We start from the raw sequence: 55,682 nt of genomic DNA, 5'->3' as shown, positions 1-55,682 counted from the left end.
TCAATACGGCAGCGAACATCAGCCAGAGCCCCGGCGCGAGATTGTTGCCCGTCGCGGCAATGAGCGAGGCTACGGCCAGCGGCGTGAAGCCGCCGAACACGGTCGTGCCGACGTTATAGGCGAGCGCCATGCCCGTGGTGCGCGTGCGCGTGGGGAAGAAACTGGCCATGAGCGCCGGAATCGGGGCGAAATAGGTAACTTTCAGCACGGCGACCCAGATCACGGCGGCGATCAGCATGGGCAGCGAAGGATGGGCGTTCAGGATCATGAACGCGGGATAGACGGTGAGCAGAAACAGCGCGCCCGCCACGAACATGATGCGCGTGCGGCCGATCTTGTCCGACCAGTGGCCCACCATGGGCGTGAGCACGATAGCGATCAGGCCGGCCACGAGCGTGGCGATAAAGCCCGAAGACGGCGCGAGGCCGAGCTGGCGCGCGGCATAGGTCGGCATGTAAAGGAGTACGTATTGGGCCGAAGTGGTCAGGATCAGCACGCCGATCGACGCAATCACACGCGACTTTTGCGTGGCGAGCATTTCGCGCACGGGCGATTCGGCTTTTTCGGTGCGCTCGAATTCGGGCGTTTCGTCCATGCGGCTGCGGATATAAAGTCCGACCGGACCGATCAGCACACCGAACAGAAACGGAATGCGCCAGCCCCAGCTTTCGAGTTGCGGCTGCGTGAGCGTGCCGACGAGCACTGCGCCGAACAGCGAGACTAGCAGCGTGCTCGCGCCCTGGCTCGAAAACTGCCAGCTCGACATGAAACCGCTGCGCTGCGGCGCGTGCTCGATCAGGAAGGCGGTGGAACTGCCGAACTCGCCGCCCGCTGAAAAGCCCTGCAATAGACGCGAGGCAAATATGCCGATGGGCGCCAGGATGCCGATCGTCGCGTACGTGGGCATGAGCGCGACCATGGCGGTGCCGATCGTCATCAGCGCGATGGAGAGCGTGAGCGACGCCTTGCGGCCCTTGCGGTCGCTATACGAGCCGAGCACGAGCGCGCCGAATGGCCGCGCGAGGTACGAGAGCGCGAATGTGCCGAGCGTGAGCAGCAGCGAGATCGTCGCGTTGTGAACGGGGAAGAAGAGCTTGGAGAGCGTGCCGGCGAAGTAGCCGTACGCGAGCAGGTCGTAGAACTCGAGCGCGTTGCCTATCGAAGTCGCGAGGATGAGCCGCGAGACGTTCTTGCGGGAAGTGCTTTGCGCGGCCTCCGGCCAGGGCTTGCTGCCGTCGTGGTGCGCGGGTAGGGAATCGATGCTCATTGCGACGTCCTCATGCAAGCGTTGCCGGATGCGGTGCGGGATTGGACGCGCCGGCTTCTCTTGCGCCGAGGTCCCAGAAGAGGCCAGCCATGATGCGCAGTCCGTCGCGCACGACCGGGCCGAGCAGATGTTCGTTCGGTGCGTGCTGTGAACAGCCCGGATACGAATGCGGGACCCACAGCGTGGGCATGCCGAGCACTTCGGCGAACACGTCGTTGGGCAGCGTGCCGCCCAGGTTCGGCAGCAGCACCGGTTGCGCACCCGTGGTCTCGCGCAGCGAACGCAGCGCCCACTGCACCCAGGCGTTGTCGGGATCGACGCGCGTAGCCGGCGCGCCGCGTTCCACGTCGAGTTCGACCATGTCGAAGCCGTGCGCGTCGAGGTGCGCGCGTACGATCTGTTCGAGGTTCTGCCAGTCCGTGCCCACGACGAAGCGGATCTGCATGTACGCGATGGCGTGCGGCGGAATCGCGTTGACGGGCTTTTCGGGGTTGCCCGTGCGGAACGCGAGCACTTCGAGATTGTTCCAGCCGAAAACGCGCTCGGTGGGCGTGAGACCCGGCTCGCCATAGTCGCTATCGACCTCGGGCTCGCCAGGATTGCCGCCTACGCGAATATCGGCGAGTGCGCGGCGCACGGATTCCGGCACAGGCGGCGGCCGCAGACCATCCACGAGAATCTTGCCATTCGAATCGACCATTGAAGCGATTGCGTTCGCGAGCACGACGCCCGGATTGCGCAGGAGGCCGCCCCAGTTGCCCGAATGATGGCCGCCTTCGCGCAGCGTGAGTTCGAGCTTGAAATTGACGAGGCCGCGCGAGCCGAGAAAGATCGTCGGGCGGTGCGCGCTAAGGCGCGGGCCGTCGGAGGCGATCAGCACGTCGGCCGCGAGTTCGTCGCGCAACTGCGCGCATAGTTCGTGCAGGCCCGGCGAGCCCACTTCCTCGCCTGTTTCGAACAGCAGCTTGAGGTTGAAGCCGAGCTTGCCGCCGCGCGCGTCGAGCACGGCCTTGAGCGCGGCGAGGTTGATGCTGTGCTGGCCCTTGTTGTCGGCGGTGCCGCGGCCGTACCAGCGCTCGCCATCGACGATCACGTCCCACGGCGTGAGGCCCGCGCGCCACTGCGCGTCGTAGCCGCGCACCACGTCGCCGTGGCCGTAGCTGAGGACGGTTGGCAGTGCGTCGTCTTCGTGGCGGTGGGCAATCAGGAACGGGCCCGCGCCTTTGGCGGGATTCTCGACCACGCGGCAGGTGAAGCCCCATTGCGTGAGGAGCGGCGTGAGTTCTTCGTCCAGATAGCCGCGCAGACGCTCGCCGCTCTCCGGCTCCTGGCTCTCGGTGCGAAATGCCACGCGGCGTCGTAGATCGTTCAGAAAGCGGCCGGAATCGTATTGATCGGTTGCGGTTTGAATAGCGGTGTCACGGGTCAACGCACGTCTCCTTGTTGTAAGGCCGTCGAGCGATCCTGCAGTCGCCGATATTTCTGCACAATTACAATATTTGCGATCTATCGTTGCCGAAACGGCAAAGCGGAGGAGGCCGCGCTCATCGACATGGACAACACCGCACTGCGCTATTTTCTGGAAGTGGCCCGCAGCGGCTCGCTGAGCAAGGCGTCCGAGCGGCTTTACGTGGCGGTTTCGGCGCTCAGCCGCCAGATGGCCCGGCTCGAGGAAGAACTGGGCACGCCGTTATTCGAGCGGCGGCCGCGCGGCATGGTGTTGAGCGAGGCGGGACGCATGCTCGCCGAGCACGCGCGGCGCAGCCTGCTCGAAACGGAGCGCGTAATCGGCGAGATTCGCGGGCTGAACGAGGGCGGCCGCGCGACCATACGGGTGGCGAGTTCCGAAGGCCTTGCGCCGGATTTTCTGCCGCAGGTGTTCGCGCACTTTCTCGGGACGTATCCGCAAACGCATTTCCAGCTCGACGTATCGGCGCCTTCTGTTGCAACGCAGCGCGTGAGAGAGGGCACGGCCGATATCGCGCTGTGCTTCAGCCTCGCACTGGAGAAGGAAATTGCCGTGCATTATTCGCAGCGCGCGCCGATATTCGCGCTCATGCGCCGCGATCATCCGCTCGCGGCGCGCGAGTCGTTGTCGCTGCGCGATTTGATTCCGTGGCCGGTTGCCATGAACAACCAGGGCGTGACGATCCGCCAGCTTCTCGACATCGCGTGCAGCCTCGAAGGGCTGATCTTCGAGCCGGTATTCGTCAGCAACTATCATGTCGCACTGCAAAGGTTCGTACGCCTGACCGATGCCGTGACGTTCACCGGCTTTCTGACCGTACGCGGCCGTCTCGACGTGGAAGGACTCGCCGCCGTGCCGCTCACGAACCCTGAGTTGCATCAGCGCACGCTGCAGATCCAGACGATGGCGGGCCGCACGCTGCCGCAAACCATGCAGGCGTTTGTCGACCTGCTCACGCGCGCGATCGACGACGACGAGCTTGCGCGCGGCTGATTTCGTCTACGCGGCGATACGCGCGGCGAGCCTGCGCATGCCGGCGAAAACGGCATCGGCTACGTCTGCGGGAAAGTCGGCCGGGAGATGCGCCGAGACGGCTTCGATCGCGTGGGGCGTTCGCGCCGCCACGTGCGCGAGCATGGCTTCGACTTGTTCCGCGGCGAATCCCACGCGCTGGCCTTGCGCGATCCAGTGCCGCGGATAGATCTCCTCGACGCGATAATGCCGGTTGCGCCCGCGCACGGCCATCGCGAGACTCACGCGCTGCGGCGCGATGTGATTGCGGCCCCGGCCGACGATGGGATGCGCGCTGAGCACGTCGTAAAGCGGCGTGGCGGCGTATTCGCTGCGGGGCAGCAGCGCGATGCTGTAGTTCTTCGCGTGGCCGTCCGTTGCCGCGAGCAGCCAGAAGACCATTTGCGTGACGAAGAAGTTGCGGCGGTCGGCTGCGGTCTGCGCGGAGCCGTCGAGCACTTGCATGATCGCGTCGATGCCCGGGCCGCCGTCGGCTTCGTATTTGGCGAGCCCCGAGGTGCCGGTAGCCTGGCACAGATCCTCCTGCGGCAGGCGCACGATCCATTTGCCGTCGCTGGCAAGGCGCCGGTCGAAACGCTCCACGACCAACGCCTTCGTATCCTCGAATCGCGCGATTTCGCACGATGCTACGGGCAAACCGTAGGCCGCGACGATCTGTGTACACAGCCATTCGTTTTCCACCGAAGTGCGCATGTCGGCACGCATGTTGCCGACGAGGCCGAGCGGGAGCTTCAGGATGTGCGTGGTCGGCGTGCTGCCTTCCGGGAGCAGCCACTGGCCGCCATGGCGCAGCAGCGCGGTTTTTTCCTGCGCTCCGGCGATCGACAGCCGCAGGTTGTCCACGGAATCGTGCTCGCCCGCGTGCGGCGCGGCGGTGGTTTCGCGCAGCAGTTGCGCGATGTCGCCTTCGCTCAGGGCTCGCCCCTTGATGCTCCTCAGGCTTGCGGGCGTTTCCCCGGCGGGAAGTATCTGCAGCGCGCCGACGCAATCGCGGCCAAGCACAGCGAGCAACTCGAACGGCGAGGTGCCGCCTGTCTGGTAGCGCGCGGCGATGCGTCTGCGAATGCGGTCGCTGTCGGGCAGCAGATTGTCGAAGTAGTCCACGACAATCTGGCCGCGGTAGGGCTGGTTGCCGGGCGTGAACGGCAACGAGAGCGAAAGGGGACGGCCTTGCTCGTCGGCGAGCCAACTGTCGAGGTACACGAGGCGTTCGTTGCCGCGCGCGCTCTCCCAGTAGCCCACGGGCAGGCCGTTCATCCACAGGTCGAGCCGGTTGGGCAGGCGGGGGCGTGTGCTCACCAGTTCTCCCTCGGCTTGCGACGCGTGGTGGGCTGGCGCGGCGGCGCGGCGGACGGAGTGGCGCGGGAGAGAGGGTGCGGGCGCGTGGGTTCGCGGGCAACCGGCGGCTTGGCCGCGGCCGGCTTCCTGGCTGTAGCGGTGACGGTTTTAGCGGCAACGGTTTTAGCGGGGCGGGGCGCGGCTTTCGCCGCGTCCGGCGACGCCATGGCTTCGGGCGCGCCGAGCTTGATTTCGACGTCGAGCAAGCGCAAGACCCGAACGAGCCGCTCGACGCTCGCCGCTTCGGGATTGGCCTCGAACGCGGCGTAGCTTTGCTGCGAGATGCCGAGCCGCGCGGCCAGGTCTTTCTGGGTGAGGCCGGCTTTCTTGCGAAAGCCGACAAGAATCGGGCGCAGTTGACTGAGTGTCTTGAGAGGGTAGTCCACGGCAACTCCGGGCGGCGACATGCGGATGCAAACCGCCGATGCAAATGGAAACGCGGGGTGCGATGGAATACAGTTTATACGTTGTAAATGGAAAATACAAACCATAGGCTGTAACAGGAAAATACAGTCTGTAGTTTGTATTCGTTGACGTTCGAATGCATAGGGCGCCGATCACGCGCCGTCTCGAACTTGCAACTAACTGTCGAGCGCAGCAGGACCCGCCCAGCCGCTTCGCGGCCAGAGCGAGCCCGCCCGGCAACGCAGAAATGCCAACCGGGGGTAGCGTTAGACGCTCTGCATCGGCTCGCCAAGCACGAACGGTCCGCCCTGGTATTGTTGCGCGGCGTCGGCAAGCTCGGCGTTCGGTGCGGCGGGCGGGAAGCGGTCAGCGTACGCCGCCGAGCTGTCGCGCGGCCGGTAGCCGAGGAAACCCGCCTTGCCGTTGTCCCACCAGCTTGCCGGGTTGGCCGACACGCCATAAACGATCGCGTGACCTACGCGGTTGGTGAACAGCGAGCAGCGCACGAGTTCGATGAAGTCGCGATAGCTCAGGAACGTGACGAGCATACGCGCGTTCTTCGGTTCTTCGAACGACGAACCGATGCGCAGACACACTGTTTCCATGCCGAAGCGATCGAAGTAGTAGCGCGACAGCGATTCGCCGAAGCATTTCGTCACGCCGTAGAGGCTGTCCGGCCGGTGCGCGGCATCGGTATCGAGCACGCTCGTGACGGGATGGAAGCCCGTCACGTGATTCGAGCTTGCGTAGACGATGCGCTTGATGCCGTGCTCGCGCGCGGCTTCATAGAGGTTGTACGTGCCGCGAATGTTGGCTTCGAGCAGATCGTCGAATGGCGCGTCGATGGAAATGCCGCCCAGGTGCACGATCGCATCCACGCCTTCCACGAGTTGCATGACCGCCTCGCGATCCGCCAGGTCGGCGCGATGCGTTTCCTCGTGCGGCGCTGCCTCGCCCAGTTCCGTGATGTCGCTGACGCGAACGACGTCGGCCCAGTTCGCAAGCGCGCCGCGCAACTGGCGGCCCAGATTGCCGCCCGCGCCAGTCAGAAGAAGGCGGCCGAACGGTTTGGCGGAAAGTGAGTGTTGCGACATCTGGGCTCCCTGGGAATTATTCTGTTATTGATCGTTTAAGGAAAACGTTTTCCGAATATAGCCATCGGGCGTGGCAGCGTCAATGGAGGAATACCTGCTTCGAATACGGGGTTCGCCCCAGGTGAGTTTCTGCGACAATGCTCGCCGTCGATCCTCCCTCGCGTTGCCAATCTATGAAAAGTGGTTCCCCGACGATTCGCGATGTCGCTGCCATGGCCGGCGTCTCGGTCGCGACGGTGTCGAAGTACGTGAACGGCACGCAACGCTTTTCGCCGGCGGTCGAAGCGAAGGTCAAGGACGCCATTGCATTGCTCGGCTACCGCTCCAATCCGCTTGCGCGCTCGATGATCACGGGGCGCACGCGCACCATCGGCATTGCCATTCTCGACATCGCGAACCCGCACTTCACGAACGTGGTCAAGGGCGCGAACCGCGTTGCGCTCCAGCACGACTACACGCTGCTTCTCGTGGACGCCGAAGAAAATCTCGCACGCGAGCGCTCGCTCATCGAAGCGCTCGCGCCGCGCGTGGACGGCCTCATCGTCAGTTCGCGCGCTTCCGAGGAAATCGCCAGGTGGACGATGAATCTCGGCAAGCCCGTCGTCATGCTGCGGACCGTGCGCGGGCTCGACATTCCTACTGTCGGTTTCGACAACCGGCTCGCGACCTCCATGCTGGTGCGCCACCTGCTCAATCTCGGGCACCGGCATGTCGCCTATCTGGGATTCGCCGCGGCGACCATCAACGACGAGCGTATTGCCGGCGCAACCGAGGCGCTGGCCGAAGCCGGCCTCACGCTCGACGTGTACGAAACACACGCGCCGACCGCCCAGGCGGGCGAGCAGGCCTGCTCGCGGGTGATGCTGGGCCCGAAGCGCCCGCAGGCCGTGATCTGCTACAACGACCTCATCGCGCTCGGCTTCATGAAGGAGGCCAGGTCGCTCGGTTTTCGACTGCCGCAGGATGTCTCCGTTGCGGGCATCGACAACGTGCCTTACGGCGAATACGTGGAGCCGCGCCTGACCACGATCGACGGGCAGAGCGAGCGAATGGGCGAGCTGGCCATGCAAAAGCTGATCGACGTCCTCGCCGGGCGCGCGGATGTCGAGCAGGTCGTGCTCGAACCGCGACTCGTCGTGCGCGACTCGACCGCCGCCTGCCGCTGATTCCCTGATTCCCTGATTCCCTGATTCCCGAACCACCTGATCGCTGGCCGTCGATCGACGGCCAGCGGCCTCGTCACGCTCGCCCCTCGTTGCCGGTTAAAACGCGCGTTCGCGTTGCCGCTCCGCGTAACTACCTACTAGCCATTTCGAAAGGAACACTTTAAATTTAAGAAAACGTTTTCCAGAAGTAACGTACGAATAACAAAAGGAGATCGGAGAATGTCGAAGAACACGCGCCGTTTGAGGAGCGCCGTTGTGGGGGTGGCGATGGCGGGCGCCGCGCCTGCCTTTGCGCAGAGCAGCGTCACGCTCTACGGTATCGTCGATACGGGTATTGGCTGGCAGTCGAGTCAAACGACGCTCGGTTCGACCTCTGGCGGCCGTTCGGCCGTCAAGATGATCAATGGCGTGTGGGCGGGCAGCCGCTTCGGGCTGAAGGGGGCCGAAGATCTCGGCGGCGGCACGAAGGCCATTTTCCAGCTCGAACAGGGCTTCAACAGCGCAACCGGCGCGCAATCGACAACCGGTCTCATGTTCAGCCGGCAAGCGTTCGTGGGCGTGACGAACCCCACTTACGGTTCGCTCACGGCGGGCCGCCAGTACGCTTCGTACTACCAGATGCTGTCGCTGTACAGCCCGACCACGTGGCTCACCGGCTTCTACGGCGCGCATCCGGGCGATCTCGACGGCCTCGACACGATCTACCGCGCCAATAACACGCTGCTGTACACGTCGCCGAAGATTCACGGCCTCACGGTGAGCGGTTCGTACTCGCTGGCCGGCGTGCCCGGCAGCGTGACGCAGGGCTCGACGTGGACCGCCGCGGCGCAGTACGCCATGGGGCCGTTCGGCATGGCGGTGGGCTTCTCGCGCATCAACAACTCGAACGTGAACGGCGGGGCCTTCGGTCCGGATACGACCACCTCGAACGCGGGCGCACAGGCCGGCATTTCCGCCGTGACGTACGGCTACCAGTCGGCGCGTGCGCAACAGCGCTTTGCCGTGGGCGCCGGCTATACGTTCAGCAGCCAGTTCGACCTCACGGCCACCTACTCGAACGTGCAGTACATCCCCGGCGTGGGATCGGGCTTCCACGATACGGCGATCTTCAATACGGGCGGCGTCGTCCTGCACTGGAAGCCGGCTCCGACGTGGGATTTCGCAACGGGCTATAGCTATACGCGCGCCACGCGAGCCAATGGCATCACGAGCAGCGCGCAATATCAGCAGTTCAATCTGTCGGAGTACTACACGCTTTCCAAGCGCACGGGGCTGTACGCGTTGCAGGCTTTCCAGCGAGCAAACGGCAAGACCCTCACGCCGGCAGGCAACGGTACGCAGATCATCAACGCGACCGCGACGATCGGCGACGGCTTCCAGACCACGCCGTCTTCGTCGCGCAGCATGGTCGCTGTGGGTGCGGGCATCATCCACCGGTTCTGAGACACCCGGTTGGCCAGCTAATCAGCCCAGACACGGCTCGAAAACAACACTTCCATTCTTGGGGCAAGCGATGAAAAAGACCTTTCGCAATTCGCGCAGTACACGCACCGCAAAGACAGCAATGACCGTTCTGGCCGCGGCGCTCGCGCTCACCGCAGGCGCCGCGCACGCACGCGTGTTCCGCGTAGCCGATGTTCACAGCGACACCTTCCCGACCAACATGGCGCTCAAGCACATGGGCGAAGAAATCTCGCAGGCCACGGGCGGCAAGGACTCCATCAAGGTATTCGGCAACAGCGCACTTGGTTCGGAGAACGATACGATCGATCAGGTGCGCATTGGCGCGCTCGACATGGTTCGCGCCAATGGCGCCGCGTTCAACGAGATCGTGCCGGAGTCGATGATCCCGTCGCTGCCGTTCCTCTTTCGCGACATCGACCATTTCCGCAAGGTGATGTACGGCCCCGAAGGCCAGAAGATTCTCGACGCGTTCAAGGCCAAGGGCATGATCGCGCTGACGTTCTACGAGAGCGGCGCGCGCTCGATCTACGCGAAGCGCCCGATCAAGTCGCCGGCCGACATGAAAGGCCTGAAGGTGCGCGTGCAGCCGTCGGACCTGATGGTCGACGAAATCAGGGCTATGGGCGGCACGCCCACGCCGATGCCGTTCGCCGAAGTCTATACGGGCCTGAAGACCGGCCTCGTGGACGCGGCGGAAAACAATCTGCCCTCGTACGAAGAAACCAAGCACTACGAAGTAGCGCAGGTGTATTCGGAAACGGACCACGCCATGACGCCGGAAGTGCTGGTGTTCTCGAAGAAGGTGTGGGACACGCTCTCGCCGCAGGAGCAGGAGGTCATCAAGAAGGCGGCGGCCGACTCGGTGCCGTACTACGTGAAGCTCTGGACGGCGCGCGAAGATACGGCGGGCAAGACGGTGGAAAAGGGCGGCGCGACCATCATTCCGGCGGCACAGGTCGATCGGGCCGCGTTCGTGAAGGCCATGCAGCCTGTGTGGACGAAGTATGAAAAGACGCCCCAGATGAAGCAGATCGTGGACGAAATCCAGGCGATTCACTAAGGCCCGGGGCTGCGCGCCGGCAGCGGCGCGCAGCCGATAGAACGCAGTGGTGAAGTCCGTACCGCGCAAGGATGGATCATGACCTTCCTGAAACTCCCCAACGATTTACTGTTTCGCCTGCTGACGCTGGTCGCCTCGCTCGCGCTCGCGGCACTCACGGTTCTCGTCTTTTACGGCGTGATCATGCGCTACGTGTTCGAGAGCGCACCCGATTTCGTCGAGCCGATCGCATTGCTGCTGGTGGTCACCATCGCCATGTTCGGCGCCGCGCTCAAGGTGCGCGAGCGCGGGCATATCGGTCTCGATTCGCTCGTCAAGAAGCTTTCGCCGCGCTGGCAACTGATCGCGGAGGCATTCCAGCATCTCTGTCTGATCGCGCTCGGCGTGGCGATTTTCTTCGGCTGCCTGCAAATGGCGGAAACGACCATGGATGACCGTATCGCGATTCTCGGCGTGCCGGAAGCGGTGCGTTACGTCATTCCGGTCGTGGCCGGCACCTGCATCGTGCTGTTTTCGCTCGAGCATCTGCTGGCGCTATTCGTACGCAAGGCAAAGTAGGGCAAATATGGAACTCGCAATTCTTTCGCTCAGCTTTTTGGTGCTCCTCGCCGTTGGGGTGCCGGTTTCTTTCTCCCTCGGTCTCGCCTGCGTCAGCACGTACCTTTACGAAGGGCTGCCCGCCGCGACTGCCATGCAGTCGATGATCTCCGGCATGAACGCGTTTTCGTTTCTGGCCGTGCCGTTCTTCATCTTCTCCGGCGAGTTGATGCTGCACGGCGGCATTGCGGATCGCATCCTGCGCTTCGCCCAGGCCACCGTGGGTCACTTTCGCGGCGGCCTGGGCATGGCCAATGTCGTTGCGTGCACGCTGTTCGGCGGCGTTTCCGGTTCGCCTTCCGCCGATACGTCGGCCATGGGCGGCGTGGTCATTCCGCTCATGAAGCGCGAGGGTTATAGCGCTGCCTACGCTGTCAACGTGACGACGCACTCGTCGCTCGCCGGCGCATTGATGCCGACCTCGACGAACATGATCATCTACGCGTTCGCGGCGCAGGGCATTACCGGCACGCTGAACGGCCAGCCGATGAGCGGCGTTTCGATAGGAGACCTGCTTTTCTCGGGTCTGCTGCCGGTGCTGTGGGTCATGGGCTTCGTGCTGGTCGCCGCGTACTGGCAGGCGCGCCGCTTCGGTTATCCGCGCAGTGCAGACGGTTCGACCAAACTGCAGGTATTCCCCGGCTGGCTCGCTGTGGTGCGGGCGTTCCTCGGTGCGCTGCCTGGCTTGCTGGTGATCGCGATCATTCTTTTCTGCGTGGCGCGCGGCATTGCGACCGCGACGGAAGCGGCGGCCATAGCCGTGGTGTATTCGCTCGCGCTCACCGTGGTCGTGTATCGCTCGATGACGAAGGAGAAGCTGTTTTTCGCACTCTCCCGCGCGGCCAAGACCACGGGCGTCGTTTTGCTGTTGATCGCGGTGTCGAACATGCTGCGCTATCAGATGGCGTATCTGGAGATTCCGGAGGCGATCGAACGCGTGCTCGAACACGCCACGACGCTTCCCTGGCTGATGCTTCTCTACATCAACATCATCCAGGTGTTTCTGGGCACGTTCATCGACATGGCGGCGCACATCCTCATCACGACGCCGCTCTTTCTGCCGCTCGCCATGCATAGCGGCGTGGGCCCGGTGCAGTTCGGCATCATGATCCTGCTGAACTGCGCGCTGGGCCTCGTGCATCCGCCAATCGGCTCGGTGCAGTTCATCGGCTGTGCGATTGGCGACGTGTCGATCGGGGAGACGACCAAGGTCGCGTGGCCATACTATCTCGCGATTTTCAGCGCGATCAATCTGGTCACCTACTTTCCGTTCTTTTCGACGTGGCTGCCCAGCGTGATCAACGGGCATCCGGTCTTCTGATCAACCGGCACACTAAAAAAAGCGGGCACTCGTCAAGAGGGCCCGCTTCGTTTTTCAGCGTACGGTGCTTTCACGCCACGCGTATCACCACCTTGCCGAAGTGTTTGCCGGCTTCGAGCCACGCATACGCTTCGGGCGCTTCGTCGAAACCGAACACGCGATCCACCACGGGGCGAATCTGCTGCGCGCCGACGAAACGCGTGAGGTCGTCGAGCATCGCGCGGCTGCCCACCATGAGGCCGTGCAGCCGCTTGAAGCCGCCGATCACGGGAAGCAGCCCGAGTTCCGGACCCGCAAAGCTCGTCACGCCGCCGATGATCGAAACGAGCCCGCCCATTTTCGCGGCGGCCACCGAACGCGGCAGCGTATCGCGTCCGCCCACTTCTACCACGATATCCGCGCCTTCGCCGCCGGTGAGTTTCAGCACTTCGTCTTGCCATTCGGAGTGCGAACGATAGTTGATCGTCTCGTTCGCACCTAACCCACGCGCGCGTTCGAGCTTTTCGTCGCTCGAAGACGTGATGATGGTCCGCAAGCCCGCGGCGTGGGCGAGCTGGAGCGCCCAGATCGACACGCCGCCCGTGCCGAGCAACACTACGGTCGCGCCCGGCTTCGCCTGACCCTCGACGAAGATCGCATTCCAGGCCGTGATGCCGGCGCACGAGATCGTCGCGGCTTCCTCGTAGTTGAGGTGCGCGGGAATCGCAACGAGCGAGGTTTCCGGCGCGACGAAGCGGTCGGCCAGTACGCCGTCGAATTGCGCGCCGGGCGTCTCGCGCACTTTCTCCGGCGTGGGAGCGCCATCCAGCCAATGCGGGAAGTAGGTGTTGATCACGCGGTCGCCCGGTTTGAAGCGCGTGACGGCCGCGCCGACTTCGATCACTTCGCCCGCGCCGTCGGCGACCGGCACGAGCGGCGTGTCGCCCAGACCGAGGTAATCGCCGCGCGCGAACATCAGGTCGCGATAGTTGAGCGAGGCCGCGCGAACCTTCACGACCACGTCATGCGGGCCGGGCGTGCGCGGCGTGAAATCGGTGCGCGCCAATGCGCCATAGCCGCCGCCGGCCTTCAGTTTCCATGCATTCATGACTGCTCCAGTACGAGTAGGAGCATCTATGATAGTGTTGCTTGTGCGGCGACATTGGCGAGTTTTTGGAGTCCCGTTGTTGCCGCAATGGATACAAAAAGGAGTCTGTGTATGAACGACCGCTTAAGCGGTGTGGCCGAATTCGTGGACGTGGTGGATGCGGGCAGCTTCTCCGCTGCGGGCGAGCGCCTTGGCGTGACGCGCTCGGCGGTCGCGAAGATCGTCGCGCGGCTGGAGCAGCGCCTGGGCGTGCGCCTGCTGCAGCGAACCACGCGCAGCTTGAGCCTCACCGACGAAGGGCACGCCTATTACGAGCAATGCCGCCGCGTGCTGAGCGAACTGGGCGCCGTGGAGGCCGCCTTCGATCACGGCCGGCGCGAGCCCTCGGGACGCTTGCGGATCAGCGCGCCGGTGCTGTTCGGGCGTCAGTGCGTGGCGCCCGTGGTGCGGCGGCTCGTAGAGGCGCATCCGCGCCTGAATGTCGAACTGTCGTTCAGCGATCGTGTGGCCGATCTCGTCGAGGACGGCTTCGATCTGGCCGTGCGTATCGGCACGCTGCCTGATTACGGCACGCTCGTCGCGCGCCGGCTTGGCGTGCAGCGTATGGGCATCTGCGCGTCGCCGGCTTATCTCGTGCAGCACGGCAAACCCGCCGATATTGCCGCGCTCGCCGCGCATACCGGCATTGCGTATGGCCGCGCTGGACAGAGCCCGGCGTGGCGCGTGCGCGGCCTCGATGGGGCAGTCGAGGAGTGCCGGCTCGCGTCGCGGCTGTGCTTCGACGACCTGCTCGCGATTGCCGATGCGGCGGCCGCGGGCGCCGGTCTCGCGTGGCTGCCGTGCTGGCTCATGGGCCCGTATTTGAGCGACGGACGGCTCGAACTCGTCATGGACAGCAAGAGCGTGATGGGCGACGAAGTGCACGTCGTGCGGCAGAAGACGCGGCATATGCCGTCGAAGGTGCGCGTGGCGGTGGACGCGCTCGTCGCGGATATTTCGCGCATGCTCGGCGCCGACCAGAACCACGCGGACTACGTGGACGCAAACTGACGAAATTTCGTCGAGGTTTCCGTTGAGCGCGCCGGGCGCGCCGCTTATGAGCGGCCGCCGCTTTCCAAACCACTCCTGACGGATGAGCGCAGCCCCGGGCAACCCTTACTTCGCCACCGGCATCGAAAATTCCGCACCCTTTTCCGTGCTTTCTGGCCAGCGCTGCATGATCGACTTCTGCTTCGTGTAGAAGCGCACGCCTTCTTCGCCATACGCGTGCATGTCGCCAAAGAGGCTGCGCTTCCAGCCGCCAAAGCCGTGCCATGCCATCGGCACCGGAATCGGCACGTTGATGCCCACCATGCCCACCTCGATCTGCCGGCCGAATTCGCGCGCCACATTGCCGTCGCGCGTGAAGCAGGCCACGCCGTTGCCGAACTCGTGATCGTTGATCAACTGCACCGCTTCGGCGAAATCCGTGGCGCGCACGCAGGCGAGCACCGGCCCGAAGATCTCTTCCTTGTAGATGCGCATTTCCGGCGTGACATTGTCGAACAGCGTGCCGCCGGTGAAAAAGCCATTTTCATGGCCGGGCACCTTCAGGCCGCGCCCGTCGACCACGAGCGTCGCGCCTTCTTCCACGCCGGTTGCGATATAGCCTTCGATGCGCTCCAGCGCCTGCTTCGTGACGATCGGGCCCATTTCCGCATCGGCTTGCATGCCGTCGCCGATCTTGAGCGTGCGGGCGCGCTCGGCGAGGCGCGGCACGATCTTGTCCGCCACGTCGCCCACCAGCACGGCCACCGAGATCGCCATGCAGCGCTCGCCCGCCGAGCCGTAGCCCGCGCCGATCAGCGCGTCCACGGCCTGGTCGATGTCGGCGTCGGGCATCACGACCATGTGGTTCTTTGCGCCGCCGAGCGCCTGAACGCGCTTGCCGTGCTTCGCACCCGTTTCGTAGATGTAGTTCGCGATCGGCGTGGAGCCCACGAAACTCACGGCCTTCACGTCGCGATGCGCGAGGAGGGCATCGACCACGATCTTGTCGCCCTGCACGACGTTGAACACGCCGTCGGGCAGACCGGCTTCCTTGAGCAGACGCGCCATGAAAAGCGAAGCCGAAGGATCGCGTTCGCTGGGCTTGAGGACGAACGTGCAGCCCGCCGCGAGCGCCACCGGGAACATCCAGCACGGCACCATGCAAGGAAAGTTGAACGGCGTGATGCCGGCCACGACGCCGAGCGGCTGGCGCACGGTCCAGTTGTCCATGCCCGTGGAAACCTGCTCGGTGTAGTCGCCCTTGAGCAGTTGCGGAATGCCGCAGGCAAATTCGATTACGTCGATGCCGCGCGCCACTTCACCTTGCGCGTCGGAGAACACCTTGCCGTGCTCGGCCGTGATGATTGCCGCGAGTTCGTCCTTATGGCGGTTCATCAGTTCGAGAAAGCGCAGCATGACGCGCGCGCGCCGAATAGGCGGCGTGTCGCGCCATTGCGGGAACGCGGCCTTCGCGCTCGCCACGGCGGCGTCCACGTCGGCGGCCTCGCCCAGCACGAGGCGGCGCGCGGCGGCGCCCGTCGCGGGGTTGAAGACCGCTTGCGTGCGGTCGCCGGCGCCGCGTTCGGTCTTGCCGCCGATGAAGTGGACCACGTCTGCGGAATCGGTGTAGGCCTGCATGTCATCTCCTCGCTGAATGGGTGCGTGCCGCCAGTCTACGGAGCGCGCGGCAGCGAGAAAAGACGCCGGCGCTGAATTGATTGTTTTCCATGCTGAACAATCGCTTGCCTGGTCTGTGAAAGATGCGCGGGCGGCATGCTAGTATCGACGCGAAGATTGCGAGCTTTGACACGGATTTTTCATCGATGGATACGCAGCGAGTCGAGGCGCTCTGGACGCATTTGCACTGGCTCAACGTGCTCGCCACCCAGGGCAGCTATACAGCGGCGGCGGCGCGCCTGGGCGTGAGCAAGGCGGCCGTGAGCCAGCGCATTGCCGAACTGGAGCGTGTAGCGGGTGTCCCGCTTGTGCAGCGCACCACGCGCAGCGTGCGCTTCACGGAAGCGGGGTTGCGGCTCGTGGAAGACACGCGCGCGCAGTTCGACAGCATCGCCGCAAGCTTCGCCAGCGTGCGCGAAATGGCCGAAGTCGCGCGCGGCACGGTGCGCGTCACGGCGCCCGTGGCCTTCGCGCGCCAGCAACTGGTGCCGCGGCTTGCGCGGTTTTCGCGCGCGCATCCCGAAGTCCGCGTGCAACTAGAGCTTTCCGATCGGCTTTCGTCGATCGCGACCGAAGGGTTCGATCTCGCGATTCGCCATAGCGCGCAGGTGCCGGAAACTCACGTGGCCTGGAAACTGTGCGACACGCGCTCGGTGATCGTCGCCACGCGCGCTTACCTCAAGCAGCGGGGCACGCCGCAAACGCCCGCCGATCTGGCGCAGCACGACTGTCTGTTCTATCCGCGCGCGCTGGGCGCGGGCGTGTGGTCGTTCGAAAAGGCTGGCCGTCGCACGGAGGGCGCACGCGAGACGGTGACGGTGAACGGCCCGTTCTCGGCGAACAATAGCGAAGCGCTGCGCGACGCCGCGCTCGAACATCTCGGTATCGCGCTGCTGCCCGATTTCAGCGCGCAGGCCGCGCTGCGAGCCGGCAAGCTCGTGGTGCTGTTGCCCGCCTGGCGTCCGGTGGGCGCGTTCGCTTCGCAACTGCACGTCGTGCGGCCATATGGGGCGCAAGTGCCGCGTGCGGTCAAGCACTTCACGGAATTCCTGCGGCAAACGTTCAAGGATGGCTTTCCGCTGGACTGACGCTATCCTTGATTCAAAACGGAGGCAGACGCATGAATCAGCTCGAAACCCATGTGGCGGATTTAGGGCGGCAATGGTACGTCGAACGCGAGTGTTCGCTCGATGCATTCGTGACCCGGCTGCAAGACGACGGCAAGCCGTTGCACTTCGCCAGCGATATCCGGCGGCGCATTCCGGCTTACGACTGCCAGGCCCTTGAAGGCGCGCTTCACGACGCGACGCAGCGCGCGCAGTTGCAGGCCGAGTGGGCGTACGTGCTGCGCGACGGCGCGGGCGTGCTGGTGCTCGAACGCGCTTATGCCAGCACGCAACCGGTGGACGAAGCGACCGCTGCGTTCGAGTCCATCATTCGCGCCGAGCGGGCGCACGGATCGAGCGGGGCGGACCACTTTGCCAAGGCGGGCGCGAACGACCGCATCTGGAATGCGCAGCAGAAACTTTGCCTCAACGCGCCGGCGGTATTCGTCGATTACTTCGCGAATCTTCCGCTCATGGCAGTGTGCGAGGCGTGGCTAGGCCCGTGCTATCAGATGACCTCGCAGGTCAACGTGGTGCGGCCGGGCGGCGCGGCGCAGGAGGCGCATCGCGACTATCACCTGGGATTCCAGACGATCGAGGAGGCGCAGCGGTATCCGGCGCATGTGCATCGCGTGTCGCCTTTCCTCACGCTTCAGGGTGCGGTGGCGCATAGCGACATGCCGGTCGAGAGCGGGCCGACGAAACTCCTGCCGTATTCGCAGCGCTATGCCGAAGGCTACCTCGCGTGGCGGCGCGCCGATTTCCGCGAGTATTTCGAAGCGCATTGCGTGCAGTTGCCGCTCGCCAAGGGCGACGCGCTGTTCTTCAATCCCGCGCTGTTTCATGCGGCGGGCGCAAATCGTACCGCCGACGTGCAGCGCATGGCGAACCTGCTGCAGGTTTCATCGGCGATGGGGCGCGCCATGGAAGCGCTCGACCGCACGAGCATGTGCGAAGCGGTTTATCCCATGCTGCGCGAGCGGCGTCTAAACGGCCGTCCTGACGATGCAGCCGAACTCGCGGTCATCGCGTCGTGCGCCGAGGGCTATCCGTTTCCCACGAATCTCGACCGCGACCCGCCCGTGGGCGGACTGGCTCCAGAGAGCCAGCAGGCGCTCATGCAGCGCGCGCTGCATGAGGACTGGGAGCCGGCCCGGTTCGCCGAGGCGCTGCGAGCGCATGACGCGCGACGCGACCCGGCATAGGCGGTGCAATGGCCTTGCCGGCGACGCGACGATGAGGCGCAGATAATCAGGACTGCAATCGGATCCATCTGCCTCGATTCCAGTGCTCACCCTTCGGCGAAACGCGCTTCGTTCAGATCGGCGATAAGCGTCGGGCCCGTCGGATGCCAGCCGAGCCGCGCCCGGGTGAGCGCACTCGAAGCGGGCATGTCCATGGCGACGAACATGCCCATCCACCCGAAATGCGCGGCTGCGTCTTCCGGCGCGATGGAAACGGCGGGCAGGCCGAGCCCCCGGGCGAGCGCCTCGGCAATCTCACGGCTCGTCACGCCTTCTTCGGCGACCGCGTTGTAGCGTGCGCCGGGCTGGCCTTTTTCCACGGCGAGCCGGTACACGCGCACGACGTCGGACAGGTGGCAGGCTGGCCAGCGGTTCTCACCGCTGCCCACGTAAGCGCACACGCCTTTTTCGCGCGCGATGGCGACGAGCGGTGTAATGAGCCCCTGCCGGAACGGGTTGTGAACCTGCGGCAGCCGCACCGCGCCCACATTGAGCCCTTGTTCCAGCAGCGCCTGCCCGGCCAGTTCGGAAGCGATGCGCGGGTTGGGATGGCTCGTATTGAAGACGTCCTCGCTCGCCGGTTCGCCGTGCGCGCCGCTGCCGATGCCGGTGCCCGAGGTGATGAGCAACGGTCGATCGGAGCCGGCGAGCGCCGCGCCGAGCGCCGCAATGGCGCGCCGGTCCTTTTCGCAGTTTTCGACGAAGCGCGAGAAGTCGTGGTCGAAGGCCGTATGGATCACGGCGTCCGCCTGTTCCGCGCCCCTGCGCAACGTTTGCGGTTCCTCCAGCGTGCCGCGATGCACGCGGGCGCCCGCCCGGGCGAGCGCTTGCGCGCCCGCGTCGGAGCGGGTCATGCCGATCACCTCGTGACCGGCTTCGATGAGTTCCGGCACGAGCGCCGAGCCGATGAAGCCGGTCGCGCCGGTCAGAAAAATTCGCATGGTCGCTTCTCCTGGGTCATGACGGGCGTACTATCTCCAAATTTCCTATACCGTTAAAGTAGTGAGTTCATCATATTAAGATGACTAACAGGCTCTCCATTCCGATCCATTCCGCGGGTTCGCTCGGCGAGTTCCTCAGACGTTGCCGCACGCGGCTAGACCCGGCGAGTTTCGGCTTCAGCGGCCGGCGGCGCACGCCGGGACTGCGCCGCGAAGAGGTGGCGCAGCGGGCCCATATCAGCCCGACGTGGTACACGTGGCTCGAGCAGGGGCGCGGCGGCGCGCCTTCGCCGGAGGTGCTCGAACGCATTTGCGGCGCGCTGATGCTCACCGACCCCGAGCGCGAGCACCTCTTCATGCTGGGGCTCGGGCGGCCGCCCGAAGTGCGCTACAAGCCCGTGGAAGGCGTCAATCCGCGGCTGCAACGTCTGCTCGACTCTCTGCGCTACAGCCCGGCCATCGTCAAAACCGCCACCTGGGAGGTTGTCGCGTGGAACCGCGCGGCCGCCGTCGTGCTGACGGACTACGGCAAGCTGCCGCCGGGCCAGCGCAATATCCTGCGCTTCCTGTTCTGCAACCCCGACGTGCGCGCCAAGCAGCACGACTGGGACAGCGTGGCCCGCTTCGTGGTGGGCGCGTTCCGGGCTGATGTGGCCCGCGCGGGCCTCGTATCGGCCGTTGGCGAACTCGTCGATGAACTGTGCAGCGTGAGCCCCGAGTTCGACGCCCTGTGGCGCGACAACGAAGTGCATACGCACGCGGAGGCCGCCAACGTCAAGCGCCTGCACCATCCCACGCTCGGGCTGATCGCGCTGGAGCAGTCGGCGTTTTCCGTCGATGGCCGGCCGGACCTGCACATGATCGTCTACAACCCGGTCGATGCGGGGCAGGCCGAGCGTATCAAGGCTTTGATCGAACAGTCGTGATGCCGTTGCGGGCATCCTGCGTGCGAAAGCGTTTCATCAGGACTCCAGACGGCTGGATAGCGCCTCGACACGCCCGTTTGCGGTGCGGGCTTCCTGTCTCAGCGCACGTCGATCGATGCCGCGATGCGGTCGGCCAGTTCGCCGAGTATGCGGCTGAGCGCGGCGGCCTGAGCCGCCGCATCGTGCCCCTCGATCTGCGTGCTGAGCGCGGCCTGCTGGGTGAGCGTGGTTCGCGCGGGTTGGCCCGACAGGAGCGTCCACGCCGCTTGCACCGTGAGCGTTCCATTCGCGTTCGCGTTGCAATCCAGCACCGTCACCACGAGCGTGCGCGTGCCGGCTGGCGCGGGCGCATCCGGGAAAATGAATGCGCCGGGCGGCAGGCGCGGCAGCAGGTTTTGCGCGAGCGTGCTGCGCATCATCTGCGCGAGCGGCGCGCCCCAGCGGTCGTTATCGTCGATAGCGAGCCGGTTGGGCGCGATTTGCGTCACCACTTCGGGCCGGTCGAGCACGGCGGGAATGTGCACGGCGCTCAGTTGCACCGGCGCCATGGCAGCCGTGGAAAGGGGCGCCTGCGCGGGCGTGGCGTCCAGCGTAACGAAGCGGGTGGGCGAGCCATGGCCACATCCGGCGATCCCGATGCCGGTACCGATTGCAATGGAGGCCAGCACGAACGCGCGAAGCCCGCGCGCGGCGCCCGCCGCCATGTACTCGCGGCGTATGACGTGACGGCGGATCATTGGCTTTCCTCCTGCGCCTTGCCGCGCAACAGCGCTTCGGGATGGCGGTCGAGATAATCGGCCAGCGCGCGAATCGAGCGCGCGGTATCGGTCAGTTCGCGCAGCGCCGCGGGCAGATCGTTCTGGCTCGAAGCGTCGGCGCCCAGCGTGCGACTGGCCGCCGCGACGGTGCGATCGGCTTCGCTTGCCGTCTCGCGCAGTTGCGCGACGAGCGGACCGATCTGCGGCGACACCTGCGCGAGCGTATGGTCGATCTGCGCAACCGAGCGGTCGATGTGCATGAGGCTGTCGCGGATCTGCGGCGAAGCGCTGATGGCGTTTACGTGCGCGACGATGCTGCGCACTTCGTCGCCCGTCTGCTTGATGGGCAGCTCGTCGATTTTTCTGATCACGTCGTTGGCGCGGGCGGTCATGGTGTCGAAGTCGGCGGGGGCAGCGCTGGGGATCACGGGGAGTCCGTTTTCGGCGGCGAGCCTCGCATTCGGTGCGCCCGCAACGAAGTCGAGATTGACCTTGCTCGGCCCGACGAGCGGCGGGTCCTGCGAAAGACGCGCGCGCAGCCCGTCGGCGACGAGGTGATCGAGCATGCTGTCCACGAGCGGCCGCCAGTTGCCGTCCGCGGGCGGCGGCGCGCCGACAATGCCCAGTTGCGCCGGGTCGAGCACGAGTTGCACGGGCGTGCTCAGCGTACCCGTGCGCGCGTCGTAGCTCAGGCGCACGCTCGTAACGGTTCCCACGCGAAAGCCGCGCAGGTCCACTTGCGCGCCGGTCGCGAGGTTGCCTGCCGCGCCGTCGAAATGCACCGCGTAGCTCACCATCGGCCCGTGTCCGGGCGCGAGCGGCGGGCGGCGGTCGCTGCCGTCGAAATGGTCGGCGTGTTTGCCCGGGCCCGGCTCCATGATGATTTCAGGCCCGGCAAGCATGGCTTTCAGCGAGGAGGGATCGCTCAAATCGACCTTCGCGCCGTTCAGGAAAAAACGCGTGCCCGTACGTAGATAGGCGTTTTCCGCGCGATCGATCTTGAGCTTCACGTCCACATGCCGGCCATCGGGCGCGAGCGACACGTCCGAAACGGAGCCCACCTTCACGCCGCGCAGCGTGACGATCGTGTCGTCGGGCTTCATGCCGTAGGCATTGTCGAACGTCACCACGACAGTCTCGCCGTCATGAACGAGCGCGCGCAGTCCGAGCCATCCCGTCGCGCCGATGGCCGCGATCGGCACGGCCCAGATCCAGCCGGGCCACGTGGAGCGCCTTACCTCGGCTTGCGTGCGGTGGCGAGGCGCGCCGCTCATGGCTTTCTCCGCGCGTCCCACATCATGCGCGGGTCGAAGGAGCGTGAAGCCATCATCGTGAAGAAGACGACGAGCGCGAACGCCGTCGCGCCGATGGCGGGCCGCGCCACCGCCACGCCCTCGAAGTGGATCAGCGGTACGAAGGCCACGATCGTGAACACGTCGACATTGGACCAGCGGCCCAGTTCGTCGATCCAGCGATAAAGATGGGCCTTGGCGCGCAAGTGGCGGCGCGAATGGCGCAGGACGGAGGCGATGAACCACATCATGCCGCCGAGTTTGGCAAGCGGAATGACGATGCTCGTGCCAATGATAAGGATACCGAATGGCCAGAGTCCGACATGAAAGAGCTGGTAAACGCCGTCGATGATGCGGTCCGATTCGTAATGGCCGAGCTGCAGCGAAACGGTCATCGGATAGAAGTTGGCCGGCACCGTGAGCACGAGCGCGGCCGCGGTGAGCGCTGCCGCGCGTACGATGGCGTCGGGCTTGCGCGCGCGCAGTTTCAGGCCGCAGCGCGGACATGGCCGGCCCTCGTGCGCAATCGGTGCGATGAAGTCGCACGCGGGGCACGACAGCGCGCCGTGTCCCACGGGCGCTTGCTGGTCTGGGGCGATGGCGCGCCAGACGGTGCGGCGGTCGAGCGTCGCGCGCGTGAGCATCGACATGAGCGCGGCGACGATGAAACAGTAGCCGCCCGCGCCGATCGTGCCGGTAAGATTCTGCGTGACGCGCGCATAGCCGACGAAGCAGCCGACGAGATACACATCGGGCATGGACCAGATGTCGAGGGCGACGGTCCAGCGAAAGAGCATGCCGATCTGCCGGAAGCGCACGCCGAAGCGCACCGCGCCGAGCACGATAGTTAGCAAACCGAAGCGTACGAAAGGCAGCACGATGCCGAATGCGCCGAGCAACAGCGCGAGCGCGAGCCAGCCGTCACGCCATATCGACACGATGCCCGAGGCGAGAAGGGATGAGCGTTCGGTGCCGAGTATGTGCACCGTCATCAGCGGCGCGAGATTGGCGGGGAACAGCAGGACGAAGGTCGTCAACGAACAGGCGAGCGAAGCCGTGATGCTGCGGCCGCTGCGCCGCTCGAGCGGGTAGTGGCAGATTCTGCAGCGCGCGAGCATGCGCGGGCCGAGCGGAGGGATGTCCTCCAGGGCGCCGCACTCGGGACAGCCAATCGTCATGGGCGGGGCTCCTGACTCGCCTCGCGATGCAATGGCACGGCGCGCGGGCGTTGACGCGCCGTACGCGGCCTGGTCCCTAGTCTTCGTCCTTGTTGCGGTTCAAGGCCCATACGGCGCCGAGCGCGAAGCCGACCGCGGCGGCGAGGCCGAGCGCCGTCATGGGCTTGTCGGCGACGTTGTCGCGCGTGACGTCAGCGGCATTGTTCAACGCCTGCTGCGATTTGCCATATAGCATCCTGGCCTTGCCGGCCAGCCCCATGGCGGGGTCGCCCAGCAGGCTGCCGGCCAGATCCTGCGCTTGACCGGCGACCTTGTTCGCGACGGCTTGTGCGTCTCTCGTGTCCATGATCGTGCTCCTTTGCGTTTCGATAAAAGCCTGGAATGTCGCGCGACTCACAACAGTCGCGGACATTCGCGCGACGGGTTTCGCAGAATCGGTGCCCCACGTCTCAGCGGCGAGCCGGGCGCAGCAAGCATCGCCGCGTCAGTGCCAAAAGAGCGCGATGAGGATGATGATCGGAATCGGAACGCCGAGCAGATAAAGAAGAATCGAGCGCATGTCTGCCTCCTTAAGGTTCGGAAACTGGCGTGATTGCCATTGTCGATAAAATTTGCGTTAAAACTCGCGCATCCGGCCGCCGATCGTCGCCATGAGACTCGCGGCGAAGGCGCCCATCAGCAGGGAGACGAAAAGCCACAGCGTTACCTGGACGGTCGCCTTGCGGGCCGTTTCCACCGCGGCGCGCGCGGCGCTTTCTTCGGCTTGCGCCTTCTCCTGCAGGCGCGACCAGGTAGTCGTCACGCGCGCGCGGGCATCGGCGGGCGCGAGCCCCGTTCTTTGCGCGACGATGCTCGCCACGTAGTCGGTGTCCTCGGGCGAAAGCGTGCCGCTGGCAGGTTGGCTATTGAGGAAGATGCGCACGATTTCCTGCCTCTGTTGCGCGCTCGCGAAGACCTGGTCCGCGCCCGAGGCGTCCGAAGCGGCCGACCCCGCCGAAGCGCCGGCGTTCGCGGCGGCGCCCGCGGGCGGGCGCAGCATCCCGTCGATCAGATAACCCATGGGCCAGGTGTTGTAGGCGACGAAGGCGTTGCCGCGGTTGAGGGTGCCTGCGCCGGCGGCCATGCGTTCGGCGCTTTGTGCGCCCGCGCTCACGCCCGCGCGCGTCAGCCCGGAAACGGCCGATGTGAGGAACGCGGCGGTGACGACCGTGGCGAGCGCCCAGGCAAGAAAGCCGTGCGCCGTGTCGCGAAAGTGGGTTTCGTCGGTGCCGATGCCGGGCCAGTGGCGGCGCAGCCGCCCCGCGAGATAGCCGCCGAGGCCGGCGGACATTACCTGCGTCACGCAGATCCAGATAACCGCCGCCACGCCGAAGGTTTTGGCATGCGCGCCGCTCCCGGGCCACGGCGAGATCGACGACAGGCCGAGGCCCGTGCCGAGCGTAAGCAGAATGAGCGCGAAGGCGGCCATGCCCGTCGCGCCGGCCAGGATGGCGCTCCAGGAAACGGCGGCGCGTATGCGTTCATAGGGCTGCTCCGCAGTGCGTGCATTTGCGTAGTCAGCCGCGAGTCGATCGGTATCTTCCATGGCGCTCCCCCTTTCGGTCGTAGGGCCCGCACGGCGTGGCGAGCCGGCAGGCAGGTCGAGAGCCGCAGCGCACGAATCGTGCCGCGTCGAAGAAAAAGCTGCGACCTTCGCGTCGAGGCCGGCAGAAGGCTGGCAGACGGCTATTTGGCGCCGGTGTCTTCGGCGGGATTGGCGCGCGGGGCGGAGGCTTCTTTCGGGTGGGCAGCGCCGCCATGCGAGCGTGCTTTGTGCTGCTGATCGCCCTTGGAGCCGGGCGCTGTGGTGTGCTGCCCGAGTTCCGAGCCGTAGGGCGACGGACCGGTGCCTTGCGCCATCGCGACCGGGCAGGCCGCCGACGCGCAGAGCAGCGCGGCATAGGTGAGATGCGGGAGCGTTTTCACGGTGCCTCCAGGTAACGCGGTGCGTGCGTGTACCCGCGCAAGCGGGATGCCGCTGTCTGAAGCGGCGACTCGTCAGCGGCTGACGAGCGGCTTTTGCGCGCGTGCCGACGCGAGCACGGCGGTGAGGTGGGCGAGCCGGACCGGTTTCGCGAGATGCCGGTCGAAGCCTGGCTGGGCGCTGCCCAGCGTGTCGCTGTCCTGAGGCCGGCCGGTGAGCGCGACCAGATACAAGCCGCGCAGATCGGTCCGCGCGCGGACCCGCCGCGCGAACTGGCAGCCGTCGACTCCCGGCATGTCGAGATCGACCTCGCAACCGAGGACTTCAAGTAGTTCGCCGAGGCTGCCGGCGGCTCCACGGCGGCCGCGCAACGGTTACGGGCCGAGCAGACCCTCGGTGGGCAGGGACAGCTTGCCATGGTCGACGAAGCGCGTGCCGCCCAGGCCGCCGGCCAGGCGACCGCGTATTTCGTAGGGAAGGTTTCCGGTCTGCGCGCTGCCCGCCAAGGCGAACGCCTGACGCACGGCGGCGAACGCCGGCACCGTTAGCGGCACGACGATCAACGCTTCGCCGAAGCGTGGCACGACGCCGCCTTGAGCGCTCACGCCGCTGGCGAACGACTGACCGTTCAGATCCAGTTGCAGCGACACGCCGCTAAATTCAACCGGCGCGTCATTGGGATTCTGAATGCGTAGCTTCACATTGAAGCGCATCTCCATGCCTTCGCCCGGCAGCGGTTCGAGCCCCGCGACGTTGACGCGCAGCGGCTCCTGGCCCATCCAGCCCGCGCAGCCGCCCAGCCAGAAAACGAGGCAAAGCAACGCGAAGAAGAGTCGGAGTTGGCGCCTGGTGTCAGGTGCGGGCATGGGAAACACCTCGTTCGTGGAGTCCGCCAGAAGGCGCTTAGTGTAGCGTCGATTCGTCGTCGGTTTCGCGGGCTGGCATGGAACCTTGCGAAACCTGAGATACGCGGCATGTCGCAAGGGCGGCGGGGCGCCATTGCGTCATCCTGACATCGGACGCCGAAGAAGGCGAAGCGCGCTGCCGCGATGAATCAACGCTTGCTCCGTAAATTAATTCCAGGGAGAATGCGCGCTGACGGAACCGGCATCGACGCCGGCTTCCTGCGACCCGGCGCGTCGTACCGGGCGGCTCAATCATTTCCGGGCAATGGCGTCCGCAACGGTAGTCCTGCCGGATCACTGCCCATGTTCAAGCGCATTCTTTCCGAACTCGCCCGTGTGTTGGTTGCGGACGGGCGAACCCCCGACTTCCCGGCCATGAACGACCTCCCGTGCAGCGCATTTGACGAAGCGGCCATCGAACGGGAAAACGCGTTGTCCCGTTCGCGCGACTGTGCGGGCACGCGCGCGGCCCGCTCGCGCCGCCGTGTCTGGAGGCTTCGCGAAGTGCGCAGAGAGGCGGGCAGTCGTTCACTACCGCGCCGCTGAAGCCATCTATTTTTCATTCGTTCAGGGTCTTCCCTGCCATGAGGGCGGGCTGTCCCCGCTTGTCGAGGCGTCCTCAGGGTTCTCCCGGGCAACCAGGTGTTTCCTCGTGTTTTTGACGACTCGACGAGGGTATTCTGGACTGCTACCTTGCCCCGCGCAGGTGCTTCCGCAGCGTCGATCACGCTTGCGGCATCCATGTCTTGACTACCCTGTCTATCGAGAACCGAGGGAGATCCCATGAAAAAGTTGTTTGCAGCCATATCCATTGCCTTGATCTCCGCCACGGCCAGCGCCGGAGCCTTTGCGGCGGACACCATTCGCTTCGGCGTCGATGCGAGCTATCCGCCGTTCGAATCGAAAGCGGCAGACGGAAAACTGGTCGGCTTCGACATCGATCTCGGCAACGAGATTTGCCATCGCCTGAATGCGAAATGCGTCTGGATCGAAAACGACTTCGACGGCATGATTCCGGCGCTCAAGGCGCGCAAGTTCGACGGCGTGCTCTCGTCGATGTCGATGACTCCCGCGCGCAGAGAGCAGATCGCGTTCTCGGACAAACTGTTCAATACGCCGACGCGCCTCGTCGTCAAGACGGGCTCGGGCATCATGCCCACCGCGCAATCGCTCAAGGGCAAACGGGTGGGCGTGGAGCAGGGCACGATTCAGGAGACCTATGCAAAGGCGCATTGGGCGACGGCGGGCGTAGAGGTCGTGCCCTACCAGAACCAGGACCAGGTTTATCAGGACCTGCTGGCCGGCCGCGTGGACGCGGCGCTGCAAGACGCCGTGCAGGCCGAAGTGGGCTTTCTGAAGACGCCGCGCGGCCAGGGCTACAGCTTCGCGGGCGGCGATCTGGATGACCCGGCCACGCTCGGCAACGGCGCGGGCATCGGCCTGCGCAAGGAAGACACGGCGCTTAAGACGAAGATCGACGGCGCGATCGCCAGCATCATCAAGGACGGCACGTACAAGAAGATCGAGAAGAAGTACTTCGACTTCGACGTGTACGGAAAGTAATGTTTGATTAGCAATGCTTAAGGCGTGAAAGCGGACGTGTCGCTTTCACGCCGCGAGTGACTTGTGCGGCTTTTCGCGTTGCTTTCATGCGGGGCGCGCCGGTCAGAGCGCGAGGCTTTTGCCGGAAGCATCGACTTCGATGCCCCAGTCGCCGTGTTCGAGCCAGTCGTCGCCGAGCAGTTCGGCGGGATGCTGCGTGCGGCTCTGGCCGTTGCCGCATCGCATGTCGTGGGCCGGGCAGTAATGGTCGCAGCCCCAGCACAGCCGCTCGGGGTGCTGTGGGTGAATGGGAAACTTCTTTGCCATGATGTCGCCCCTGTGCGATCCCGGACAAAACGTAATAACGAGATTGTCGTCCTTCCGCGGCACGGTGGCGTATGTCAGAGTGTCGCGCCCAGGAGACGCTTCTCCCGCGAAAACGGCGCCGCGCGCGGCCGCTGGGTTTGCAGGCCGACATGGCGCGGCAGCTTGCCGCGGCTGGACGGCCGGGCGCTTCACACCGCGCTTATATCGCCGGCAACCTGTTCTCCTCGCGCGGCGCTTGCCCGGCCATTTCGCGAGATCGGCGGCGGACATCGCCTCGCGTAACACCAGCCTTGGCCGTACTGGACGCCTATATTGCGCAGCCACGTCGCCTGAGCGCCCGACTCCACGCCCTCGGCGACAATTTGCAGACCTGATTAGTGGGCCATGGAAATGATGCGCGGCGCCATGTTTGCAACGGAACCAAGGCGCCGCCGTGGTTGCGTTGCCGATAGGACCATGGTCCGATTGCCCGCCTGCGCGCTTGCCGGCATGATCTGCCCGTGCGGCTCGCCAGGTTTGCTGCTTGGGGAAATGTGAATGGGTGCTCTGTTCAATATCGTGAAGCGCGTGTGGCTCGTCGCAATGATGGCGCTCGTGGCCGCTTGCGCCCAGCCGTGGCAGAGCTACGAGCCCGGCTCGGACCCGTCCGCGTTGATTGCGCGTCTCGGGCCGCCGCGCGAAACCTATAACCTGCCGGACGGCGGCAAGCGGCTCATGTGGCCGACCCAACCGATGGGGTCGACGAACACCGTTGCCGACCTCGATGCGAGCGGCAGGATCGTGAGCGTGCGTCAGGTTTTGCAGTTGAGCGAATTCAATCGCGCGAGGGTCAACGAGTGGACGCGCAACGACGTCCTGATCAATTTCGGAAGGCCCGCGGAAACCGCATACTTTTCGCGCATGCAGCGGGAAGTCTGGTCCTACCGCTACATCGAGAACAACATCGATTACATGATGTTCCACTTTTATTTCGACGATCAGGGCATCCTGCGGCTCACGCAAAGGACGCCCGATCCGATGCGCGACCGGAACCTCAGGCGCGGCTTCTAGACCGGCTTGCGTTTCATGCAACCGACGCGCGGCGGCTAGTGGCAATACAAGTCGTTTTCGGCATTGAACATATCGAACGCGAGGCTGATGGCCTGATCCCTGCGCACGGTCGCAAGCCAACGGCTACGCCGCCATTGATTCACCGTGTTGCCGACAAACGCTGCGCTCGCTGCATCTCCCGCGCGCGTTGCGATGAATGCGGCCTGTGGAGCGATCGTTCCGGGTAGCGCGCGATAGTAGGACCAGTCGGCCTGTTTGAGCAGCGCCTCGATTACGAATTCGTCGTCGACGAGGGCCGCGCAGTCGCCCGCCTGGAATGCCAGCAGCGCATCCAGCGGCCGCTCGAACCCGCGCACGCTCGCATTGAATTCGCGTGCCGCGCGCTCCGCATACGGGTTGCCTTGCGACGCACAAATCATGCGGCCGCGCAGGTCGCGCCACGTTCGCGCGTTCCCATGGCTCAGCACGAGCGCCATCCCGCGTCCGCTGGTGTACGAGGCCGGTGCGAACGCAAGCCGGCCATCGGGCGAGAAACTCAGTCCCGCGATGGCGGCATCGGCATTGCCCGACTCCACGGCGGCGCGCGCGGCGGACGGTTCCGTGAGCAGGAGTTGCACGGGCAGCCCTAAGCGGCGAGCGAGATCGGATGCGAGCGCAGCCGCGAACGGATCGGGCGCGCGCACCGTGCGGTCGACCTTGCCGACGTAAAGCGTGGGCGCGGGGCGCGGGGGCACCGCTACGATCAGCACGCCGCGCGCCGCCGCCGCAACGAACGGCGGATCGTTGTCGATGAGGCTGCGTAAGAAGTCGCTCTTCAGCGCACACATGAGCAGCGAGACAACGATGAACGCGACCGGCCAGGGCCAACGTCGCGGAATGGGTGACGCGGCCGTCGGAGCGCTTCTAGCCATTCTGCGCGAGTCCGACTCGCCAGCGCAGCAGTTGCCTTTCCAGTATCGACAGGCTTTGATTAATCAGCAGTCCAAATATAGCGAGCAGGACGATGCCCGCATACATGTCGGGAATCTGGAACGTTTCCTGCGAATTGAGCGTATAGAAGCCGAGCCCGGAGCGCGCTCCGATCATTTCCGCTGCCACCAGCGCGGTAATGCTGTAGGCGCCAGCGAGCCGCACGCCTGTGAGAATCTGCGGCAGCGCCGCCGGCAAGACGACCTTCGTCGCGATGAAGCGTTGCGAGGCGCCCATCGAACGCGCGCAGTCGATCAGCACGCGCTCGACCTGCTTCACGCCCGCAATCGTATTGAGCAGGACCGGCCAGAATGCGGCCCAAACGACAATGGCGATTTTCGACGATTCGCCGATGCCGAGAAACAGCATGAACACGGGAAAAAGCGCGAAGGCCGACACCTGCCGCAGCAGTTGAAAGACGGGGTCGACAATGCGCTCGACGCGCCGGAACCAGCCCAGCAGGAAGCCGCACACGATACCGCCCGCCACGGCGAGTAGCAGGCCGCTCAGGGAGCGCACGGCGCTCGCGCCGATATGCGTCCACGCGTCGCCGTTTTCGAACAGGCGGGCAATGGCGAGCGCGACCTGCGAAGGCGGGCTCAGATAGGCCGCGTTGACCACGCCGAGCCTGGGCAGCAACTCCCACAGCAGCAGGAACGCGACGAGCGCGATGGAGCGCTCGACGCCCAGGGAAACACGGGCGATAGACGCACGAACGCGTGTGCGCCGCACGCCGCGAGGCAAAAGTGCGGGCGCTTCATGCACCGCGCCCGGGTCGGACATCGAATCAGCCATGCTGGGCTCCCGATAATGCGGGGGTTTGCGGCTGCGCGTCGAGTTCCGCGCTGAGGCTTTCCCATGCGCGCTGCCGCAGCGCGACGAACGCGGGCGAGTGCCGCAGCGCGGCGTCGCGCGGGCGCGGCAGATCGACGTCGATGATTTCCTTCACGCGGCCAGGACCGCGGCCGAGTATGGCGACGCGATCGGAGAGAAAAATCGCCTCGTCGATGCTGTGCGTGACGAACACGACGGTCGTGGCGCTGTGTTCCCAGATCGCGAGCAATTCCTGCTGAAGCAATTCGCGCGTCTGCGCGTCGAGCGCGCCGAACGGTTCGTCCATCAGCAAAATCTCCGGGCCATACGCGAGCGCGCGAGCGATAGCCACGCGCTGGCGCATGCCGCCGGAAAGCTGGTGCGGATAGTGATCGGCGAAATCCAGCAGGCCCACGAGGCGCAAAAAGCGTTCGGCTTCGCTGCGCCGCGCGGCGGCCTTCATGCCCCGAATTTCGAGCCCCGCTTCCACGTTTCGGCGCACGGTGCGCCACGGAAAGAGCGCATAGCCCTGGAACACAAAGCCGAGCTTTTGGCGCACGGTGCTCACGGGAGCGCCGTCCACGCGGATGTCGCCCGAGGTTGGCGGCATGAGCCCGGCGAGCACATTCAGGAAGGTCGACTTGCCGCAGCCGCTCGGCCCCAGCAGCGAGAGGAATTCGCCTTCGCGCACGGCGAGATCGAAACGCTTGAGCACGGTGTGGCGCGTGTCCGTTTGCGCGTTGACATAGGTGAGCGATAGATCGTGCGCAACGATCTTCTCGCGTAGCGCAGCCGTGTTCACGAGCGCGTTCCGTTGCGCGGCGTCGTCACGCTGGCCTGCGCTTCGTGCTTCGCAAACGGATTGAAATCGTTCGTGTAGACATCCTTAACGTTGACCTGCCCCTTCGGAATCTTGCCGGCTGCTTCGAGTATGTCGATGTAGTACTGAATGGGCGGCTCGGTGACGACGAGATCTTTCACGTAGGCGTAGCGCTCCACGAGCCGGACGTCGATGCCAAGCCGCTCGGCCGTGAGCTTGCGCGCTTCGTCGGGATGCGCGTTGACCCAGTTGCCCGCCTTCGCGATGGCCGTGACGAAGTCGCGCACCGCCTGCGGGTGCGCGCGTGCAAACGCACCGTTTACGCTATAGGGCGCCATGCCGCCAAGGCCGTGGTCCTCGTCCCAGTCGCTCCACAGCTTGCGCAATTGCGGATCGGCTTCGGCGGACCCGGAAAAGGGCGGATGAATGATCGCGACGTCGACGTTCTTCGTGACGAGCGCCTGCTCCGACTGATTGTCGGGCACGACGAGCCAGTTGACCTTCGAGACGTTCACGCCATGCTGCGCCAGGTACTTTTTGGTCACGAACTCCGCGCAAGCGCCAAAGCTGTTGAACGCCACGGTTTTGCCTTCGAAGTCCTTCGGCCCGAGAATGCCCGAGTCCTTGCGCACGAAATATTTCATATGCGGCGCGTCGGGCAGCGTTTCGCCGCCTGCGGAAATTACTTTGATATCGGCGCCACTGGCAATCGCGGAGATGACGAGCGGCACCATGCGCGTGCCGAAATCGATATCGCCCGTGCCTACGAGCGGAATGATCTGTGGCGCGGAAATCTTGCCGACGTATTTGGGCCGCGTGCTCGTGTTGTCGAAATAGCCCAGTTTGTCGGCGAGATAGACCAGATCGAACGCGGGATTGTCGGGATACTTGAAATACGTGACCTCCTGGTGCGCCGACGCTTGCCGGGTCGTTGCAGATGCGTCTTGCGCCTGATCGTCATGCGGCTTGCAGCCGCCTTGAAGAATCAGCGCCGCTGCGGCGCACGCGGCAAGCAGGAGGGTTCCGGCGGAGCGCCGACGGATATTCAAGGGGAGTGCCATCATGTGCGGAGACTCGGCAACGAGCAGGATAAGTGAATTGACGATGCTCGATGATTGTCGATCTGCAACGGTTTCAGTCAAACCAACGAATAATGATTTGCTTAGTTGTTCATATCGAACGATCGAACCTGTTCGATTACTTCTGCTGTTGTGTCGAAACATCTGCTGATGCTTCTGCGGGCGTGCTGTGTGCGCTGCCTGGAATGGCGGCGATCAGATCGCCGGGATGCACCATTAATTCACGCACGAGGTGCAGCGTCGCGTACTGGTTGAGCACCGCATGCCATCGCGGCGATTGCGTGAGTTGCTGCCAGATCGCACCCAGCATTGCCGGATCCGTGTGTTGTCCGTCCTGTTGGGCGCTGGCGAATTCGATGCTCGCCTGCGCGGATAGAAGCTGCATGCGGCTCGCGGCGTTGAGCACGCGCGGGGCGCTTTCGGCGGGCGCGTCGCAGCAATAAAGAACGGTTTGCATCAAGCGGGAGGCTTCGGCGCCGTGCGTGCGCAGCGATGCGCCGTTCAACCGCACCGCGCCCTGCCGCGTCTCGAACGTGTAGACGACGTTTTCCTCGGCCTGCGCGAGCAGGCGCAAGCCGCGCATTAGCCGTGGGAGGTCGGTCGTTGCGGACTCAACGGATGCTTTCGCTTCGACGAACAGACGCGCGTTCCAGACCGGTTCGGTGTCTAGCGGCTGCTCGTGCGGCCGCTCCAGCAGGACCACGTCCCATTCCGTTTTTGCGCGCTCGTGCATGCCCGGTATCGAGGCCGGAACGCGCATCGAACTCACCACGCGGTATGTCTGCGGCTCCGTGTGCGTTGCGTTGAGCCGTTGAGCCAGGGCTTCGAGCGCCTTGACGGCCAGCGCCTCGACAGCCGCGCCGCGCTGCTGGGAAGCGCGGCCTTGCGCCACGGCTGCCGGCGTCCCCGGACGGGGACCATACGCATCGAGCAATGATATGTACTGCTGCACAAGTGTGCCGGTGGTGAGAGCTTCGAGCCTGCACAGGCGCGCGAGTGCGGGACTTTCCAGGAGATTCGTGAGCGCCCGCTCGAAAGCCGCGTCCTTCGCCGCAAGGTCCGGCACGGCGAGAAGGATTCGTAACGTGTCATGAAGTCCCGCATAGTGCGACTGATGGTGAGCGGCCGACGCGCACGCGTGCAACTGCGCGAGCGCTTCGCGCTGCCACGCCTCGCGGGTACGCTGCTGCCTCGCCGGATGCGCGATCGCGTTGACTGCGACATGGATTTGCCGGCGGTCCTGGTCGGCCTGCGCCGAGAGCGACGCAAACTCGCGCACTTCGGCGTTGCGGTGGCGCAGCACCATCGCCTGGAATGCACGGTCGCCGGAATCGGGCTGAATGGCTTCCGTAATCATGGCCGCGAGCGCGTCGATAAAGCGCGACTTGAGCGCCGCGTCCGGCGCGTTGCCATGCGACACGGCTTGACGTGTCTGTTCGATCACGACCGCCAGCGCCGTGGCGGGGGCGGCGTCCCGAAGCAGCGACGCGGAAGCGGCAATATCCTGCGGCAAGCGATAACGACGGGGGACGTCGCGGAGGATGGTTTCAAGCAGCGGAGCTGGGATGGGCATTGGCAACGTTGCGGCGTGAATATGCGGGGTGATGAGCACATGGTCTCATACCCCGCACTTCCGCTAGTGGCGCCCCTGCTGCGCGCGTGCGGCGCGCGTCTTCGCCGCCTTCTTCGCCGCGGCGGAGCGGCCCGCCGCGCCCTTGGTCTGCGCCGCCTTCTTCGCGGCGGCCGAACGGCTAGCCGCCGGGCGTCGCGCCGCCGCGTCCTTCGCCTGCTTCGAGACGGCTTGTGGCGATGCCCCGGCCTGGCTCTCGCGCTTGAGCACGTTCGTCGCCGTGCGTGAGCGTTTGGCCGTCGATTCCGTGCTCGCGCGGGTTTTTTTCTCGCCCTGGCCAGCCGCGACATCCTTTGCGGCCTTCTTGCGCGTCGCCTCGCTTGTCTTGCCGGGCGCCGGCGGTTTGAGGTCTACGCCGGCGCGGCGCGCCTTCGAGAGGCCGATCGCGACAGCCTGCTTCGCGGAGCGCACGCCGTGCTTGCCCTCGCGCACGCGATCGAATTCTTCCTTCACGAATTCGCCGGCCTGGGTGCTTGCGGACTTGCCAGCGCGCTTGTCGGCGTGCGCGCGCTCGATGGTTTTCTTCTCGGGCATTTTGGCTCTCCTTGATGGGTGACCCGGTCGTGCGCGCAAGCGCCGTTCCGCGCTGGCGTGACCCGGCCTCGCAAAGCGCCATTGCGCACCCTATTTTTCACGCAATCGAAGCCGCTACTTCGCCGATGTCATGATTCCAGGGGGAATCAGGCAGACCAAGCGGTTTACCACCGCTGATGAACGTGCGGCGCGATATGGCGAACGTACACTTCCCGCGCGCGTTGCATCGCGTCGTCGGACAGGGGCGCGAGGTTCGCCGCCGCGACATTCGACGCCGCCTGGGCCGCGTTCTTGCTGCCTGGAATGATGACCGTGACGGCATCTTCCATGAGGATCCAACGCAGGGCGAACTGGGCCATCGTCGCGTCCACCGGCACGAGGCCGCGCAGTTCGTCGACCGCCTTCAAGGCGACGTCGTAGGGCACGCCCGAGAACGTTTCGCCCACATCGAACGCCTCTCCATGACGATTGAACGCGCGGTGGTCGTCTGCCGCGAAAACGGAATCCGCAGACAATTTGCCCGTGAGCATGCCGCTCGCCAGCGGCACGCGCGCGATGACCGCAACGTTCTTCTTTTGCGCCTCGCGGAAAAAGAGGTCGGCAGGACGTTGGCGGAACATGTTGTAGATGATCTGCACCGAGACCACATTGGGATATTCGATCGCCTTCAGCGCTTCCTCGACTTTTTCGACCGAAACGCCATAAAAGCGGATTTTGCCGGCGGCGACGAATTCGTCCATCGCGTCGAACACTTCGGGGCGGTAATAGACCTCCGTGGGCGGGCAGTGCAATTGCACCAGGTCGAGCGTGTCGACGCCCAGGTTCGAGAGACTGCGGTTGACGAAGCTCTCGAGTTCGCGCTTGTTCAAATAGCCGCTGGTCACGTGCGGGTCGAGCCGGCGCCCGAGCTTGGTGGCCACGATGGGGCGTTCGCCGCCGCGTTCGCGCAGCACGTCACGGATGATGCGCTCTGAGCGGCCGTCGCCGTAAACATCGGCGGTGTCGATGAACGTCACGCCGTTATCGAGCGCGGCATTCAGCGCGGCCCTCGCGTCATCCTCGGCGACGCTGCCCCACGACCCGCCGATTGCCCATGCCCCGAAACCGATTTCCGACACATTCCAGCCGGTACGACCGAATTTTCTCGTCGAAAGCGTCATTGATTTGCCCCTCCTGTAGTTGGTCCTGAGTTGGTCCTGAGTTGGCGAAGTTCCTCTGCGTTCGTTAGTGTAGCTGGCTGTTGTCTTCGCTGTTGGAAGCGCCAAGCTATGCACCGCGATCGGGACTATGATTCTGACCTGACGACCATCGAGCAACCAACTGGAGACAGACAGATGACAAAGCGAGTCATAGTGACCGGCGGCAGCGGCCTCGCCGGAAAATGGGTGGTCGAAAACCTGGTGGCGCACGGCTATGAAGTGCTGAATCTGGATCGCGTGCCCATGCCGAAGCGCACCGCGCGCACGCTGATCACGGACATTACGGACGCGGGCCAGGTTTTCAATGCGATCGCATCGACCACGGCGCCCGTGGAATTCGCCGACGACCTCGAGCCGAAGCCGATCGACGCGATCGTTCATTTTGCGGCCATTCCCCGCATCATGCTGACGCCCGATAACGAGGTCTACCGCATCAACGTGATGGGGACCTACAACATTCTGGACGCCGCTGCGAAGCTGGGCGTGCGCAAGGTGATCGTGGCGTCGAGCGAGACGACATACGGCGTGGTGTTCGCCCACCGGCACCGCGATCCCGCGTATTTTCCGCTCGACGAGACCTATCCCGTGGACCCGATGGACAGCTACGCGACCTCCAAAGTGGTCAACGAAGTGACAGCGAAGGCATTTCAGGCGCGCACCGGCTCGGACATCTACTGTTTTCGCATCGGCAACGTGCTCGATCCCGAGGACTACGCGAAGTTCTCCACGTGGCTCAAGGACCCGGCGCTGCGCAAGCGCATTGCATGGAGCTATATCGATGGGCGGGACCTTGCGAACGCGTGCCGGCTGGCCATCGAAACCAGCGGCCTCGGCTTCGAGATCATGAACGTTGCGGCCGACGACGTGTCGTCCGACCTGCCCACCCAGACCTTGCTGGATCGATACTATCCGGGCGTGCCGGTCAAGAAGGCGCTCGGCGAATTCGAAACGTTGCTCAGCAACGAGAAGCTCAAACGGCTGCTGGGCTGGAAGCAGCAGCACTACTGGCGCGACGAGGCGAAACGCTTCAATCCGTAAGCGCGGTCAACGCTGTAAACGGCACGGGGCCAGCTTCACGCCGGCCCCGTTCACGAAAGCGACGCCCCTCGCGTTACGCCGCGAGCTTGAGCGCTTGCGAGAAGTCCGCGATCAGGTCGTCGATATCCTCGATGCCCGCCGAAAGCCGCAGCATGCCGTCGGAAATGCCCATTGCCTTGCGTGTTTCCGGGCCGGCTTCGAAAAAGATCGTCGGCGCGACGGGAATGATGAGCGTGCGCGTGTCGCCGAGACCCGTGGCCTTGATCGGCAGTTCGAGCGCGTTCACGACGTCGATCATGCGTTGCGCATTGAGCAGTTCGAACGAGAGCAGCCACGACGCGCCCTTGAACAGCTTTTGCGCGACCTCGTATTGCGGATGGCTCTTGAGGCCCGGGTAAAACACCTTGCCAATGGCGTCATGGCCTTCGAGAAACTGTGCGAGCGCGAGCGCGTTATCGCTGCTTTGCTTCACGCGCAGCGCGAGCGTTTCCGCGCCCTGTGCGATGGAATGCGCCTGCTCGGACGACAAGGACGCGCCCATGTCGCGCAGGCCCTTCTTGCGGATTTGCAGGAGCCCTTGATCCTTCGCGGCCGAACGCCGATAGTCCTCGGCGATGTTCGGATAGGCGCTCCAGTCGAACAGGCCCGTATCCGTTACCGCGCCGCCGAGCGCGGCGCCGTGGCCCGCAATGGTCTTCGTCAACGAGTTGATGACGAGGCTCGCGCCGACCGCCTTCGGCTGGAACAGGGCGGGCGAGGTAATCGTGTTGTCGACGACGTAGACAATGCCGCGCTCACGGCACAACTCACCAATGCCTTGCAGATCGGGAATCTGCGTGCCCGGATTCGCGATGGTTTCGACGAATACCATGCGCGTGTTCGGCCGGATGGCGTCCTTCACGTTTGCGGCGTCGCAGGCGTCGACCGTCGTGACTTCCACGCCCAGCGCGCGCAACGTGCCGAACAGGCTGTTGGTGTTGCCGAACACGTAGCGGCTCGACACGAGATGATCGCCCGCGCGCAGCAGCGTAAGGAACGTGGCCGTGATCGCGGCCATGCCGGTGCTGAAGCAGACCGTGCCGGTGCCGCCTTCCAGGCTCGTGATCTTGCGCTCCAGCGCGGCGGTCGTGGGGGTGCCTTGCCGCGCGTAGTTGAAGCCGCCTTTCTTCGTGCCCTGAAACACGCCGATCAGGTCCTCGACGCGCTCGAAACCATATTGCACGGAGGTATGAATCGGCTGGCGCACGCCGCCGTGCTCGGTGCCCGATATTCTGTCGCCGTGAACGATGCCAGTGGTGAAGCCTTGCTTGCTCATCCTTACTCCGTTTCTCAAGTCGGTTCAGTCAGGCAGATTATCGCCTGTAACGCGTGTTGCCGGCATGGGGAAGCGCGGGCGGCTGCGCTAACGCAGTTCGGATTCCGACGGTTCCAGCACGCCGCGCAGCTTGCCGAGCAGCCAGTTGACGAGCGCATTGTTGTGCCGGTAGTGATTCCACGTGGGAATCTGGCGGGCTCCCAGAATGCGTTTGAACTCATAGGACGTCGCGCCCAGTTCGATTTCCTCGAAGCCTTCGCGGATGCCGAATTCGACCGCGCGAATGAACATGGCGAAGTACAGGCCGTATTCATGACTCCTGGTGTAATCCAGTCCGATATAGCGGTTGACCAGATAGCGCCCGTTCCCGAGCAACTGAGTGAACCCGATCAGCTCGTCGTCCAGAAAGAACAGTAAATAATGGCTCAGGCTACGGGTATTGGCGAAATACTCGGGCGTCAGCTTCTCGAACTTCAATTCGGCTTTTTGCCACGTGTTCAGATACAGCGCATACACGCATGCAATGAGATGATCGGGCAGATTCGCGCACTCTTCATAGCGCAGAGCGGCTGCTTTCTTCAGCTTGCGCTTAAGCAGGTTTCTGCGGTCGCTCTTCATCGCCGCGTAGTACTCCGGGCCAATTGAAAGCACGGGCACGGGCAGGCCTTTTGCCGCCACGAAGCCCTGCAACGGCATATCCTCGCCGAAACCCTTGTAGGCGAGCAGGCTTCCTTTCTTCGCAAGCGCCGTGCTGATGGCGGCGAGCGTCTCCCGCGAGACTTCTCCGTGAATGCGGCCGAGATCCACGCTCGGATGCCCGATGCAGGCCAGCTTGAAGTGGACCCAACTCAAACTGCGCTTCAGCCAGCCGTTGGGAAGCAGGGTGTTGAGCCGGAAATCCATCACGAAGTAGGGCGCCACGGTAGCGAGCGCGCCGTCGCGGTAAACGGCGAAATAACCGAAGCTGAAATCATCCAGGCCTGCAGTTTGAAAGGCTTGATAATAGTCCGCCCCTTCAGTCTCTTCGTGCAAAAAACCCACTGGCGGATTGGTCAGATCCTCGACGTGCAGCATGAATTCCCGTCCCCTTTTTTGATTGCTTTATGGGCTGCTTGATGTTAGGCACCGATTGGTTGGGCACCGATTGTCGGCGATCTGCGCCTCGTTGTCGATTGCCGCCGTAGCGCTCGCGCAGGCGCCGCGGACATCGTCTGTGCGCGTCAAAGCTGCGAATCGAGCAGGGCGGCCACGTATTCGAGCAGCTTTTCGGGCAGCGAGCGGCGGCGCCAGTCGTCGAGCGTGATGCGTTTCGCGAGGGCGGCGTCGGCGTCGAAAATGGCCGTCTGCTGACGCGCGAAATCGCGGTCGTAGATGTTGAGATTGGCTTCGTCGTTGAGCTTGAACGATCGGCTGTCGAAGTTGGTCGAGCCGACCGACACGAGATATTCGTCGACGACGATCAGCTTGCAGTGGAACATGGTCGGCTGATACTCGTACATCTCGACGCCCGCCGCGAGGAGGTCGCCCCAGCATGCACGCGACGCCTCGCGCACCGTGTGCGTATCGATGCGCTTGCCCGGCGTGATGATGCGCACCCTCACGCCGCGCTTCGCGGCCTCGACGATCGCGTTGATCGTGAGTTTGTCTGGCACGAAGTAGGCCGTCGACAAATGGATCGAGTGCGAGGCAGCGGTGATCGCCATGAGATACATCAGTTGCATGTCGTCGCTGCCGCCCGAGGGCGAACTGCTGAACATGTGCGCGAGGCCCTCGCCCGCGGCGTCTATCTCGGGGAAGTATTGCGGACCGTGCAGCACACTGCCCGTCGCCTTGACCCAGTTGTCCATGAAGACGGCCTGCATCTGTCCGACCGCCGGGCCTTCAAGGCGAAAGTGAGTGTCGCGCCAATGTTTGTAGTCCTGTGCATGGCCGGTCCATTCGTCGGCGATTCCCACGCCGCCCGTAAATCCGATGCGTCCGTCGATCACGAGGAGCTTGCGGTGCGTGCGGTCGTTCATGCGGCCAAGTCCCGTCCAGTGCGGCTTGTGATACAGCACCAGCTCGGCGCCGGCCTCGCGCAACATCCGCTGATAGCGCTTTTCCATCTTCGACGAGCCCACCCAGTCGAGCAGCACATGCACGGCGATTCCCGCTCGCGCCTTGTCGGCCAGCGCGCTGGCGATTTCCTCCCCGATCGCCCCTGACCAGTAAATGAACGTTTCGAACGTGATGGTGTGTTGCGCCGAGCGTATGCCCTCCAGCATCGACGGAAAGATTTCGTCGCCGTTCACGAGCGCCTCGAAGCGGTTGCCTCCGACGACGGGCGGCCCGAGCAGCAGTCCCATCGAGCGGATGAACTGCGGACTGTCGCTTGCGTAAAGCCGTTTGATCTTGTGCTCGACCTTCTTCTCGCCGCTCGTGAGGTTCGCGATCATCAGGATAACGACTAGCGTCACCACGACGGTCACGGCTATGAGGGCAATTGTCGACATGCGTAGGCCTCGCTTGGCGGATAGATCCGTGGATGTCCCCGGCACCCGCCTGGGAACGATGCCGTGCAGGTAGCACATTGCGTGCGCAAGCTACGGTCGGGCGCGTTCAGGCCGCGCTGCGGGGAATATGCCACGAAATGACGGACACGAATGCGGAGGGCGAGGCTACCGGAGGCGCCGCGTTTAGCAGCGGCGAAAGCGGGGGCCAGCTTGCGTTGCACGAGCCAGCCAGGCAAGCGCCCTTAGAGTGTGAGCACGCGGGCCTCGATGCGCGCGAGACGTTTGACGTGGCGCGGCGCGGGCACGAGATCGGCGCCGGAAAACAGCACAGGGGCGCCGTGCTGCGCGTCGAGCGATTTGTCCCCGCTTTCGTACGCGACAATTACCTGCTCGCCCACGGCCGTATTGAACAGTTCGTGCCACGAAAACGTCACGAAGTAACCGTCATGACCCACGGCGAGGAACACCATGCGCTTGAAGTCGCCGTCCACGTCGTTGCGCAGTTCCGCCCGCGCCAGCAGGTCCGTGAGGCGCACGCCGCGGTAGGGCGCGACAGTCCGGATGAAGCGCTGCGTGGTGTAGCAGCGCAGATCGAACGCGGGACACGTTATGGCCGGATATTGCCGGAGCGCCTCGATCGAAAGGGCCATCGGCCGCACGAGGCTGCCCGTGAGGACAAGCGGGGCGCATTGCGCAGCGGTATTGTCGATTGGGTCGAGGGCGCTCGCGCTTTCCATACATGAGTCTCCGGTCGTTCGATATAGCTTCGCGTATATTACGCTACCGGGCACCCGCAGTCAGCATCGACGGTGAGATACCGGGCATGCCGTAGCGGTGATGTCGCCGGAAAGCAATTTCAATCTATTTGATACGTCATCCTTATTAAATCGAATCTTCCCTTCCGCCCGGAATAGATCGGCTTTGTCGGCTGTTGTAGGGGCTGACCGTGAGCACTTTGTCTCCTGCGATCACCCCCGAAACTGCTGAGGCGGACTCAAATGAAATTTCTCGTTACTGCAACGTCTGCGGCTGGACACATCAATCCTCTGCTTGCCATCGCGCGCGTCCTGGTCGAGGAAGGACATGAAGTCCTCGCGCTGACGGCGGAGGCGTTCAAAGACCGGTTCATAAAAAGCGGCGTGCAGCACAAGGCGTTCACTGGAAAACCCAACAGGGATCTTTCCAGGATATTCGAATACTTTCCCGAACGAGCCGACCTTGCGCCGGGCGCCGAGATGCTGCTGTTCGACATGAAGAAGGTGTTCATCGACATCATTCCGGAGCAGTATCAGCAATTGACGCAGACGCTGCGCGAGTTTCCCGCAGACGTCGTTATTTGCGACCAGCTTTTTCTCGGCTCGTTTCCGCTTCTGGACCGCCCTCGCGAACAGAGACCCGCTGTCGTGCATTGCGCCATCAGCATTCTATGGTCCGCCCGCGACGATCACGCGCCGATGGGACCAGGCCTGCCGCCCGCGCAAACCGACGAGCAGGTGAGCGCCTATAAGCAGATTCTCGACGGGTTGCAGGAATCGTTTTACGAGCCGGTCGCGCGTTCGCTCAATGAAGTTCTGGCGAGCGTCGGCGCGGCGCCCGTTGCGCAAACGCTTTTCGACGCCACGGTCTATCGGCCGGATCTCTATATACAGGCTACCGTGCCGGAATTCGAATATCCGCGCGCAACGCTGCCGGAAACCGTGAGGTTCGTCGGGCACCTGCCCGGTTCGGTTCAGACGCGGCTGCCGGAATGGGCGCGCGATATCGATCCCGCGAAAAAGGTCGTTCTCGTTACGCAGGGAACGGTGGCGAATTTCGACCTCGGGCAACTCGTCGGCCCAACGCTGACCGCGTTGAATGGCCGCGACGATCTCGTCGTGCTGGTCACGACGGGCGGCAAGCCGGCAACGGCCATTCCCGCGCCGATTCCGGCCAACGCGTATGTCACGGAGTTTTTGCCTTACGAACTGATCATGCCGTTCGTGGACGTACTCGTCACAAACGGCGGATACGGAACCGTCAATCACGCACTAAGCGAAGGCGTGCCGATTGTCGTGGCCGGCCTTACCGAAGACAAGGCGGAGATCGCGGCGCGCGTTCAGTGGTCGGGTTGCGGCATCGATCTGAAATCCAATGCGCCCGATCCCGCGTCGCTACGGGAAGCGATCGACGAGGTCTTGCAGACTTCCGACTATTCGGAAGCGGCGAAAACGCTGAAGTCCCGTTACGCGGCGTTCGATACCAAAGCTGAAATCATCGGGCTGCTCACTACGGTGCAATAGGGCGAACATGAATCCGCGCTGCTCGCTTTACTCACTCACAATACTCTTCTACAGTGCGTTACATCCATCTAATGCGATAGCGATCGGAGGGACAGCATGAGCAGCACACTCGGCATGTCGAAGCAGGAACTCGTGGCGCTCGCCGAGCGCCGGCTCGAAAGCGGCGTCAGCGACGGCGCGTGGAATCTGCCGCAGAAACTGGCGTTGACGTGCCGCATCCTTTTCGATGGTGGTCACGACTCGGGGCTTGCCGGGCAGATTACCGGGCGATCAGGCAGCGGCACGTACTACACCCAGAGGCTGGGTCTTGGCTTCGACGAGATCACGCCGACCAACCTGATCGAGGTGAACGAGGATCTCGAAGTCGTTGCGGGAGAGGGCATTCCCAATCCGGCGAACCGTTTTCATACGTGGATCTATCGCGCGCGGCCGGAGGTGAACTGCATTATCCACACGCACCCGCCTCATGTATCCGCGCTGTCGATGCTGGAGGTACCGCTGAGCGTTTCGCATATGGACACGAGCCCGCTCTACGACGACTGCGCATTTCTCGAGAAATGGCCCGGTGTGCCGGTGGGCAACGAAGAGGGCGAAATTATCTCGGCGGCGCTTGGCGAAAAGCGCGCAATCCTGCTCGCGCATCATGGCCAGCTCGTGGTGGGCAAGTCGGTGGAGGAAGCGTGCATGCTCGCGCTGTTGATGGAAAAAGCCGCGCGGCTGCAACTGCTCGCGATGGCGGCCGGCACGATTCGCCCGCTGCCGCGCGCGCTCGCGAGCGAGGCGCACGACTGGGTCTCCACGGAAAAGCGCGATCGCGTGACGTTCGCCTATTACGCACGGCGTGCGCTGCGTGTGCATGGCGACTGCCTGGGTTGAGCCAGGGCACGCCGGCGAACTAGAGATCTGCCTCCCCTTCAAACGCTTCAAAATGAAAATCGGCGATAAGCGCAGGGGGTGCATCCGCGTCTGGCGTCGATGTAGCGTTTTCCCGTGCGGCGCCATTCAAGGCAACGACGTCGCTCGCGAAAAACACGATGCCGGTTATCACGCCGCCGCCCAGGAGCCACAAAAGCTGATACCAGTAGAAGAACGGCATGCCGTCCCACATGGGGTCGATCTTGTCGCAGGCGGGCACGACGATAAGGGCCAGCCACGGCACGTACAACAGGGAAAGCCAGCGTCGCAGCGATTTGGGATTGCCTTTCAATTGCGTAGCCCTTCGAGAGTCGTCGCGGCTTGGGAAGCGGCGATCTGGAAGGCACAACACGCGATCGGTGAAGCATATTCCTCGAAAAAGTGGAGATTGGAAATTAATAAGGTTAGCGAAGCAAATCCGTATGGTGCGCGCAAGGGTGAGGTCGAGCCTGCGCAACGCCTTCATTCGACGGAGTCCGTTTAAATGCCAGCGCACACGGATACCGAACTTTTTCGCCTTCTGGCAAACAGCTATCGCGGCCTGTTAGGCGTCGCGCTCGTACCCGAGGGCATGAGCGACACAGCGGGCGCGGCCTGGCTCTACGAGTGCGCGCCGTTCGGCTTGCTCGCGCACGGTACGCAGGCGGACCCCGTTTTCATGTATGGAAATCGTCGCGCGCAGGCGATCTTCGGCTATGACTGGGACGAAATCACGTCGCTGCCTTCGCGCCTTTCGGCGCAGGCGCCGGAGCGCGGCGAGCGGCAGGCATTTCTCGATTCGGTGACGCGCGAAGGCTTCGTAAAGGACTATCGCGGCATCCGGATCACGAAGTCGGGGCAGCGCTTCTGGATCGAGCGCGCCACCGTATGGCAACTGATCGACGAAGCCGGCGTGTTGCGCGGGCAGGCTGCGATGATTCCGCACGTCGCGCCTTGTTGATGCGGATGAGCCGGTACGCGGGCTAAATGCGGTCGCGGCGCGCGACCCGTTAAAATTGCAACGGTCGGCGCTGGGGCAGGCTCCAGCGCTCGTGATTTCCTTGCCCATTCCCACTCAGTCCACGCGTGAACACCGCTATCCTCGAACAACTGCGCGACGGGCAACTCGCTGGCGCGCGACACCTCAAGCTCGCCTGCGGGTTGACCGAATTTCCGCGCGAGATATTCGACCTCGCCGACACCCTGGAGGTGCTCGACCTCTCGGGCAATGCGCTCACGTCGTTGCCGCATGATCTGCCGAGGCTACGCAAGCTGCGCATTCTGTTCGCCTCGAATAACCCGTTCACCGAGTTGCCGCCCGTTCTGGGTGAGTGCGAATCGCTGAGCATGATCGGCTTCAAGGCGAACCGCATTCGTCATGTTTCGGGCGGCGCGCTGCCGCCGCAATTGCGTTGGCTGATCCTGACCGATAACGACGTCGACGCGTTGCCGCCCGAAATCGGCGAGCGCCCGAATCTGCAGAAGCTGATGCTTGCGGGCAACCGGCTGAGGTCACTGCCCGAGACGATGGCCGCTTGCAGCCGGCTCGAACTGCTGCGCATTGCGGCGAACCGGCTCGACGCTTTGCCCGACTGGCTGTTGCATCTGCCGCGACTCGCGTGGCTGGCCTACGCGGGCAATCCGCTGAACGCCATGCGCGAGCAGATGGCGCTGGCCCATGCGCCGTCGCCCGATATCGACTGGCACACGCTCGCGCTTGGACAAACGCTCGGCGAAGGTGCCTCGGGCGTGACGCATCGCGCGACGCGCCTGTTGCGCGACGGCCATCCCGTGGAGGCGGTCGCCGTCAAGCTGTTCAAGGGCGCGGTGACGAGCGACGGTTTGCCGGAGCTTGAAATGGCGGCTTGCCTGCAGGCCGGGGCGCACCCGAATCTCATCCCGGTGCTTGGCAAAGCCACGGGTCATCCGCAGGGCGAGCATGGTCTCGTGATGGAACTGATTCCGCCGTCGTTGCGCAATCTCGCCGGGCCTCCGAACCTCGACTCGTGCACGCGGGACGTCTACGCGCCCGATGTGCGGTTCGACAGGCCGGTGGCGTTGCAGATCGCGCGTGGGATCGCATCGGCGGCGCGGCATCTGCATGCGCGCGGGATCATGCACGGCGATCTCTATGCGCACAACATCCTGCATGACGGCGCCGGACACGTATTGCTCGGCGACTTCGGCGCGGCGTCATTGCACGATATCGGCGATCCTGATCAGGCGCAGGCGCTTGAGCGTATCGAGGTGCGTGCGTTCGGGTGCCTGCTGGAAGAACTCGCGCAACGGTTGGTTGGGCAGGGGCATGATCGCGCCGCCGGGTTCGAAGCACTGACAGCCGACTGTTTCGCCCAGCAGGTCGGGATGCGTCCCTCGTTCGATGAGATTGTGGAGCGGTTGGATGCGTTAGGCGATTGAGTTTGGCGGTCGATCCGGTACGCAATTCATCCAGTTACGGATCCAACAAATCCTGTTCGGCTGGCTGGTGCGCAGGCGTTTCAATCGCCATACTTAAGGTGTCTTACCGGAAACCCGTTCCGGGCGAGTTTGTGAACGCTGTGCATGGGTTGCAGAAGGAGGGTGAAATGGTTGACACCACAACCACGAGGCCGCGCGCAATCGGCTTCAATCACGTCGCGCTGGAAGTCGGCGATATCGAGGAAGCACTCGCTTTCTATGGACGCATCTTCGACTTTCAGTTGCGCGGCAAGAGCACGACGATGGCCTTCATCGATCTCGGCGATCAATTCATCGCACTGCAGGCGGGACGCAAACAGGCCGCCGACGACGGACGGCATTTCGGTCTCGTCGTCGATGACAAGGAGGCGGCGCGGGCCGCGCTCACGGCGGCGGGCGTCAAGTTGCTAGACGGTCCGTTTCTGGATTTCCGCGATCCATGGGGCAACCGCATCGAGATCGTGGGCTATGAGAACATCCAGTACACCAAGGCTCCGAACGTCCTGCGCGGAATGGGTCTCACGCATTTGACGAAGAACGAAAGCGCGAAAAAGGAACTTGCAGAAAAGGGGATGGCTGCGAGCTAAAGTTTAGTTATGCCGAGCGCTTTTCGGCAGTGGTGCGTGGTGTGGTTTCGCTCAATTCGGTTGCGGCTGCGGCTGCGTTAGCGGTTGAGGCGGTTGCGGTTGAGGCGTTAGCGGCTGCGGCGCGGTGATCGGTTCGAGCCCGCTGCGCATGATCGCGGGCGCCGCATCCGGCGAAGACAAAAAGCGAATCAGCGCCTCGGCGCCAGCGGGATTTTTCGCAGTGGTCGCGACGGCGCCGGAGTACACCACATAACGCTGCAACTCGGCGGGCAAAGTGCCGACCACCGTCAATCCTTTCACGGGCAACAGTTCCACGATCTGCTGCAAGCCGATTTCCGCGTCGCCGTTCGCAACGACAGTGGCGACCCGTTCGGCGGAAACCATGTGGCTTTTGCTTTTTACGCGCCCTTCGATGCCCAGGCGCGCAAACACCTGGTCGGCGATATCGATGCCGCTCGCGGTTTGCGGATAAACAATCGACTTTGCTTCAAGCAACGTGCGGCGCAACGCATCGACAGAACTGATGTCCGGCTTTGGCGCACCCGCGCGCACCACCACACCGATAGGCGAGCGTGCGAAGTCCACCTTGCTGCCGGGCACGACGTTGCCGGCGTGAATCTGGTCGTCCAGCGCAGAACTGGCCACGATCAGCACGTCCGCCCACTCGCCACGCGCAAACCTCACAGGAATGGCATTCAGGGCTGTACCCGTCGCGGCTCCCCAAACAGTGACCAATGTATTGCCGGTCTCGTCTTCGAATAGCGGGCCCAACTCGCGATACGCGGGCGCAAACCAGCCCGACACCATGACCTTGACCTGATCCGCCAAGCACGCACTCGGACCCATCAACGCGAGCGTTATGCAGAACGCGAGTGTGCAAACCCTCAGCTTATGAATAGTCATGACTGATTTGGCGCGGTCATGCATCGACCCTATTTGTGATGAAAGCGTGCGACGCAAACATGTGACGAAAGACGAAAGCGCATTGCACACCCCTCTTTTGCATCGTTTATACAACACGTTCGTTTGTGCACACACGACTTTGCACCGCCTCTGCTAGTCTTTTCCCAGCGACAGTTTTGGCGGTTATCTAACTTGACGCGTGCGAGCGTGAAATCGAAAAGAGGGGGGCTTATCCATGTTGCATTGGCTTTCGAATTTGATTGCTCACAATGCCGCAACGCCGGAAAAGCAGGCTCAACGCGCGCTGGGTGAATTGCGCATGGCGCTGTTCCAGGCCGAGCAGCGGGTTCTGGATGCACAATTACAGGCCGAGTATTACCGCACGCGAATTGCGTTTTGCGAGGAAGTGCTGAAGGCGGGCATCGAACAGGTGTCTGACCAGCGCAAAGGGCAACGCGAACCGGTGACGCACGATTTGCGACCGAGCCTCAAACTGACGACTTCGCAATAGGCGGGCAACGGGGTGGATAACCGTGAGCATGGCCTGGGAATGCCGATTCATATAATCGGCATTCCGAATTAATTTATTCCACCGGATTACAAGACGAGTCGCTACACGCGCGGAAGATCGTCGATGGACTTTTCGACGTTGCCGTCCGGCACTTCCAGATCGATTCCATCGACGCCGTTGGGATGCGGCACCGGCTTGATCTTCGGGCCAAGAAATCTCATGCCGCCAAGCGTAAATACCGAATACACTACTGCGCCCGAGCGGATGTCGTTAGTGACGGCCGCGACCTCGGAAATGGTCGGTGTCGAGAGCCAATCGTGCGTTTCGGGGTCGATTTGCGCCCAGCGCACGTGTGTGACCCGGTCGGTTGAGGAACTAATACGTACACCGTCGATACCGTAGGTAGCCATAGCCGTTACCCCCGAGGCGAGACTTCCATGGTAATCCGTTCGCTGCGGGGGTGGTAGCGCTCCCTTGATCAAGGTCCGCTGTCGCGAGCCGTACGCACCGTCAAATGGTTCGAGACCGAAGTGACGCCACGCACCGATGCAGCCGCGTCGCCAGCCCGCGCGATCTGCGATTGGTGCGGAACCGACCCCGTCAACGACACGACGCCATGACGGGCCGTGACATGAATCGCGGCGAAATTCAATCCCGTGGTGCGTGTGAGGGCCCGGCGTACGTCGCGCACCAACGCACTGTCCGATCGGCTCGATTGTGCAGGCCCGCTTTCTTGAGCGGACGCCTCTCCGGGCGCGCTCGCGGCCGTTTGTGCGTGCGCATTAGCCGCGCAAGCTGCGATGGCTATGGAAATCAGCGTGCGGCCGATTTGGCTTTTATGGTTAGTTTTCATCCTTTCTTCCCTTGGCCAGGTACGTGCCAACCCTCAGAAGTCATCTCGGCGGGCGAGATGCGTTTTCGTGCTCAACGCTTGCCGGGAAACGAAAACGTCGCACGCGCGCTGCCGTTGCCGGCGACGTTCACGCGTTGTGTCCTCGTTACGTTGTTATAGGTCGCGGTGACCGTATAGCGTCCACTGGGCAATCGCACGAGCATGTAAGGACCGTGCGAACGCGTGTCGAGCAAGGATGCGCCGCCTGCGCTTGTAATCTGCACCTGCACGTCCGCGACATAGCTCGAACCCGGGCCGGTAAACAGCAGGGAGAGTGGCCACTGGCTGCGCGCGTGCCGCAGCGCCGTGGATTCGTCGCGGCCAACCCCGCCGGACACGAACGAAACGTCGCCTTGCTGCTCCGTTTGCGGCATGCCCGTTTGCGCGAGCGCGCCGCCGGCCAGCGCGAATGCGCAAGCGGCGACGAGGACGGTAGAAGCGATGCCGGGAACCTTGCGTTGCCTTTCCATCGTGGTCACTCCTTACGGTGATGTCGATTTTGCGCGCTGAAGCTTGCGTCGGCGTCGTAACAGATTAGCGTTTTTCGGCCCGCCCCGCGCCCTGCACGCTACGTCCGGAGGGTGCCCTGCCGTATTCGCCGGCGTCATGCCGTTCACATCGAATTCTGACTTTCCGTTGCATCCGCAACAATCAGATTACTTACATATTACGTTTTGCTGTCGAATTCGCGCCTTTCATGCGTGTTAGCTACTGCTAGCCGGGAAAATACTGAGATAAAAGCCCGTAAGGGTACTCAATAGTTTTTATATGATTATTTGGAGTTTTGCTACATCGATCGGCGAGACCAGAGCGGACGCAAAAAGGCAAACGTTTGCGTTGCGCGACTCAGCCGGTCTCCCCCGCAGGAAGTTTGCCGGTGCCTGACGCGGCCCGACACTCTGCAAGACCGTGTTTACCGGTCTGATCAGTACTCCATAACGTATTCGAACTCTCGGAGAGACATATGAGGATCACCCGTTGGCCCGCCGCTGCCGTAATGGTTGCGATGGCCGCTACCGCCCATGCCGGCGACAGCAGCAACGACGTACCTTATCCATTGCCGATGCCGTTGATGGCCGTCCCGCAAAACTTCGGCGCGCACATTCGCGCGGACCTGCTGCTCAAGCTCATGACGCAGGACGAGAAGCTCCAGTTCATCCATTCCGAATATCAGATGAGCGCCGTGCCGGGCGGCGGCGCAGGCTACATTCAGGGCGTGCCGCGTCTGGGCATTCCCGACCTGAATATGGTTGACTCCGCAACGGGTTCGGGCAGCACGAGTCAGAAGAGCACGACCTTCCCGGCGACGATCGCGCTTGCGGCAAGCTGGGACCCGTACCTCGCGCGCGATTTCGGCGCACGCATAGCCGACCAGTTGCGCGAGCAGGGATTCGGCATGGGCCTGGGCGGTGGCACGAACCTGGCGCGCGAACCGCGCGGCGGCCGCCTCTTCGAGTACCTCGGCGAAGACCCGGTTCTCGCGGGCGAAATGCTGGCAGCGCGCACTATCGGTACGCAAAGCCAGCAGGTGATCGCCACGATCAAGCATTACGTCGGCAACGAACAGGAAACAGGCCGACAGGGTGGCAACAGCCAGATCGACGAGCGCACGCTGCGCGAACTCTATCTGCTGCCGTTCGAGATCGCGGCGAAGGAAGCGCGGCCGGGCAGCGTGATGTGCAGCTACAACCGCCTGAACGGCACTTACGCATGCGAAAACACGCATGTGCTGACCGACGTGTTGAAGAAGGATTGGGGCTTCCAGGGCCAGGTGCAATCGGACTGGGGCGCGACGCATAGCACGGCCCCGGCGATCAACGCGGGCCTTGACGAGGAAGAGGACGTCGGCCCGACGGTCTATCTCACGCCTGATCTCGTCAAACAGGCCATCGCCTCGAAGGCGGTCTCGCAGGACCGACTGGACGACATGGTGCGGCGCAAGCTCTATGTGATGATCAGCACGGGCGTGATGGATCATCCGGCGAAGGGCGGCGCCACGATCGACTTCGCGAAGTACAACGTGTTCACGCAAGCCGCCGAAGAGCAATCTATCGTTCTCCTGAAGAACGACAACAGCCAGTTGCCGCTTTCGGCGCCGAGCCTGCACAAGATCGCGGTGATCGGCGCTCATGCCGATACGGCCGTGCTGAGTGGCGGCGGCTCGGGCAATACGCGCGACCCTGTGACGGGCAACTTCTCGGGTTGCGGCGGCCTTGCCTTTGCTTCGTCAACGGGCTGCGGATGGTGGACTAACCCCTGGCTCAAGCTCAATACGCCGATCACCCAGGCGATCCAGCAACTCGCGCCCTCCGCGCAGGTCAGCTTCGCGGGCAACACCGACCAGACGCAGCCGTTCCGCGCTTATACGCAGCAGGAGATCACCCAGGCCGCGACGCTCGCGAGTCAATCCGATGTGGCGATCGTCGTCGTGGCACAGCCCGCGGGTGAAGACTTCGGCGATCTGCAAAGCCTGGCGCTTGCTAATCCGTCGAATCAGGATCAACTGGTCGAGGCCGTTGCAAAGGCCAACCCGCGCACGATCGTGATCATCGAAAGCGGCAATCCGGTGCTGATGCCGTGGAAGGACCAGGTCGCGGCGATCGTCGAGGCGTGGTATCCGGGCGAGGGCGGCGGCAAGGCAATTGCTAACGTGCTGTTCGGTGAGGTGAATCCTTCGGGCAAGCTGCCGGTCACGTTCCCGGTGCGCGATCAGGATACGCCGACGTGGGGGGCGAACGGTGCCTTCGCGACCGATCCTGTGTACTCCGAAAAGCTGGACATGGGCTATCGCTGGTATGACGCGAACAACATCACGCCGCTTTACGAGTTCGGCTATGGTCTCTCGTATACGCACTTCAGCTATTCGGGACTGACGGTGAAACAGGGTCCGGGACATTCGCTCACGGCGTCGTTCACGGTGCGCAACGACGGTCGCGTAGCTGGCGCGGAAACGGCACAGGTGTATCTGGGCGTGAGTTATGCGGGCGAGCCGCCGCATCGTCTGGTGGGCTTCCAGAAGGTGTTTCTGAGGCCGGGCCAGTCGCAGCCGGTGCGCGTGACGATCACCGAACGTGCGCAGAGCGTTTGGGACACGACGCGTAATAACTGGGCCTATGTGCCCGGCGGCGCAGTCTATGTGGGCGCATCTTCGCGCGATATCCGCCTGCAAAGCCGATAATCAGGGAGGCGCGTGGAGGTTGCGTTGGCGGCCTCCACGCTTCAATAGGTGAGAACGCCGGGCTCGCGAACGTTTGCGAGCCGGTTCAAAACCAGATTCGCAACGCTTTTCGTATCCGTCATTCGCACGCGCGAAATCGCAAATGCGAATTGCCGTAAGCGCAAATGAGTTGCGCGGGTAATCCCCATTCATTCTGAATAGGGATACCGGATAAACTTACCCACCCGGCCGTGGGCCTTCCTCCGTTTGCGCGTTTTCCAGAGATGCATCGTCACGCTTCGCTGTGACTCTGTCTTGTAGTGCCGCGCGCAGGCGACGCATGGAAGCTGAACCGAGAAGAATACTAAATCAGCCATGAGACTGATCACACGCGCAGTGAACTGGCTTACCGAAGGCAACCGCCGCGGTCGAATCGTTGCGGTGCTCGTCCCTTGGTGGGTGAGTGCCGTGGCGGCGGCCGTGCTTGCTCAGCATTCCCGTGCCGCGGTAGCGTGGCTCGCAGCGATGGCCGCTTGCACCACGATGCTGCTGCTGCGCCTCTTCCAGCGCCTTGCCGCCCGTTTGCGTTTGAGCGAAGAGCGCCTTAGCCTCGGGTTCGAGGGCATCAATGCGGGGCTATGGGACTGGGACCTGGTCAACGACCGTGCCTACTATTCTCGCTACCTGTATCAGCAACTCGGTTACGGCGACGGGGATCTCCCCATGGACACCCACGCCTTCAACGCGCTCGTGCATCCGGCGGATCTGCTCCGCTTGCGCGAGACCATCATCGATCACCTGAAGCACGACAGCCTTTACGACGTGGAGTACAGGCTGCGAATGGCCGGTGGTCAATACCTTTGGTGTAGAGGGCGCGGCAAGGCCATACGCGATGAGAGCGGCCGTGCGACGCGTATCGTCGGGTGCCTCTTCGATATCTCCGAACTCAAGCGCGCAGAAGCGGCCGCCGCGAAGGAAAAGAGCCTCACTGAAGCGACGCTCGCTTCCATCGACGATGGTGTGATCAGAATGGACAACCAGGCGCGCGTGACTTATTGCAACGCCGCCGCCGAACGCATGCTGGGGCGTCCCTCGCGCGACGTTTATCAGAAGCCGCTGTTCGACGTCTGTGATCTCTATGATGAGCGGACCGGCAATATCGTCACTGCTCAATGCCTGCACAACCGCGCAGCAGCGGCCGACGACGCGGAACGCAGACTTTCGGTGACGCGCCCCGACGGTTCGCTTCTGCCCGTGGCGTGCTCCGTTGCGACGATCCGCGACGACGAAGAGGAAATGCTGGGCACGGTGATGGTGCTTCGCGACGCCAGCACGGCGCGCAAGCACGCCGCCGAACTCGAATATCAGGCAACGCACGATCATTTGACCGGTTTGCTGAACCGCCGTGAATTCGAGCGCCGGTTATCGGCTTTGCTCGAGAAGACATGGACACATTCGCATGCAGTGATGTTCCTCGACCTCGATCAGTTCAAGGTCGTCAACGATACGTGCGGCCACGCGGCCGGCGATGAACTGATTCGCAGAGTAGGCACCGCCTTGAAACAACAACTGTGCGCGGCCCATATACTTGCGCGCCTGGGCGGCGATGAATTCGGCGTCGTACTGCCGCAGTGCGGCGTCGACGACGCTCTGCGAGTCGCGGAGGATCTGCGGGAGGCGGTGACAGTCATCCGGCTGCCGTGGGACCAGCACCTGCTCACGACCGGCGTGAGCATCGGCGTAGTGGAAGTGGACGCCGCGCAAACCTCGACGTGGGACATCATGAAGGCGGCCGACGTCGCCTGTTATATGGCCAAGGAAAAAGGCCGCAACCGCGTGCATCAATATTGCCTCGAAGACCAGCTCCAGTCGACCACCCATACGCAGATGGAGTGGGTGGCCCGCGTAAGAGCGGCGCTCGAGCACGACCGGTTCCGCCTGTACGCGCAACAAATCAAGTCGCTCAAGGAGAGCGGTTCCGGCGAGGAAGTGCATGTTGAATTGTTGCTGCGCATGATCGACGAATCCGGCGGCGTCATTCCTCCCGCGTATTTCATTGGGGCCGCGGAACGTTTCAATTTGATGCCGCTCGTCGATCGATGGGTGATCCGCCGTGCCTTCGAAGCTATCGCGGCGGGCCATCTCGTGGCAAACGTCTGGTCGATCAACCTTTCCGGCGCGTCGCTTGGCGACGAGGACTTGCTCGCATATATCGTGCAGCAGCAACAACGCTGCGGTATCAGTTTTGAAAGCGTCTGCTTTGAGATTACTGAAACGGCTGTAATCACCAATCTCTCGAAAGCGATTGCGCTTATGGAAAGCCTGCGTGCGCTTGGCTGCCGATTCGCGCTCGACGATTTCGGGTCGGGCATGTCCTCGTTCACTTACCTGAAGCGTCTGCCGGTGGACTATCTCAAGATCGACGGCAGCTTTGTGCGCGGTATTGCCAGCAGCGACCTCGATCGGACAATCGTCCAGTCCATTCACCAGGTCGCGCACGCCGCGGGCAAGGCCACTATCGCCGAGTTCGTGGAGAGCGAGGCGATCATCGGGCGCCTCAGCGGGATCGGCATCGATTACGCGCAAGGCTTCTGTGTTGGGTTGCCTCAGCCTCTTCCCGAAGGGGCGGTCGAGCCGGTCTACGGGTGACCGACACCTCGACGAGCCGGCGTAGCGACCCCTAAAAATAAAAATTCGAAAGTCGCTTGACGATATCTGGAATGACCCGCATAATTCGCCTCCTTCGCTGATCGCTGCGAACGAAAACGAAGCGATTAAGACGAATTGCTCTTTAAAAATTTACAGCCGATAAGTGTGGGCGCTTGATGCGGTGGCGGCCTGGTTTCGTTCTTCGGAGCGCAGCCGGGAGTAGCGCA

General features: G+C 63.6%; 55 protein-coding genes and 1 pseudogene (1 of these 56 running past the window's edge). 22 read left to right on the top strand and 34 right to left on the bottom strand.

Annotated elements, in window-relative coordinates:
* Window positions 1-1,267 carry the 5' portion of an MFS transporter gene (locus U5768_RS29250; protein WP_322033799.1) on the bottom strand. Its footprint begins 47 nt before the window's first position, so 1,267 of the gene's 1,314 nt are visible here — the first part of the coding sequence; it begins with the start codon at window positions 1,265-1,267; its stop codon lies off the left edge, out of view.
* Between the two features lie 10 nt (window positions 1,268-1,277).
* Window positions 1,278-2,696, bottom strand: a complete 1,419-nt coding sequence (locus U5768_RS29245; RefSeq protein ID WP_322033798.1) for a M20 family metallopeptidase — start codon at window positions 2,694-2,696, stop codon at window positions 1,278-1,280.
* A 123-nt stretch (window positions 2,697-2,819) separates the two neighbouring features.
* Between U5768_RS29245 and U5768_RS29240 the strand changes: the two genes are divergently transcribed.
* Window positions 2,820-3,728 carry a LysR family transcriptional regulator gene (locus tag U5768_RS29240; protein ID WP_322033797.1) on the top strand — a complete coding sequence of 303 codons (909 nt, stop codon included), beginning with the start codon at window positions 2,820-2,822 and terminating at the stop codon, window positions 3,726-3,728.
* A gap of 6 nt (window positions 3,729-3,734) precedes the next feature.
* On the opposite strand, the gene U5768_RS29235 is transcribed toward U5768_RS29240, so the two are convergent.
* From U5768_RS29235 to U5768_RS29225, 3 genes are all read right to left on the bottom strand, one after another.
* The gene (locus tag U5768_RS29235; protein WP_415913993.1) at window positions 3,735-5,066 is read right to left on the bottom strand and encodes a type II toxin-antitoxin system HipA family toxin; all 1,332 of its coding nucleotides are present in this window, start codon (window positions 5,064-5,066) and stop codon (window positions 3,735-3,737) included.
* Window positions 5,063-5,491 (bottom strand): helix-turn-helix transcriptional regulator, encoded by a 429-nt coding sequence (locus tag U5768_RS29230; RefSeq protein ID WP_322033796.1) that lies wholly within the window; start codon window positions 5,489-5,491, stop codon window positions 5,063-5,065. The genes U5768_RS29235 and U5768_RS29230 overlap by 4 nt, the downstream gene beginning before the upstream one ends.
* A gap of 285 nt (window positions 5,492-5,776) precedes the next feature.
* Complete coding sequence (locus tag U5768_RS29225) at window positions 5,777-6,604, bottom strand: NAD(P)-dependent oxidoreductase (protein ID WP_322033795.1); 828 nt, start codon at window positions 6,602-6,604, stop codon at window positions 5,777-5,779.
* A 173-nt stretch (window positions 6,605-6,777) separates the two neighbouring features.
* Here U5768_RS29225 and U5768_RS29220 point away from each other — a divergent pair, with 173 nt between their 5' ends.
* The 5 genes from U5768_RS29220 to U5768_RS29200 all read left to right on the top strand — a co-directional run bounded on the left by U5768_RS29220 (window position 6,778) and on the right by U5768_RS29200 (window position 12,212).
* Complete coding sequence (locus tag U5768_RS29220) at window positions 6,778-7,770, top strand: LacI family DNA-binding transcriptional regulator (RefSeq protein WP_322033794.1); 993 nt, start codon at window positions 6,778-6,780, stop codon at window positions 7,768-7,770.
* A 219-nt stretch (window positions 7,771-7,989) separates the two neighbouring features.
* Window positions 7,990-9,213, top strand: coding sequence for a porin (locus tag U5768_RS29215; RefSeq protein ID WP_322033793.1), 1,224 nt, complete (start codon window positions 7,990-7,992; stop codon window positions 9,211-9,213).
* Between the two features lie 70 nt (window positions 9,214-9,283).
* A complete protein-coding gene (locus U5768_RS29210; RefSeq protein ID WP_415913992.1) occupies window positions 9,284-10,294 on the top strand; it encodes a TRAP transporter substrate-binding protein in 1,011 nt (336 codons plus the stop codon).
* 78 nt (window positions 10,295-10,372) lie between these two features.
* Entirely contained in the window at window positions 10,373-10,852 is a 480-nt protein-coding gene (locus tag U5768_RS29205; protein WP_322033791.1) for a TRAP transporter small permease, read from the top strand.
* A 7-nt stretch (window positions 10,853-10,859) separates the two neighbouring features.
* Entirely contained in the window at window positions 10,860-12,212 is a 1,353-nt protein-coding gene (locus tag U5768_RS29200; protein WP_322033790.1) for a TRAP transporter large permease, read from the top strand.
* Window positions 12,213-12,282: 70 nt separating this feature from the next.
* Here U5768_RS29200 and U5768_RS29195 read toward each other — a convergent pair whose 3' ends face one another.
* Window positions 12,283-13,299 carry an NAD(P)-dependent alcohol dehydrogenase gene (locus tag U5768_RS29195; protein WP_322033789.1) on the bottom strand — a complete coding sequence of 339 codons (1,017 nt, stop codon included), beginning with the start codon at window positions 13,297-13,299 and terminating at the stop codon, window positions 12,283-12,285.
* 111 nt (window positions 13,300-13,410) lie between these two features.
* Between U5768_RS29195 and U5768_RS29190 the strand changes: the two genes are divergently transcribed.
* On the top strand, window positions 13,411-14,349 hold the full coding sequence (locus U5768_RS29190) for a LysR family transcriptional regulator (protein WP_322033788.1): 939 nt from the start codon (window positions 13,411-13,413) through the stop codon (window positions 14,347-14,349).
* Between the two features lie 105 nt (window positions 14,350-14,454).
* Here the strand turns inward: U5768_RS29190 and U5768_RS29185 are convergent, their stop codons facing one another.
* On the bottom strand, window positions 14,455-15,966 hold the full coding sequence (locus tag U5768_RS29185; protein WP_322033787.1) for a CoA-acylating methylmalonate-semialdehyde dehydrogenase: 1,512 nt from the start codon (window positions 15,964-15,966) through the stop codon (window positions 14,455-14,457).
* 185 nt (window positions 15,967-16,151) lie between these two features.
* Between U5768_RS29185 and U5768_RS29180 the strand changes: the two genes are divergently transcribed.
* Together U5768_RS29180 and U5768_RS29175 are read left to right on the top strand one after the other, a co-directional pair.
* Window positions 16,152-17,093 carry a LysR family transcriptional regulator gene (locus U5768_RS29180; RefSeq protein ID WP_322033786.1) on the top strand — a complete coding sequence of 314 codons (942 nt, stop codon included), beginning with the start codon at window positions 16,152-16,154 and terminating at the stop codon, window positions 17,091-17,093.
* Window positions 17,094-17,125: 32 nt separating this feature from the next.
* Complete coding sequence (locus tag U5768_RS29175) at window positions 17,126-18,316, top strand: phytanoyl-CoA dioxygenase family protein (protein ID WP_322033785.1); 1,191 nt, start codon at window positions 17,126-17,128, stop codon at window positions 18,314-18,316.
* Between the two features lie 86 nt (window positions 18,317-18,402).
* Here the strand turns inward: U5768_RS29175 and U5768_RS29170 are convergent, their stop codons facing one another.
* Window positions 18,403-19,296 carry an SDR family oxidoreductase gene (locus tag U5768_RS29170; RefSeq protein WP_322033784.1) on the bottom strand — a complete coding sequence of 298 codons (894 nt, stop codon included), beginning with the start codon at window positions 19,294-19,296 and terminating at the stop codon, window positions 18,403-18,405.
* Window positions 19,297-19,376: 80 nt separating this feature from the next.
* Between U5768_RS29170 and U5768_RS29165 the strand changes: the two genes are divergently transcribed.
* On the top strand, window positions 19,377-20,222 hold the full coding sequence (locus U5768_RS29165; protein ID WP_322033783.1) for a helix-turn-helix transcriptional regulator: 846 nt from the start codon (window positions 19,377-19,379) through the stop codon (window positions 20,220-20,222).
* Between the two features lie 98 nt (window positions 20,223-20,320).
* Here U5768_RS29165 and U5768_RS29160 read toward each other — a convergent pair whose 3' ends face one another.
* The 8 genes from U5768_RS29160 to U5768_RS29125 form a co-directional block, all read right to left on the bottom strand.
* Window positions 20,321-20,959 carry a PqiC family protein gene (locus U5768_RS29160; RefSeq protein ID WP_322033782.1) on the bottom strand — a complete coding sequence of 213 codons (639 nt, stop codon included), beginning with the start codon at window positions 20,957-20,959 and terminating at the stop codon, window positions 20,321-20,323.
* Window positions 20,956-22,254 (bottom strand): MlaD family protein, encoded by a 1,299-nt coding sequence (locus U5768_RS29155; protein ID WP_322033781.1) that lies wholly within the window; start codon window positions 22,252-22,254, stop codon window positions 20,956-20,958. Before U5768_RS29155 ends, U5768_RS29160 begins: the two co-directional genes overlap by 4 nt.
* A complete protein-coding gene (locus U5768_RS29150; RefSeq protein WP_322033780.1) occupies window positions 22,251-23,450 on the bottom strand; it encodes a paraquat-inducible protein A in 1,200 nt (399 codons plus the stop codon). The genes U5768_RS29155 and U5768_RS29150 overlap by 4 nt, the downstream gene beginning before the upstream one ends.
* 76 nt (window positions 23,451-23,526) lie before the next feature.
* Window positions 23,527-23,796: a CsbD family protein gene (locus U5768_RS29145; protein WP_322033779.1), complete on the bottom strand. Its 270-nt coding sequence runs from the start codon at window positions 23,794-23,796 to the stop codon at window positions 23,527-23,529.
* Between the two features lie 270 nt (window positions 23,797-24,066).
* Window positions 24,067-25,035, bottom strand: coding sequence for a hypothetical protein (locus U5768_RS29140; protein ID WP_322033778.1), 969 nt, complete (start codon window positions 25,033-25,035; stop codon window positions 24,067-24,069).
* Window positions 25,036-25,175: 140 nt separating this feature from the next.
* Window positions 25,176-25,415, bottom strand: a complete 240-nt coding sequence (locus U5768_RS29135; protein WP_322033777.1) for a hypothetical protein — start codon at window positions 25,413-25,415, stop codon at window positions 25,176-25,178.
* 72 nt (window positions 25,416-25,487) lie between these two features.
* Window positions 25,488-25,709: a hypothetical protein gene (locus U5768_RS29130; protein WP_322033776.1), complete on the bottom strand. Its 222-nt coding sequence runs from the start codon at window positions 25,707-25,709 to the stop codon at window positions 25,488-25,490.
* 78 nt (window positions 25,710-25,787) lie between these two features.
* Window positions 25,788-26,279 (bottom strand): LEA type 2 family protein, encoded by a 492-nt coding sequence (locus U5768_RS29125; protein WP_322033775.1) that lies wholly within the window; start codon window positions 26,277-26,279, stop codon window positions 25,788-25,790.
* Window positions 26,280-26,621: 342 nt separating this feature from the next.
* On the opposite strand from U5768_RS29125, the gene U5768_RS29120 reads away from it, so the two are divergent.
* Together U5768_RS29120 and U5768_RS29115 are read left to right on the top strand one after the other, a co-directional pair.
* Window positions 26,622-26,864 (top strand): hypothetical protein, encoded by a 243-nt coding sequence (locus U5768_RS29120; RefSeq protein WP_322033774.1) that lies wholly within the window; start codon window positions 26,622-26,624, stop codon window positions 26,862-26,864.
* Window positions 26,865-27,101: 237 nt separating this feature from the next.
* A complete protein-coding gene (locus U5768_RS29115; RefSeq protein WP_322033773.1) occupies window positions 27,102-27,881 on the top strand; it encodes an ABC transporter substrate-binding protein in 780 nt (259 codons plus the stop codon).
* 102 nt (window positions 27,882-27,983) lie between these two features.
* Here U5768_RS29115 and U5768_RS29110 read toward each other — a convergent pair whose 3' ends face one another.
* Window positions 27,984-28,187, bottom strand: coding sequence for a DUF3079 domain-containing protein (locus U5768_RS29110; protein WP_322033772.1), 204 nt, complete (start codon window positions 28,185-28,187; stop codon window positions 27,984-27,986).
* Between the two features lie 188 nt (window positions 28,188-28,375).
* A complete protein-coding gene (locus U5768_RS29105; protein WP_322033837.1) occupies window positions 28,376-28,549 on the bottom strand; it encodes a hypothetical protein in 174 nt (57 codons plus the stop codon).
* A 175-nt stretch (window positions 28,550-28,724) separates the two neighbouring features.
* On the opposite strand from U5768_RS29105, the gene U5768_RS29100 reads away from it, so the two are divergent.
* Window positions 28,725-29,237 carry a hypothetical protein gene (locus U5768_RS29100; protein ID WP_322033771.1) on the top strand — a complete coding sequence of 171 codons (513 nt, stop codon included), beginning with the start codon at window positions 28,725-28,727 and terminating at the stop codon, window positions 29,235-29,237.
* Between the two features lie 35 nt (window positions 29,238-29,272).
* Here the strand turns inward: U5768_RS29100 and U5768_RS29095 are convergent, their stop codons facing one another.
* The 7 genes from U5768_RS29095 to U5768_RS29065 all read right to left on the bottom strand — a co-directional run bounded on the left by U5768_RS29095 (window position 29,273) and on the right by U5768_RS29065 (window position 36,242).
* Window positions 29,273-30,148 carry a transporter substrate-binding domain-containing protein gene (locus U5768_RS29095; protein ID WP_322033770.1) on the bottom strand — a complete coding sequence of 292 codons (876 nt, stop codon included), beginning with the start codon at window positions 30,146-30,148 and terminating at the stop codon, window positions 29,273-29,275.
* Window positions 30,141-31,001: an ABC transporter permease gene (locus tag U5768_RS29090; RefSeq protein ID WP_322033769.1), complete on the bottom strand. Its 861-nt coding sequence runs from the start codon at window positions 30,999-31,001 to the stop codon at window positions 30,141-30,143. Before U5768_RS29090 ends, U5768_RS29095 begins: the two co-directional genes overlap by 8 nt.
* Window positions 30,994-31,821: an ABC transporter ATP-binding protein gene (locus tag U5768_RS29085; RefSeq protein WP_415913991.1), complete on the bottom strand. Its 828-nt coding sequence runs from the start codon at window positions 31,819-31,821 to the stop codon at window positions 30,994-30,996. The genes U5768_RS29090 and U5768_RS29085 overlap by 8 nt, the downstream gene beginning before the upstream one ends.
* On the bottom strand, window positions 31,818-32,888 hold the full coding sequence (locus tag U5768_RS29080; RefSeq protein ID WP_322033835.1) for an ABC transporter substrate-binding protein: 1,071 nt from the start codon (window positions 32,886-32,888) through the stop codon (window positions 31,818-31,820). The genes U5768_RS29085 and U5768_RS29080 overlap by 4 nt, the downstream gene beginning before the upstream one ends.
* 148 nt (window positions 32,889-33,036) lie before the next feature.
* Window positions 33,037-34,491, bottom strand: coding sequence for a 3-deoxy-D-arabino-heptulosonate 7-phosphate synthase (locus U5768_RS29075; RefSeq protein ID WP_322033768.1), 1,455 nt, complete (start codon window positions 34,489-34,491; stop codon window positions 33,037-33,039).
* A gap of 63 nt (window positions 34,492-34,554) precedes the next feature.
* Window positions 34,555-35,082 (bottom strand): DUF6496 domain-containing protein, encoded by a 528-nt coding sequence (locus U5768_RS29070; RefSeq protein WP_322033767.1) that lies wholly within the window; start codon window positions 35,080-35,082, stop codon window positions 34,555-34,557.
* Window positions 35,083-35,246: 164 nt separating this feature from the next.
* Window positions 35,247-36,242, bottom strand: coding sequence for an aldo/keto reductase (locus U5768_RS29065; RefSeq protein ID WP_322033834.1), 996 nt, complete (start codon window positions 36,240-36,242; stop codon window positions 35,247-35,249).
* A gap of 174 nt (window positions 36,243-36,416) precedes the next feature.
* Between U5768_RS29065 and U5768_RS29060 the strand changes: the two genes are divergently transcribed.
* Entirely contained in the window at window positions 36,417-37,319 is a 903-nt protein-coding gene (locus U5768_RS29060; RefSeq protein ID WP_322033766.1) for an NAD(P)-dependent oxidoreductase, read from the top strand.
* Between the two features lie 73 nt (window positions 37,320-37,392).
* Here U5768_RS29060 and U5768_RS29055 read toward each other — a convergent pair whose 3' ends face one another.
* From U5768_RS29055 to U5768_RS29040, 4 genes are all read right to left on the bottom strand, one after another.
* A complete protein-coding gene (locus U5768_RS29055) occupies window positions 37,393-38,634 on the bottom strand; it encodes a cystathionine gamma-synthase family protein (protein ID WP_322033765.1) in 1,242 nt (413 codons plus the stop codon).
* 87 nt (window positions 38,635-38,721) lie between these two features.
* Window positions 38,722-39,708, bottom strand: a complete 987-nt coding sequence (locus U5768_RS29050) for a GNAT family N-acetyltransferase (RefSeq protein ID WP_322033764.1) — start codon at window positions 39,706-39,708, stop codon at window positions 38,722-38,724.
* 146 nt (window positions 39,709-39,854) lie between these two features.
* Window positions 39,855-41,126, bottom strand: coding sequence for a cardiolipin synthase (gene cls / locus U5768_RS29045; protein ID WP_322033763.1), 1,272 nt, complete (start codon window positions 41,124-41,126; stop codon window positions 39,855-39,857).
* 242 nt (window positions 41,127-41,368) lie between these two features.
* On the bottom strand, window positions 41,369-41,863 hold the full coding sequence (locus U5768_RS29040) for a molybdopterin-dependent oxidoreductase (protein ID WP_322033762.1): 495 nt from the start codon (window positions 41,861-41,863) through the stop codon (window positions 41,369-41,371).
* Between the two features lie 261 nt (window positions 41,864-42,124).
* Between U5768_RS29040 and U5768_RS29035 the strand changes: the two genes are divergently transcribed.
* Window positions 42,125-43,405, top strand: a complete 1,281-nt coding sequence (locus U5768_RS29035) for a glycosyltransferase (RefSeq protein WP_322033761.1) — start codon at window positions 42,125-42,127, stop codon at window positions 43,403-43,405.
* A gap of 96 nt (window positions 43,406-43,501) precedes the next feature.
* Entirely contained in the window at window positions 43,502-44,281 is a 780-nt protein-coding gene (locus U5768_RS29030) for an aldolase (RefSeq protein ID WP_322033760.1), read from the top strand.
* 148 nt (window positions 44,282-44,429) lie between these two features.
* On the opposite strand, the pseudogene U5768_RS29025 reads toward U5768_RS29030, so the two are convergent.
* Window positions 44,430-44,612: pseudogene (locus U5768_RS29025) on the bottom strand (DUF3311 domain-containing protein); the annotation flags it as partial.
* Window positions 44,613-44,804: 192 nt separating this feature from the next.
* Here U5768_RS29025 and U5768_RS29020 point away from each other — a divergent pair.
* The 3 genes from U5768_RS29020 to U5768_RS29010 all read left to right on the top strand — a co-directional run bounded on the left by U5768_RS29020 (window position 44,805) and on the right by U5768_RS29010 (window position 47,343).
* Window positions 44,805-45,260 (top strand): MEKHLA domain-containing protein, encoded by a 456-nt coding sequence (locus tag U5768_RS29020; RefSeq protein WP_322033759.1) that lies wholly within the window; start codon window positions 44,805-44,807, stop codon window positions 45,258-45,260.
* Window positions 45,261-45,385: 125 nt separating this feature from the next.
* Window positions 45,386-46,717: a leucine-rich repeat-containing protein kinase family protein gene (locus tag U5768_RS29015; RefSeq protein WP_322033758.1), complete on the top strand. Its 1,332-nt coding sequence runs from the start codon at window positions 45,386-45,388 to the stop codon at window positions 46,715-46,717.
* A 2-nt stretch (window positions 46,718-46,719) separates the two neighbouring features.
* Window positions 46,720-47,343 (top strand): VOC family protein, encoded by a 624-nt coding sequence (locus tag U5768_RS29010; RefSeq protein WP_322033757.1) that lies wholly within the window; start codon window positions 46,720-46,722, stop codon window positions 47,341-47,343.
* A gap of 51 nt (window positions 47,344-47,394) precedes the next feature.
* Here U5768_RS29010 and U5768_RS29005 read toward each other — a convergent pair whose 3' ends face one another.
* Window positions 47,395-48,270, bottom strand: coding sequence for a substrate-binding domain-containing protein (locus tag U5768_RS29005; RefSeq protein WP_322033756.1), 876 nt, complete (start codon window positions 48,268-48,270; stop codon window positions 47,395-47,397).
* 211 nt (window positions 48,271-48,481) lie between these two features.
* Here U5768_RS29005 and U5768_RS29000 point away from each other — a divergent pair, with 211 nt between their 5' ends.
* Window positions 48,482-48,757, top strand: coding sequence for a hypothetical protein (locus U5768_RS29000; RefSeq protein ID WP_322033755.1), 276 nt, complete (start codon window positions 48,482-48,484; stop codon window positions 48,755-48,757).
* A 101-nt stretch (window positions 48,758-48,858) separates the two neighbouring features.
* Here the strand turns inward: U5768_RS29000 and U5768_RS28995 are convergent, their stop codons facing one another.
* The 3 genes from U5768_RS28995 to U5768_RS28985 all read right to left on the bottom strand — a co-directional run bounded on the left by U5768_RS28995 (window position 48,859) and on the right by U5768_RS28985 (window position 50,119).
* Window positions 48,859-49,167, bottom strand: a complete 309-nt coding sequence (locus tag U5768_RS28995) for a hypothetical protein (RefSeq protein WP_322033754.1) — start codon at window positions 49,165-49,167, stop codon at window positions 48,859-48,861.
* A 68-nt stretch (window positions 49,168-49,235) separates the two neighbouring features.
* Window positions 49,236-49,610, bottom strand: a complete 375-nt coding sequence (locus U5768_RS28990) for a BON domain-containing protein (protein ID WP_322033753.1) — start codon at window positions 49,608-49,610, stop codon at window positions 49,236-49,238.
* 71 nt (window positions 49,611-49,681) lie between these two features.
* Window positions 49,682-50,119 carry a carboxypeptidase regulatory-like domain-containing protein gene (locus U5768_RS28985; protein ID WP_322033752.1) on the bottom strand — a complete coding sequence of 146 codons (438 nt, stop codon included), beginning with the start codon at window positions 50,117-50,119 and terminating at the stop codon, window positions 49,682-49,684.
* A 494-nt stretch (window positions 50,120-50,613) separates the two neighbouring features.
* Here U5768_RS28985 and U5768_RS28980 point away from each other — a divergent pair, with 494 nt between their 5' ends.
* Complete coding sequence (locus tag U5768_RS28980; protein WP_322033751.1) at window positions 50,614-52,827, top strand: glycoside hydrolase family 3 C-terminal domain-containing protein; 2,214 nt, start codon at window positions 50,614-50,616, stop codon at window positions 52,825-52,827.
* 354 nt (window positions 52,828-53,181) lie between these two features.
* Window positions 53,182-55,455, top strand: coding sequence for an EAL domain-containing protein (locus U5768_RS28975; RefSeq protein WP_322033750.1), 2,274 nt, complete (start codon window positions 53,182-53,184; stop codon window positions 55,453-55,455).
* Window positions 55,456-55,682 lie beyond the last annotated feature (227 nt).

This window comes from Paraburkholderia sp. J76 (assembly GCF_905220295.1).
GTDB lineage: Bacteria > Pseudomonadota > Gammaproteobacteria > Burkholderiales > Burkholderiaceae > Paraburkholderia.
This window is presented reverse-complemented; position numbering and strand designations above follow the sequence as displayed.

Excerpts from the sequence above, each read along its gene's own strand:
- U5768_RS29120 (WP_322033774.1), top strand. The coding sequence starts at position 26,622 with ATGTTCAAGCGCATTCTTTCCGAACTCGCCCGTGTGTTGGTTGCGGAC.
- U5768_RS29125 (WP_322033775.1), bottom strand. The coding sequence starts at position 26,279 with ATGCCCGCACCTGACACCAGGCGCCAACTCCGACTCTTCTTCGCGTTG.
- U5768_RS29140 (WP_322033778.1), bottom strand. The coding sequence starts at position 25,035 with ATGGAAGATACCGATCGACTCGCGGCTGACTACGCAAATGCACGCACT.
- U5768_RS29050 (WP_322033764.1), bottom strand. The coding sequence starts at position 39,708 with ATGCTGCACGTCGAGGATCTGACCAATCCGCCAGTGGGTTTTTTGCAC.
- U5768_RS28975 (WP_322033750.1), top strand. The coding sequence starts at position 53,182 with ATGAGACTGATCACACGCGCAGTGAACTGGCTTACCGAAGGCAACCGC.
- U5768_RS29215 (WP_322033793.1), top strand. The coding sequence starts at position 7,990 with ATGTCGAAGAACACGCGCCGTTTGAGGAGCGCCGTTGTGGGGGTGGCG.
- U5768_RS29070 (WP_322033767.1), bottom strand. The coding sequence starts at position 35,082 with ATGCCCGAGAAGAAAACCATCGAGCGCGCGCACGCCGACAAGCGCGCT.
- U5768_RS29055 (WP_322033765.1), bottom strand. The coding sequence starts at position 38,634 with ATGAGCAAGCAAGGCTTCACCACTGGCATCGTTCACGGCGACAGAATA.
- U5768_RS29185 (WP_322033787.1), bottom strand. The coding sequence starts at position 15,966 with ATGCAGGCCTACACCGATTCCGCAGACGTGGTCCACTTCATCGGCGGC.
- U5768_RS29190 (WP_322033788.1), top strand. The coding sequence starts at position 13,411 with ATGAACGACCGCTTAAGCGGTGTGGCCGAATTCGTGGACGTGGTGGAT.
- U5768_RS29150 (WP_322033780.1), bottom strand. The coding sequence starts at position 23,450 with ATGACGATTGGCTGTCCCGAGTGCGGCGCCCTGGAGGACATCCCTCCG.
- U5768_RS29040 (WP_322033762.1), bottom strand. The coding sequence starts at position 41,863 with ATGGAAAGCGCGAGCGCCCTCGACCCAATCGACAATACCGCTGCGCAA.
- U5768_RS29020 (WP_322033759.1), top strand. The coding sequence starts at position 44,805 with ATGCCAGCGCACACGGATACCGAACTTTTTCGCCTTCTGGCAAACAGC.
- U5768_RS29160 (WP_322033782.1), bottom strand. The coding sequence starts at position 20,959 with ATGATCCGCCGTCACGTCATACGCCGCGAGTACATGGCGGCGGGCGCC.
- U5768_RS29210 (WP_415913992.1), top strand. The coding sequence starts at position 9,284 with ATGAAAAAGACCTTTCGCAATTCGCGCAGTACACGCACCGCAAAGACA.
- U5768_RS29090 (WP_322033769.1), bottom strand. The coding sequence starts at position 31,001 with ATGGCTGATTCGATGTCCGACCCGGGCGCGGTGCATGAAGCGCCCGCA.
- U5768_RS29165 (WP_322033783.1), top strand. The coding sequence starts at position 19,377 with ATGACTAACAGGCTCTCCATTCCGATCCATTCCGCGGGTTCGCTCGGC.
- cls (WP_322033763.1), bottom strand. The coding sequence starts at position 41,126 with ATGTCGACAATTGCCCTCATAGCCGTGACCGTCGTGGTGACGCTAGTC.
- U5768_RS28980 (WP_322033751.1), top strand. The coding sequence starts at position 50,614 with ATGAGGATCACCCGTTGGCCCGCCGCTGCCGTAATGGTTGCGATGGCC.
- U5768_RS29225 (WP_322033795.1), bottom strand. The coding sequence starts at position 6,604 with ATGTCGCAACACTCACTTTCCGCCAAACCGTTCGGCCGCCTTCTTCTG.
- U5768_RS29145 (WP_322033779.1), bottom strand. The coding sequence starts at position 23,796 with ATGGACACGAGAGACGCACAAGCCGTCGCGAACAAGGTCGCCGGTCAA.
- U5768_RS29060 (WP_322033766.1), top strand. The coding sequence starts at position 36,417 with ATGACAAAGCGAGTCATAGTGACCGGCGGCAGCGGCCTCGCCGGAAAA.
- U5768_RS29100 (WP_322033771.1), top strand. The coding sequence starts at position 28,725 with ATGGGTGCTCTGTTCAATATCGTGAAGCGCGTGTGGCTCGTCGCAATG.
- U5768_RS29110 (WP_322033772.1), bottom strand. The coding sequence starts at position 28,187 with ATGGCAAAGAAGTTTCCCATTCACCCACAGCACCCCGAGCGGCTGTGC.
- U5768_RS29170 (WP_322033784.1), bottom strand. The coding sequence starts at position 19,296 with ATGCGAATTTTTCTGACCGGCGCGACCGGCTTCATCGGCTCGGCGCTC.
- U5768_RS29065 (WP_322033834.1), bottom strand. The coding sequence starts at position 36,242 with ATGACGCTTTCGACGAGAAAATTCGGTCGTACCGGCTGGAATGTGTCG.
- U5768_RS29155 (WP_322033781.1), bottom strand. The coding sequence starts at position 22,254 with ATGAGCGGCGCGCCTCGCCACCGCACGCAAGCCGAGGTAAGGCGCTCC.
- U5768_RS29180 (WP_322033786.1), top strand. The coding sequence starts at position 16,152 with ATGGATACGCAGCGAGTCGAGGCGCTCTGGACGCATTTGCACTGGCTC.
- U5768_RS29000 (WP_322033755.1), top strand. The coding sequence starts at position 48,482 with ATGTTGCATTGGCTTTCGAATTTGATTGCTCACAATGCCGCAACGCCG.
- U5768_RS29075 (WP_322033768.1), bottom strand. The coding sequence starts at position 34,491 with ATGCCCATCCCAGCTCCGCTGCTTGAAACCATCCTCCGCGACGTCCCC.
- U5768_RS29115 (WP_322033773.1), top strand. The coding sequence starts at position 27,102 with ATGAAAAAGTTGTTTGCAGCCATATCCATTGCCTTGATCTCCGCCACG.
- U5768_RS29005 (WP_322033756.1), bottom strand. The coding sequence starts at position 48,270 with ATGCATGACCGCGCCAAATCAGTCATGACTATTCATAAGCTGAGGGTT.
- U5768_RS29035 (WP_322033761.1), top strand. The coding sequence starts at position 42,125 with ATGAAATTTCTCGTTACTGCAACGTCTGCGGCTGGACACATCAATCCT.
- U5768_RS29220 (WP_322033794.1), top strand. The coding sequence starts at position 6,778 with ATGAAAAGTGGTTCCCCGACGATTCGCGATGTCGCTGCCATGGCCGGC.
- U5768_RS29200 (WP_322033790.1), top strand. The coding sequence starts at position 10,860 with ATGGAACTCGCAATTCTTTCGCTCAGCTTTTTGGTGCTCCTCGCCGTT.
- U5768_RS29205 (WP_322033791.1), top strand. The coding sequence starts at position 10,373 with ATGACCTTCCTGAAACTCCCCAACGATTTACTGTTTCGCCTGCTGACG.
- U5768_RS28985 (WP_322033752.1), bottom strand. The coding sequence starts at position 50,119 with ATGGAAAGGCAACGCAAGGTTCCCGGCATCGCTTCTACCGTCCTCGTC.
- U5768_RS28995 (WP_322033754.1), bottom strand. The coding sequence starts at position 49,167 with ATGGCTACCTACGGTATCGACGGTGTACGTATTAGTTCCTCAACCGAC.
- U5768_RS29030 (WP_322033760.1), top strand. The coding sequence starts at position 43,502 with ATGAGCAGCACACTCGGCATGTCGAAGCAGGAACTCGTGGCGCTCGCC.
- U5768_RS28990 (WP_322033753.1), bottom strand. The coding sequence starts at position 49,610 with ATGAAAACTAACCATAAAAGCCAAATCGGCCGCACGCTGATTTCCATA.
- U5768_RS29240 (WP_322033797.1), top strand. The coding sequence starts at position 2,820 with ATGGACAACACCGCACTGCGCTATTTTCTGGAAGTGGCCCGCAGCGGC.
- U5768_RS29195 (WP_322033789.1), bottom strand. The coding sequence starts at position 13,299 with ATGAATGCATGGAAACTGAAGGCCGGCGGCGGCTATGGCGCATTGGCG.
- U5768_RS29175 (WP_322033785.1), top strand. The coding sequence starts at position 17,126 with ATGAATCAGCTCGAAACCCATGTGGCGGATTTAGGGCGGCAATGGTAC.
- U5768_RS29130 (WP_322033776.1), bottom strand. The coding sequence starts at position 25,709 with ATGCCGGGAGTCGACGGCTGCCAGTTCGCGCGGCGGGTCCGCGCGCGG.
- U5768_RS29095 (WP_322033770.1), bottom strand. The coding sequence starts at position 30,148 with ATGGCTAGAAGCGCTCCGACGGCCGCGTCACCCATTCCGCGACGTTGG.